Source organism: Glacieibacterium frigidum (assembly GCF_007097155.1).
GTDB classification, from domain to species: Bacteria; Pseudomonadota; Alphaproteobacteria; order Sphingomonadales; family Sphingomonadaceae; genus Glacieibacterium; species Glacieibacterium frigidum.
Window position 1 is genome coordinate 501,154 of record NZ_VJWA01000001.1, and the last position, 56,124, is coordinate 557,277.

The 56,124-nt window shown below is 69.5% G+C and carries 52 protein-coding genes and 1 tRNA gene (2 of these 53 cut by a window edge); 32 read left to right on the forward strand and 21 right to left on the reverse strand.

The genetic code is table 11. From position 1 onward, the window contains the following. Nucleotides 1–1,875 carry the 3' portion of a transglycosylase domain-containing protein gene (locus FMM06_RS02435; protein WP_143554627.1) on the forward strand. Its footprint begins 111 nt before the window's first position, so only the last 1,875 of its 1,986 coding nucleotides appear in the window; its start codon lies beyond the left edge, outside the window; it ends in the stop codon at nt 1,873–1,875. A gap of 2 nt (nt 1,876–1,877) precedes the next feature. Here FMM06_RS02435 and queG read toward each other — a convergent pair whose 3' ends face one another. Together queG and FMM06_RS02445 are read right to left on the reverse strand one after the other, a co-directional pair. Then, nucleotides 1,878–2,912: a tRNA epoxyqueuosine(34) reductase QueG gene (gene queG, locus FMM06_RS02440; RefSeq protein WP_143554628.1), complete on the reverse strand. Its 1,035-nt coding sequence runs from the start codon at nt 2,910–2,912 to the stop codon at nt 1,878–1,880. Between the two features lie 30 nt (nt 2,913–2,942). Continuing rightward, nucleotides 2,943–3,608, reverse strand: a complete 666-nt coding sequence (locus FMM06_RS02445; RefSeq protein WP_143554629.1) for a glutathione S-transferase family protein — start codon at nt 3,606–3,608, stop codon at nt 2,943–2,945. A gap of 86 nt (nt 3,609–3,694) precedes the next feature. Between FMM06_RS02445 and FMM06_RS02450 the strand changes: the two genes are divergently transcribed. Both FMM06_RS02450 and FMM06_RS02455 read left to right on the forward strand, forming a co-directional pair. Further along, nucleotides 3,695–4,246, forward strand: a complete 552-nt coding sequence (locus tag FMM06_RS02450; RefSeq protein WP_207790224.1) for a ferric reductase-like transmembrane domain-containing protein — start codon at nt 3,695–3,697, stop codon at nt 4,244–4,246. Next, entirely contained in the window at nt 4,243–4,545 is a 303-nt protein-coding gene (locus FMM06_RS02455; RefSeq protein WP_143554630.1) for a PepSY domain-containing protein, read from the forward strand. Before FMM06_RS02450 ends, FMM06_RS02455 begins: the two co-directional genes overlap by 4 nt. Before the next feature lie 2 nt (nt 4,546–4,547). Here FMM06_RS02455 and FMM06_RS02460 read toward each other — a convergent pair whose 3' ends face one another. Genes FMM06_RS02460 through hppD form a run of 3 tightly spaced genes read right to left on the reverse strand, consistent with a single transcriptional unit; the run spans nt 4,548 to nt 8,052 of the window. Continuing rightward, complete coding sequence (locus FMM06_RS02460) at nt 4,548–5,558, reverse strand: fumarylacetoacetate hydrolase family protein (RefSeq protein WP_143554631.1); 1,011 nt, start codon at nt 5,556–5,558, stop codon at nt 4,548–4,550. Then, nucleotides 5,555–6,979, reverse strand: coding sequence for a homogentisate 1,2-dioxygenase (gene hmgA / locus FMM06_RS02465; RefSeq protein ID WP_235889026.1), 1,425 nt, complete (start codon nt 6,977–6,979; stop codon nt 5,555–5,557). Before hmgA ends, FMM06_RS02460 begins: the two co-directional genes overlap by 4 nt. Further along, the gene (gene hppD / locus FMM06_RS02470) at nt 6,976–8,052 is read right to left on the reverse strand and encodes a 4-hydroxyphenylpyruvate dioxygenase (RefSeq protein WP_185965006.1); all 1,077 of its coding nucleotides are present in this window, start codon (nt 8,050–8,052) and stop codon (nt 6,976–6,978) included. Before hppD ends, hmgA begins: the two co-directional genes overlap by 4 nt. Nucleotides 8,053–8,160: 108 nt before the next feature. Here hppD and chrA point away from each other — a divergent pair, with 108 nt between their 5' ends. Both chrA and FMM06_RS02480 read left to right on the forward strand, forming a co-directional pair. After that, nucleotides 8,161–9,441, forward strand: coding sequence for a chromate efflux transporter (gene chrA, locus FMM06_RS02475; RefSeq protein WP_143554632.1), 1,281 nt, complete (start codon nt 8,161–8,163; stop codon nt 9,439–9,441). A 141-nt stretch (nt 9,442–9,582) separates the two neighbouring features. Further along, nucleotides 9,583–10,074: an RcnB family protein gene (locus FMM06_RS02480; protein ID WP_143554633.1), complete on the forward strand. Its 492-nt coding sequence runs from the start codon at nt 9,583–9,585 to the stop codon at nt 10,072–10,074. Here the strand turns inward: FMM06_RS02480 and ubiG are convergent. Then, nucleotides 10,071–10,817, reverse strand: coding sequence for a bifunctional 2-polyprenyl-6-hydroxyphenol methylase/3-demethylubiquinol 3-O-methyltransferase UbiG (ubiG, locus tag FMM06_RS02485; protein WP_143554634.1), 747 nt, complete (start codon nt 10,815–10,817; stop codon nt 10,071–10,073). The genes FMM06_RS02480 and ubiG overlap by 4 nt on opposite strands. 73 nt (nt 10,818–10,890) lie before the next feature. Between ubiG and FMM06_RS02490 the strand changes: the two genes are divergently transcribed. The 10 genes from FMM06_RS02490 (at nt 10,891) to FMM06_RS02535 (ending at nt 21,296) form a co-directional block, all read left to right on the forward strand. Next, entirely contained in the window at nt 10,891–12,129 is a 1,239-nt protein-coding gene (locus tag FMM06_RS02490; RefSeq protein WP_143554635.1) for an aspartate kinase, read from the forward strand. Then, nucleotides 12,126–13,148 (forward strand): NAD(P)H-dependent flavin oxidoreductase, encoded by a 1,023-nt coding sequence (locus FMM06_RS02495; RefSeq protein WP_143554636.1) that lies wholly within the window; start codon nt 12,126–12,128, stop codon nt 13,146–13,148. Before FMM06_RS02490 ends, FMM06_RS02495 begins: the two co-directional genes overlap by 4 nt. Then, nucleotides 13,148–15,415, forward strand: a complete 2,268-nt coding sequence (ptsP, locus tag FMM06_RS02500; RefSeq protein WP_143554637.1) for a phosphoenolpyruvate--protein phosphotransferase — start codon at nt 13,148–13,150, stop codon at nt 15,413–15,415. Before FMM06_RS02495 ends, ptsP begins: the two co-directional genes overlap by 1 nt. Nucleotides 15,416–15,467: 52 nt before the next feature. Further along, entirely contained in the window at nt 15,468–16,496 is a 1,029-nt protein-coding gene (obgE, locus tag FMM06_RS02505; RefSeq protein WP_143554638.1) for a GTPase ObgE, read from the forward strand. Continuing rightward, nucleotides 16,481–17,593 carry a glutamate 5-kinase gene (gene proB / locus FMM06_RS02510; protein ID WP_143554639.1) on the forward strand — a complete coding sequence of 371 codons (1,113 nt, stop codon included), beginning with the start codon at nt 16,481–16,483 and terminating at the stop codon, nt 17,591–17,593. Before obgE ends, proB begins: the two co-directional genes overlap by 16 nt. A gap of 9 nt (nt 17,594–17,602) precedes the next feature. Continuing rightward, nucleotides 17,603–18,502 (forward strand): HNH endonuclease, encoded by a 900-nt coding sequence (locus FMM06_RS02515; protein ID WP_143554640.1) that lies wholly within the window; start codon nt 17,603–17,605, stop codon nt 18,500–18,502. 23 nt (nt 18,503–18,525) lie between these two features. After that, complete coding sequence (locus FMM06_RS02520) at nt 18,526–19,815, forward strand: glutamate-5-semialdehyde dehydrogenase (RefSeq protein WP_268900671.1); 1,290 nt, start codon at nt 18,526–18,528, stop codon at nt 19,813–19,815. A 22-nt stretch (nt 19,816–19,837) separates the two neighbouring features. Beyond that, complete coding sequence (locus FMM06_RS02525) at nt 19,838–20,410, forward strand: nicotinate-nucleotide adenylyltransferase (protein WP_143554642.1); 573 nt, start codon at nt 19,838–19,840, stop codon at nt 20,408–20,410. Between the two features lie 86 nt (nt 20,411–20,496). Next, nucleotides 20,497–20,880, forward strand: a complete 384-nt coding sequence (rsfS, locus tag FMM06_RS02530) for a ribosome silencing factor (RefSeq protein WP_144237040.1) — start codon at nt 20,497–20,499, stop codon at nt 20,878–20,880. Then, nucleotides 20,877–21,296: a 23S rRNA (pseudouridine(1915)-N(3))-methyltransferase RlmH gene (locus FMM06_RS02535; protein WP_143554643.1), complete on the forward strand. Its 420-nt coding sequence runs from the start codon at nt 20,877–20,879 to the stop codon at nt 21,294–21,296. The genes rsfS and FMM06_RS02535 overlap by 4 nt, the downstream gene beginning before the upstream one ends. Before the next feature lie 41 nt (nt 21,297–21,337). Here FMM06_RS02535 and FMM06_RS02540 read toward each other — a convergent pair whose 3' ends face one another. Continuing rightward, complete coding sequence (locus FMM06_RS02540; RefSeq protein ID WP_143554644.1) at nt 21,338–22,168, reverse strand: alpha/beta fold hydrolase; 831 nt, start codon at nt 22,166–22,168, stop codon at nt 21,338–21,340. Nucleotides 22,169–22,295: 127 nt separating this feature from the next. On the opposite strand from FMM06_RS02540, the gene FMM06_RS02545 reads away from it, so the two are divergent. The 4 genes from FMM06_RS02545 to FMM06_RS02560 all read left to right on the forward strand — a co-directional run bounded on the left by FMM06_RS02545 (nt 22,296) and on the right by FMM06_RS02560 (nt 25,249). After that, nucleotides 22,296–23,624: a S41 family peptidase gene (locus FMM06_RS02545; protein ID WP_143554645.1), complete on the forward strand. Its 1,329-nt coding sequence runs from the start codon at nt 22,296–22,298 to the stop codon at nt 23,622–23,624. A gap of 80 nt (nt 23,625–23,704) precedes the next feature. Then, a complete protein-coding gene (locus FMM06_RS02550) occupies nt 23,705–24,286 on the forward strand; it encodes a YqaA family protein (protein WP_143554646.1) in 582 nt (193 codons plus the stop codon). After that, the gene (locus tag FMM06_RS02555; RefSeq protein ID WP_143554647.1) at nt 24,276–24,737 is read left to right on the forward strand and encodes a disulfide bond formation protein B; all 462 of its coding nucleotides are present in this window, start codon (nt 24,276–24,278) and stop codon (nt 24,735–24,737) included. The genes FMM06_RS02550 and FMM06_RS02555 overlap by 11 nt, the downstream gene beginning before the upstream one ends. Continuing rightward, nucleotides 24,716–25,249 carry a demethoxyubiquinone hydroxylase family protein gene (locus FMM06_RS02560; RefSeq protein ID WP_143554648.1) on the forward strand — a complete coding sequence of 178 codons (534 nt, stop codon included), beginning with the start codon at nt 24,716–24,718 and terminating at the stop codon, nt 25,247–25,249. The genes FMM06_RS02555 and FMM06_RS02560 overlap by 22 nt, the downstream gene beginning before the upstream one ends. On the opposite strand, the gene hspQ is transcribed toward FMM06_RS02560, so the two are convergent. Continuing rightward, nucleotides 25,246–25,590, reverse strand: a complete 345-nt coding sequence (gene hspQ, locus FMM06_RS02565; RefSeq protein WP_143554649.1) for a heat shock protein HspQ — start codon at nt 25,588–25,590, stop codon at nt 25,246–25,248. The genes FMM06_RS02560 and hspQ overlap by 4 nt on opposite strands. Before the next feature lie 143 nt (nt 25,591–25,733). Between hspQ and FMM06_RS02570 the strand changes: the two genes are divergently transcribed. Next, nucleotides 25,734–25,823, forward strand: a tRNA-Ser gene (locus tag FMM06_RS02570). Between the two features lie 24 nt (nt 25,824–25,847). Here the strand turns inward: FMM06_RS02570 and FMM06_RS02575 are convergent. The 4 genes from FMM06_RS02575 to FMM06_RS02590 all read right to left on the reverse strand — a co-directional run bounded on the left by FMM06_RS02575 (nt 25,848) and on the right by FMM06_RS02590 (nt 29,505). Next, nucleotides 25,848–26,447, reverse strand: a complete 600-nt coding sequence (locus FMM06_RS02575) for an Isoquinoline 1-oxidoreductase subunit (protein ID WP_143554650.1) — start codon at nt 26,445–26,447, stop codon at nt 25,848–25,850. Further along, on the reverse strand, nt 26,444–28,588 hold the full coding sequence (locus FMM06_RS02580; RefSeq protein WP_143554651.1) for a xanthine dehydrogenase family protein molybdopterin-binding subunit: 2,145 nt from the start codon (nt 28,586–28,588) through the stop codon (nt 26,444–26,446). Before FMM06_RS02580 ends, FMM06_RS02575 begins: the two co-directional genes overlap by 4 nt. Beyond that, nucleotides 28,585–29,040 carry a (2Fe-2S)-binding protein gene (locus FMM06_RS02585; RefSeq protein ID WP_143554652.1) on the reverse strand — a complete coding sequence of 152 codons (456 nt, stop codon included), beginning with the start codon at nt 29,038–29,040 and terminating at the stop codon, nt 28,585–28,587. The genes FMM06_RS02580 and FMM06_RS02585 overlap by 4 nt, the downstream gene beginning before the upstream one ends. A gap of 72 nt (nt 29,041–29,112) precedes the next feature. Then, nucleotides 29,113–29,505 (reverse strand): MAPEG family protein, encoded by a 393-nt coding sequence (locus FMM06_RS02590; RefSeq protein WP_143554653.1) that lies wholly within the window; start codon nt 29,503–29,505, stop codon nt 29,113–29,115. A 73-nt stretch (nt 29,506–29,578) separates the two neighbouring features. On the opposite strand from FMM06_RS02590, the gene FMM06_RS02595 reads away from it, so the two are divergent. Further along, nucleotides 29,579–30,484, forward strand: coding sequence for an ROK family protein (locus FMM06_RS02595; protein ID WP_143554654.1), 906 nt, complete (start codon nt 29,579–29,581; stop codon nt 30,482–30,484). Between the two features lie 60 nt (nt 30,485–30,544). Here the strand turns inward: FMM06_RS02595 and FMM06_RS02600 are convergent, their stop codons facing one another. Then, a complete protein-coding gene (locus tag FMM06_RS02600) occupies nt 30,545–30,898 on the reverse strand; it encodes a CsbD family protein (protein WP_185965007.1) in 354 nt (117 codons plus the stop codon). 116 nt (nt 30,899–31,014) lie between these two features. Next, nucleotides 31,015–31,434, reverse strand: a complete 420-nt coding sequence (gene arfB / locus FMM06_RS02605) for an alternative ribosome rescue aminoacyl-tRNA hydrolase ArfB (protein ID WP_143554656.1) — start codon at nt 31,432–31,434, stop codon at nt 31,015–31,017. 21 nt (nt 31,435–31,455) lie between these two features. On the opposite strand from arfB, the gene FMM06_RS02610 reads away from it, so the two are divergent. Beyond that, nucleotides 31,456–32,091: a glutathione S-transferase family protein gene (locus FMM06_RS02610; protein WP_143554657.1), complete on the forward strand. Its 636-nt coding sequence runs from the start codon at nt 31,456–31,458 to the stop codon at nt 32,089–32,091. On the opposite strand, the gene FMM06_RS17075 is transcribed toward FMM06_RS02610, so the two are convergent. Genes FMM06_RS17075 through FMM06_RS02625 form a run of 3 tightly spaced genes read right to left on the reverse strand, consistent with a single transcriptional unit; the run spans nt 32,072 to nt 34,364 of the window. Then, nucleotides 32,072–32,284: a hypothetical protein gene (locus tag FMM06_RS17075; protein ID WP_143554658.1), complete on the reverse strand. Its 213-nt coding sequence runs from the start codon at nt 32,282–32,284 to the stop codon at nt 32,072–32,074. The genes FMM06_RS02610 and FMM06_RS17075 overlap by 20 nt on opposite strands. Then, nucleotides 32,281–33,162, reverse strand: a complete 882-nt coding sequence (locus tag FMM06_RS02620; RefSeq protein ID WP_235889030.1) for an EamA family transporter — start codon at nt 33,160–33,162, stop codon at nt 32,281–32,283. Before FMM06_RS02620 ends, FMM06_RS17075 begins: the two co-directional genes overlap by 4 nt. Further along, nucleotides 33,159–34,364: a multidrug effflux MFS transporter gene (locus tag FMM06_RS02625; RefSeq protein WP_143554659.1), complete on the reverse strand. Its 1,206-nt coding sequence runs from the start codon at nt 34,362–34,364 to the stop codon at nt 33,159–33,161. Before FMM06_RS02625 ends, FMM06_RS02620 begins: the two co-directional genes overlap by 4 nt. A gap of 275 nt (nt 34,365–34,639) precedes the next feature. On the opposite strand from FMM06_RS02625, the gene FMM06_RS02630 reads away from it, so the two are divergent. The 4 genes from FMM06_RS02630 to msrA all read left to right on the forward strand — a co-directional run bounded on the left by FMM06_RS02630 (nt 34,640) and on the right by msrA (nt 39,389). Next, on the forward strand, nt 34,640–36,028 hold the full coding sequence (locus FMM06_RS02630; RefSeq protein WP_143554660.1) for a vanadium-dependent haloperoxidase: 1,389 nt from the start codon (nt 34,640–34,642) through the stop codon (nt 36,026–36,028). An 87-nt stretch (nt 36,029–36,115) separates the two neighbouring features. Beyond that, nucleotides 36,116–38,164, forward strand: a complete 2,049-nt coding sequence (locus tag FMM06_RS02635; RefSeq protein WP_207790268.1) for a 3-hydroxyacyl-CoA dehydrogenase NAD-binding domain-containing protein — start codon at nt 36,116–36,118, stop codon at nt 38,162–38,164. Nucleotides 38,165–38,206: 42 nt separating this feature from the next. Then, on the forward strand, nt 38,207–38,710 hold the full coding sequence (gene msrB / locus FMM06_RS02640) for a peptide-methionine (R)-S-oxide reductase MsrB (protein ID WP_143554662.1): 504 nt from the start codon (nt 38,207–38,209) through the stop codon (nt 38,708–38,710). Between the two features lie 13 nt (nt 38,711–38,723). Continuing rightward, a complete protein-coding gene (gene msrA, locus FMM06_RS02645; protein WP_143554663.1) occupies nt 38,724–39,389 on the forward strand; it encodes a peptide-methionine (S)-S-oxide reductase MsrA in 666 nt (221 codons plus the stop codon). On the opposite strand, the gene FMM06_RS02650 is transcribed toward msrA, so the two are convergent. The 3 genes from FMM06_RS02650 to FMM06_RS02660 all read right to left on the reverse strand — a co-directional run bounded on the left by FMM06_RS02650 (nt 39,377) and on the right by FMM06_RS02660 (nt 41,852). Next, complete coding sequence (locus tag FMM06_RS02650; RefSeq protein WP_143554664.1) at nt 39,377–39,928, reverse strand: PEPxxWA-CTERM sorting domain-containing protein; 552 nt, start codon at nt 39,926–39,928, stop codon at nt 39,377–39,379. The two genes, msrA and FMM06_RS02650, sit on opposite strands and share 13 nt — an antisense overlap. Before the next feature lie 65 nt (nt 39,929–39,993). Beyond that, the gene (locus FMM06_RS02655; protein ID WP_143554665.1) at nt 39,994–40,914 is read right to left on the reverse strand and encodes an alpha/beta fold hydrolase; all 921 of its coding nucleotides are present in this window, start codon (nt 40,912–40,914) and stop codon (nt 39,994–39,996) included. Between the two features lie 32 nt (nt 40,915–40,946). Next, the gene (locus FMM06_RS02660; RefSeq protein ID WP_143554666.1) at nt 40,947–41,852 is read right to left on the reverse strand and encodes a crotonase/enoyl-CoA hydratase family protein; all 906 of its coding nucleotides are present in this window, start codon (nt 41,850–41,852) and stop codon (nt 40,947–40,949) included. A gap of 146 nt (nt 41,853–41,998) precedes the next feature. On the opposite strand from FMM06_RS02660, the gene lov reads away from it, so the two are divergent. The 6 genes from lov (at nt 41,999) to FMM06_RS02690 (ending at nt 55,301) form a co-directional block, all read left to right on the forward strand. Further along, nucleotides 41,999–43,045, forward strand: coding sequence for a blue-light-activated histidine kinase (gene lov, locus FMM06_RS02665; protein WP_235889033.1), 1,047 nt, complete (start codon nt 41,999–42,001; stop codon nt 43,043–43,045). Between the two features lie 134 nt (nt 43,046–43,179). Next, on the forward strand, nt 43,180–48,534 hold the full coding sequence (locus FMM06_RS02670; RefSeq protein ID WP_143554667.1) for an AMP-binding protein: 5,355 nt from the start codon (nt 43,180–43,182) through the stop codon (nt 48,532–48,534). 133 nt (nt 48,535–48,667) lie between these two features. After that, complete coding sequence (locus FMM06_RS02675; RefSeq protein WP_235889035.1) at nt 48,668–52,285, forward strand: SDR family oxidoreductase; 3,618 nt, start codon at nt 48,668–48,670, stop codon at nt 52,283–52,285. Beyond that, a complete protein-coding gene (locus FMM06_RS02680; RefSeq protein WP_143554669.1) occupies nt 52,282–53,301 on the forward strand; it encodes a hypothetical protein in 1,020 nt (339 codons plus the stop codon). Before FMM06_RS02675 ends, FMM06_RS02680 begins: the two co-directional genes overlap by 4 nt. A gap of 127 nt (nt 53,302–53,428) precedes the next feature. Beyond that, entirely contained in the window at nt 53,429–54,334 is a 906-nt protein-coding gene (locus FMM06_RS17080; RefSeq protein ID WP_407925192.1) for a PEPxxWA-CTERM sorting domain-containing protein, read from the forward strand. A gap of 25 nt (nt 54,335–54,359) precedes the next feature. Then, the gene (locus FMM06_RS02690) at nt 54,360–55,301 is read left to right on the forward strand and encodes an acetyl-CoA carboxylase carboxyltransferase subunit alpha (protein ID WP_143554671.1); all 942 of its coding nucleotides are present in this window, start codon (nt 54,360–54,362) and stop codon (nt 55,299–55,301) included. Between the two features lie 117 nt (nt 55,302–55,418). Here the strand turns inward: FMM06_RS02690 and FMM06_RS02695 are convergent, their stop codons facing one another. Then, nucleotides 55,419–56,124 carry the final stretch of a DUF885 domain-containing protein gene (locus FMM06_RS02695; RefSeq protein WP_143554672.1) on the reverse strand. It continues 1,115 nt past the right edge of the window, so only the last 706 of its 1,821 coding nucleotides appear in the window; its start codon lies off the right edge, out of view — the gene reads right to left on this strand; its stop codon occupies nt 55,419–55,421.

Sequence of the window (56,124 nt, forward strand, 5' to 3'; positions counted from 1 at the left end):
GCGGTCATGGTCGCGCTCGCCTCGCTGCCCGGTTTCGACGAGCTGATGCGCTCGCCGAACGGCCAGTCGGTCGAGCTGCGCGGCGCAGACGGCACGCGGCTGGTGACGCTCGGCCCCAGCTACGGCCAGTGGCTCAACTTCAATGCGATCCCGAAGCCGATGGTCGACGCGATGGTGTCGGTCGAGGACCGGCGCTTCTTCGCGCACCCGGGCATCGACCCGTGGGGCATGGCGCGCGCCGGGGTCGCGGTCGTGCGCGCCGGCGGTGCCAAGGTGCAGGGCGCATCGACGATCACGCAGCAGCTGGCGCGCAACATCTTCCTGACCTCGAACAAGGATTACGGCCGCAAGATCCGCGAGATCGTGCTGGCGCTGGCGATCGAGCGCAAGTTCACCAAGCAGGCGATCCTCGAGCTGTATCTCAACCGCGTCTATTTCGGCGGCGGCGCGTACGGCGTCGATGCCGCGAGCCGCAAGTTCTTCGGTCATAGCGCGCGCACCCTCAGTCTCGAGGAGGCGTCGGTAATCGCCGGGCTCGTCAAGGCGCCCAGCCGCTACGCGCCCTCCGCCGACCCGGCGCGGGCCAAGCAGCGTGCGCGGATCGTCATCGCGACGATGGCCGATACCGGTGCGATCCTGCCCGGCGAGGCGAGCGCGGCGAACCTCGACGGCCTGCGCTTCGCCGCCCAGGCGCCGCAGTCGGGGGTGCGCTATTTCACCGACTGGGCGCTGGGTGAGGTCGAAGGCCTGACCGACGAGACCGTCGAGCCGCTGCTCGTCACGACGACGCTCGACCCCAAGGGGCAGCAGGCCGCCGAGGCCGCGATGCGCGCCGAGACGCCGAAGGGCGCGCAGGGTGCGCTGGTAGCGCTGGCGCGCGACGGCGCGGTGCGGGCGATGGTCGGCGGCCGCGATTACGTGGCGTCGAACTACAACCGCGCGGTCGTGGCGCGACGCCAGCCGGGATCGTCGTGGAAGCTGTTCGTCTATCTCGCGGCGCTCGAAGACGGGCTGACCCCCGACGACCGCGTCGTCGACGAGCCGGTGACTTTCGAGGGCTGGAGCCCGCGCAACAACAGCCGCGGCAACGCCGGGGAGGTCAGCGTCACCCAGGCGTTCGCGCTGTCGATCAACACCGTCGCGGCCGCACTCGGCAACCGTGTCGGGTTCGACACCGTGGCGGATGTGGCGCGGCGCTTCGGCATCACTACGCCGATCGACCGCCGCCCGGCGATGGTGCTCGGCACGTCCGAGGCTACGGTGCTCGAGATGACCGCGGCCTATGCGGCGATCGCCAACAACGGCGCCGAGGTGCGCCCCTATGCCGTGACGCGCATCGCCACCGCGTCGGGACGCGTGCTGTACGAGCGCGAGGCGGCGACCCCGCGCGTGCTGGTCGCGCCGTACGTTGCGGCGAACATGACCAAGCTGCTGCAGGCGGCAGTCGAGACCGGCACGGGTCGCGCCGCGCAGATCGGCCGGCCGCTGGCGGGCAAGACGGGCACGACGAGCAGCAACAAGGATGGCTGGTTTCTGGGCTTCACGCCCGAGCTGACGACCGGCGTGTGGATGGGCCGCGACGATGCGAAGGCCGTGCCGGGCCTGCAGGGCGGCCGGGCACCGGCGCGGGCGTTTGCGGCGTACATGGCGCGTGCGGTCGGCGGCACCCCGCCGTCGCCGCTCACCACCGAGGTCGACACCGGCGGCGGCTTCGGTCTCGAGCCCGACGACCAGGTCTATGGCATCGACCCGGGCACCGAGGAGCTGACCGCGGGCGATGGCGGCGAGGTGCCCCCCGCGACCGTCGAGCCCGATCCGCCGCGGCTCGACGAGCAGTTCCTCGACGAGCAGGTCGGGGCGCCGGAGCTGCGCTGACACTAGGCGCGAATTTGAGTGGTTGCCCAGGCGGCCGCCTCGGCGACCACCGCGTCCCCATCTTCCGCCAGCCCGACCAGCACCGGTAGCAAGGCCGCATCCCCGCTATTCCCCGCCGCGATGCACACGTTCCGCACGAAGCGCCCCCGGCCGATGCGCTTGACCGGCGAGCCCGCGAAGCGCGCGCGGAAACCGGTGTCATCGAGCGCCAGTAGCTCCGCCAGCGACGGCGCGGCGAGGTCGGGCCGGGCTGCGAACGCCAAGTCGGCGCTGGCCTGCGCGAAGCGGTTCCACGGGCAGACCGCGAGGCAGTCGTCGCAGCCGTAGATGCGGTTGCCGATGGCCGCGCGGAACTCGACCGGGATCGGCCCCTTGTGCTCGATCGTCAGGTAGGAAATGCAGCGCCGCGCATCGAGGCGGTACGGCGCGGGGAAGGCGTCGGTCGGGCAGGCGCGCTGGCACCGGTCGCACGACCCGCACAGGTCGCGGTGTACCGCATCATAGGGCAGTTCGGCGGTCGTGTAGATCGACCCCAGGAACAGCCACGACCCGTGCGCGCGACTGACGAGGTTCGTGTGCTTGCCCTGCCAGCCGAGGCCCGCGGCTTCGGCGAGCGGCTTTTCCATCACCGGCGCGGTATCGACGAACACCTTCAGGTCGTTGCCCGTCGACCCCAGCCAGTTGCCAAGCTGCTTCAGCCGGCCCTTGATCGTGTCGTGGTAATCCTTGCCCTGCGCGTAGACCGAGATGACACCGGTGTCGGGGTTCCCGGCATGGCGCAGCGGGTCGAGCGCCGGGGCGTAGCTGGTGCCGAGCATGACCACCGACCGCACCTCGGGCCATAGGCCCTGCGGCGAGGCACGCCGGTCGGCGGTGTCGGCCATCCAGATCATGTCGCCGTGGCGGCCCTCGCTAAGCCACTGGCGCAGCCGCGCGCCGGCCAGCGGGGCGGCGGTGGCGGGAGCGACGCCGAACGCCGCGAAGCCGAGCGCGTGCGCGCGCGCTTCGAGCGCAGTGCGGAGGGCGGCGGGGGTCATGGGGTTGCCCTTAACCGGGCGATCGTAGGGTTAGAAATCGAGTTTATCGTAGTGCGCAGGCGGCGGCAGGCCCTCCATCCGCTCGGCGAGCAGCGGGCGGAACGTCGGGCGTGACTTGATCGCCGAATACCAGGTGCGCGTTTCCTCGTGCCCGTCCCAGTCGATGCCGCCGAGGTAGTCCGCCACCGACACCTGCGCCGCCGCCGCCACGTCGGCCAGCCCGAATGCCGGGCCCGACAGCCAGCGGCGGTGTTCGAGCAGATAGTCGAGATAGTCGAGGTGCCCCTCCGCCGCGCGCTGGGCGCCGCGGATCGTCGCGGCGTCGGGCTGGCCGCGGGTCACGAGGCGCTTGAACATCCGCTCGGCGAGCAGCGGCACGACGACTTCCGAATAGAATTTCTGGTCGACCCACGCGCACATCCGTCGCGTCTCGGCGCGCGCCTCGGCCCCGGCCCCGTACAGCGGCGTGCGCTCGACGGTCTCCTCCAGATACTCGGCGATGGCGGTCGAATCGCTGAGCGTCACCGCGCCCTGCACGAACACCGGCGTCTGCCCGGCAGGATTGAGCAGCAGGAAGGCATCGCGCCGCTCCCACGGGTGCTCGCGCACGCACTCGACCGCGACGCCCTTCTCCGCGCACTGGAAGCGGATTTTGCGGCTGAACGGGCACAGGGGGTATTGGTGAAGGATCCACATTGTCGCCGCGCACCCTAGCGGCGAAGCGCCGCGCCGCAAGCGGTGCTGTGTTGCAAGTCGTTCGCATCAAGGCTAGGCGAGCGGTGGTGCCGAAGTCGCTTCTCTGGGTTTTGCTCGCGCTGCCCGCGCTGTGGTGGGCCGTGGCGGCGGTGCAGCCCGATGCCGACCTCGAGGCGCTGCTCCATCCGACCGGCGAGTTGTCGGCGCGGCTGCTGATCGCGGCGCTGGTGGTGACGCCGCTGGTCCGGCTGGTGCCGCGCTGGCGCGGCCTGATCCGCTACCGCCGCGCGATCGGCGTCGCGGCGTTCGGCTACGGCCTGCTGCACCTGGTTTTCTACGTGATCGCGATGGGCAGCCTCGACGACATGCTCGCCGAACTCGGCGCGCGCGGCATCTGGACTGGCTGGCTCGCGCTGCTGCTCATGCTGCCGCTCGCGCTGACCAGCAATCAGGCGGCGGTGCGGGCGCTGGGGCGCAGCTGGAAGCCGCTGCAAAGGCTCGCCTATCCCGCCGCGCTGCTGACCCTGCTGCATTGGGTTTTCGTTCACGACGGCCTCACGTCCGCGCTTTTACACTTCGTCCCGCTCGCGTTGCTCGAAGCGACGCGCTTTCTTCCCAGCCAAAGGAGATTCGCATGAAACTTATCATCTCGGCCCTCGCGCTCAGCCTCGCCGCCGCCGTCGCGGTTCCCGCGTCTGCCACCGGTGTCATGACCTGCCAGGGCGACAAGGCGAAGTGGCAGTCGATCGCCAAGCTGACCGACACGATCATCAAGGACGGGTGGAAGGTCCGCAAGGCCAAGGTCGATGGCGGCTGCTACGAAGTCTATGGCACGACCCCCGAGGGCGACCGCGTCGAGGCCTATTTCGACCCGATCACGCTCGAGAAGCTGTACGTCTCGCGCCGCGGCGAGGTGCTGTTCCAGAAGGCGAAGTAGCCCTAGCGGATGACGGCGACGCGCTGCTTGATCGCGCCGAAGATCGAGTGGCCGTCGTCGCCGTGCATCTCGATGCGCACAGTGTCGCCGTCCTGCAGGAAGGGCGTGACCGCTGCACCGCCGACGATCGTCTCGACGGTGCGCAGTTCCGCGAGGCACGAATAGCCGACGCCGCCGTTGGCGATGGCGCGCCCCGGGCCACCGTCTGCACCCAGGTTCGACACCGTCCCCGACCCGACGATCGTCCCCGCACCGAGCGCGCGGGTCTTCGCGGCATGGGCGATCAGCGTTCCGAAGTCGAACGTCATGTCGAGCCCGGCGTCGGCTCGCCCGAACGGCTGGCCGTTGAGGTCGACCCGCAGCGCCCCGTGCAGCTTGCCGTCCCGCCAGCGGTCGCCTAGCGCGTCAGGGGTGACGAACACCGGCGACATCGCGCTCGCGGGCTTAGACTGGAAGAAGCCGAAGCCCTTCGCCAGTTCGCCGGGGATCAGGTTGCGCAAGCTGACGTCGTTGGTCAGGCCGATCAGGCGGATGCTGGCGAGCGCCTCGTCGCGCGACGCCCCGTACGGCACGTCGCCGGTGACGACGACGACCTCCGCTTCCAGGTCGCAACCCCACGCCGGATCGCCGAGCGGGATCGGGTCGCGGGGGCCGAGAAAGCCGTCGCTGCCGCCCTGGTACATCAGCGGCTCAGTCCAGAAGCTGTCGGGCATCGCGACGCCGCGCGCCTGGCGCACCAGCGCGACGTGGTTCACGTACGCCGACCCGTCCGCCCATTGATAGGCGCGCGGCAGCGGGGAAGCGGCGTCGCGCTCGTGGAAGCGCGCGTGCGGCACCGCGTCGTGCGCCAGGCTCTCGGCGACCCCGCGCAGGATCGGCTCGGCATGCGCCCAGTCGTCGAGCGCCGCCTGCAGCGTCGGCCACATCGGCGGCGGCGCGGCGCACCACGCCAGATCGTCCGACACGACGACAAGCCGCCCGTCGCGGCCGTGCTTCAGTGACGCAAGCTTCATGGCAATCGGGCTTTCGGAAAGCCGCTCCACGCGGCGTCGTAATCGGGCTGGGCGGTCGCGGCGGCGTGGGCGGTCGGGCGGAACGGCCAGCAGCTTTCGACCATGAACGCCATCGTACCGTTGACCTTGTGGGGCTTGAGCACAGCGTCGCTCGCCGCCTGCCAAGTCGCAACGTCGGGGCCGTGGGCGTTCAGCATATTGTGCAAGCTGAGCGCGCCGGGCGCGAAACCGTCGGCCTTGGCGTCGTAGGCGCCGGCGATCAGCCCCATCGCCTCCGACATCAGGTTACGGTGGAACCACGGCGGGCGAAATGTGTCCTCGCCGACCAGCCAGCGCGGCGGGAAGATGACGAAATCGGCATTGGCGCGGCCGGGCGTCTCCGACGGGCTGGTCAGCACGGTGTAGATCGACGGATCGGGATGGTCGAAACTGACCGTTCCCATCGCGTTGAACCGCCGCAGGTCGTACTTGCAGGGCGCGAGATTGCCGTGCCACGCGACGACGTCGAACGGCGAGTGGTCGAGCGTCGTCGTCCACAGCTTGCCGCCGAATTTCTGGAACAGTTCGTGCGGCTGATCCCAATCTTCGAACCACGCGACGGGCGTCAGGAAGTCGCGCGCCGCCGCTAGTCCGTTCGCACCCAGCGGGCCGAGTTCGGGGAGGCGGAACGGCGCGCCCCTGTTCTCGACGAGATAACCGCAGGCGGAGCCGTCAGGCAGGTTGACCTTGTAGCGCAGCCCGCGCGGGATCAAGGCGACCTCCAGCGGCTCCAGTGCGATCCGGCCCAGTTCGGTCGTGATCAGCAGCCGCCCGGCCTGGGGAATGATCAACGTCTCGCCGTCGCTGTTGAAATAGGCACGGGCACCCATGTTGCAGGTCGCGGAATAGGTCGCGACCATGACGCCCGTCAGTGCTTCCGGGTCGCCGTTCCACAGCATCGGAATAGCCGAGTCGTGGAAATCCTGCAGCTCGTCGGGGTCGACCGGCACGGTACGCGGCGACCAACGCAGGCGGTTCGGGGAGACCGGCTCCCGGAAGTCGGATGAACGATCCGCTGCCAACACGAAGGGTGAATGCCCGGCGCTTGGCCGCAGCCGGTACAGCCATGACCGCCGGTTCTCGTGCCGCGGCGCGGTGAAAGCGGAGCCGCTCAGCTGTTCGGCATAGAGGCCGAAAGCGGGGCGCTGCGGCGAGTTGCGCCCGATCGGCAGCGCACCGGGGACCGCTTCGGTCTCGAAGCTGTTACCGAAGCCCGATTGGTAGTGGCTGGCCAGTCTTCCCGCCTCTCCGGCCAGCCGTCGCTCCAGCAAACTGGTGTCGAAGCGCTCAGACCTTTCCCCATCGCGCGCCATCTGCTCGCGGAGTTGGGCGATGAAGCGCTTGCTCTTGACCGGCGTCCGGGGCGACGGCGCGTCGGTCACGCCTCGACTTTCCCCGGGATGACCCCGCGGCGCAACTGGTCGAGCTCGAGGCTTTCGAACAGCGCCTTGAAATTGCCCTCGCCGAAACCGTCGTTGCCCTTGCGCTGGATGATCTCGAAAAAGATCGGCCCGACCATGTTCTCAGTGAAGATCTGGAGGAGCAGGCCGCCGCCGGTCTCGGGGGCGCCGTCGATCAGGATGCGGCGCTTGCGCATCTCCTCGACCGAATGGCCGTGGCCGGGCAGGCGCTTGTCGATCAGGTCGAAATAGGTCTCGGGCGAGTCCTGGAAGCGCACGCCGTTGGCGCGCAGTGCGTCGACGGTGGCGAAGATGTCGTCGGTGGCGAGTGCGAGGTGCTGGATGCCCTCGCCGTTGTAGCTGCGCAGGAACTCCTCGATCTGGCTGTGCTCGTCCTGGCTTTCGTTGAGCGGGATGCGGATCTTGTCGTCGGGGGCGGTCATCGCCTTGGAGAACAGGCCCGTCGACTGGCCCTCGATGTCGAAATAGCGGATCTGGCGGAAGTTGAAGATGCGCTCGTAGAACTCGGCCCAGTGCGCCATGCGCCCGCGGTTCACGTTGTGCGTCAGATGGTCGAGCGTGTGCAGCCCGACCGAGTTGTCGTCGACGCCGGCACCCGGCACCGGGCGGAAATCGATGTCGTAGATTTCATGCTCGCCGGCGCGGTCGACGAGATAGAGGTTCGACCCGCCGATGCCCTCGATCGCCGGGATGTTGAGCTCCATCGGGCCGACCGGGCCGGTGACGGGGGTCGCACCGCGCTCGACCGCTAGTCCGAACGCGGTGCGCGCATCGGCGACGCGGAACGCCATCGCATTGGCCGACGGGCCGTGCGCGTTGCGGAACGCCGCCGCCTGGCCTTCCGTATCCATGTTGAGCAGGAAATTGATGCCACCCTGCGCATAGCGGCGCACGGGCTTCGAGCGGTGCGTCGCGACATGCGTGAAGCCCATCGCGACGAACAGCGCGGCGAGTGCATCGGGGTCGGGGCCGGTGAATTCGACGAATTCGAAGCCGTCGAGGCCGAGGTCGTTGGTCGGTGCCGTGTCGCTCATGAGAGCCTGGTCCCCAGGAATGATTGTTGGGGCCGCTCTACCGGCTGGCGGCGGCGAAGTCACGGGCGCGGTGGATGCGCAGGCCGCACTGTGCCATGCGCGGCGGCTATGGGAGCGCGGGACCGGCCAGCCGAAAATTGGGGCGAATTCCTCGCCGTCTGGCTGCGTATCGGCGCGCTGGGTTTCGGCGGGCCGGCGGGTCAGATCGCGCTGATGCACCGCGAGCTCGTCGAGCGGCGCGGCTGGATCGACGACGCGACGTACCTGCGCGCGCTCAATTTCTGCATGCTGCTGCCGGGGCCGGAGGCGCAGCAGCTGAGTGTGTGGTGCGGCTGGCGGCTGCGCGGCGTGCGCGGCGGACTGCTCGCGGGACTTGCTTTCATCATCCCCGGCGCGGCGGTGATGGCCGCGCTGACCTTGCTCTACCTCGGCTATGGTCGCCTGCCGCTGGTGCAGGCGATCTTCTTCGGCGTGCAGGCGGTGGTGCTGGCGATCGTCGCGCAGGCGCTGACCAAGGTGGCGAAGCGCGCGCTGCACGGGCGCTTCGCCTATGGGCTGGCGGTCGCGGCGTTTGTCGCGCTGTTCTTCTTCGACGCGCCGTTCCCGGCGGTGGTGCTCGGGGCGGGCATCATCGGCTGGCTGCGCGGGGGCGTCGCGGTGAATGCCGCGCCGGTCGCGGCCGCCTCGTGGCGGGCGTCGGCGGCGACGGCGTTGTTGTGGGCGGGCATCTGGGCCGCACCCGTGGTCGCCGCAGCGCTGTGGCTGGGTCCGACCCACGACCTCGTCACGCTCGGGCGCTTTTTCGCAGGCCAGGCAGCGGTGACCTTCGGGGGCGCGTACGCTGCGCTCAGCTATGTCGCGCAGGCGGCGGTCGAGCAGCGCGGCTGGCTGACCGCGGCCGAGATGATCGACGGGCTGGGGCTCGCGGAGACGACGCCGGGGCCGCTCGTGCTGGTCTTTCAGTTCGTCGGCGGGCTGGCGGGGGCGCGCTTCGACGGGCTGGGTGGCGCGGGCGCGGCGCTCGGCATGGCGATGGTGTTGTGGGTGACCTTCGCGCCGTCTTTCCTGTGGGTATTCGCGCTCGCCCCGCACCTCGACGCGCTGATGCGGCGGCCCGCGCTGGCGAGCGCGCTGCAGGCGATCACCGCCGCGGTCGTCGGTGTGATGGCCAATCTGGCGCTATGGTTCGCGCTCCACGTGCTGTTCGACCGCGTCGATGCGGTGCGCACCGGGCCGCTGCGCCTGTGGGTGCCGGGCGGCGGCTTCGACTGGGGGGCGGCGGCCATCGCGGTCGTCGCGCTGATCCTGCTGCTGCGCCTCCGCCTCGCGCTCGGCTGGGTGCTCGCGCTGGGGGCCGTGGCGGGCGTCGCGCTGATGAACGGTATCTGACGAACCGACTCAGAAATGGTTCACGCCGGAAATGCGAATCACCTGACACGGACGGCGCGGCGACCCGCAAGGGACGCTTCGCCAACCGGTCGTAATCAGTAGCGAGTTGCGTTGCGTAACCCGACCCGAAAGGAGACCGTCATGCGTAAGATCATCCTGTCCACCCTGGCCCTGGCGACGCTGGCCTCGCCTGTCGCAGCCCTCGCCCAGCGTGGTGAAATCCGCGAGGACCGCCGCGAAGTCCGCCGCGAGTATCGCGACCTTCAGGAAGCCAAGCGCTACGGCGACCGCGGCGACATCCGCGAGGAGCGCGGCGAGTACCGCGACGCCCGCCGCGAGCTGCGCGAGGACATCCGCGACCGTCGCGATGATCGCCGCGACCGCTACGAGGGCCGGCGCTACCAGGGCGGCGCCTATTACCATCCGCGCGGCTATGCCTATCGCAACTATGCGGTCGGTGCGTACCTGCCGCGCGCCTATTGGGCCGACCGCTACTACATCGGCCGTCCGGCACAGTTCGGCCTGGGCAACGCCTGGCGCGGCACGCGCTGGGTCCGCGTCGGTGGCGACGCGCTGCTGATCCGCGTCCGCAACGGCGCGGTGCTGCAGGTCGTCCGCGGCATCTATTACTAAGTCGGGATCGCGGTCCCGAAATAGTTGACCGAGACATCGCGGCCGAGGACGAAACCCGTCCCCGGCCGCCATGTCATGCCCTGCACGCCGGTCACGGTCAGCCCGGCGTCGGCCAGTTCGGCGGTCAGCTCGTCGGGCTGGACGAATTTCGACCAGTCGTGCGCGCCGCGCGGAATGCTGCGCAACACCCGCTCCGCCCCGACGATCAGCGTCGCGTATGACAGCGGTGTGCGATTGGGCGTCGAGAAGACGAACAGCCCATCCGGCGCGAGTAGCGTCCTGAGCGCGGCGAAGAAGGCCGGGCGGTCGGCGACATGCTCGATCACCTCCAGGCACGTGATCAGATCGTAGGTCGCGCCCTCGCGCGCCAAAGCCTCGACCGCAATCGAGCGATAGACGATCGGCAGCGCGCCCGCATGCGCCTGCGCCGCCGCGATATTTTCGGCCGCCGCGTCGATCCCGGTGACCGCCGCGCCCATGCGCGACAGCGGCTCGGTCAGCAGTCCCGCGCCGCACCCGACATCGAGTGCGCGCCGCCCCGACAGCACCGCGCGGGCGCGCCGGTCGAGCCCCCAGCGGTCGACACACGCCTCTCGGATATAGCCCAGCCGCAGCGGGTTGATCCGGTGCAGCATCGCCGAACTGCCCTTCGGGTCCCACCAGTCCGACGCAAGCCCGCCGAAGAACGCCGCCTCGCGCGGATCGGTCGTTGCGGACGCGGCGGGGCTTTCCTTGCTTTCCATGGCCCTGGTTTCTATCAGCCACGCGAAACCCGGCAAGCCGCTGCGGTGCCGCACGAAGGACTGTCCCGCCGCCATGGCTCGCATCGTCATGAAATTCGGCGGCACGTCGATGGCGGGGACCGAGCGCATCCGCAATGTCGCGATGCGGGTCAAGGCGCAGGTCGAGCGCGGCGACGAGGTCGCGGTGGTGGTCTCGGCGATGGCCGGCGAGACCGACCGGCTGGTCGGCTTCTGCCGTGAAGCTTCGCCGCTTGCCGATCCGCGCGAGTATGACGTCGTCGTCGCCAGCGGCGAGCAGGTGACCGCGGGCCTGCTGGCGATCGCGCTGCAGTCGCTCGGGCTCAAGGCGCGGTCCTGGCTCGGCTGGCAGCTGCCGGTGCGGACCAGCGATGCCCACGGCTCGGCGCGGATCGAGGATATCGACACGCGGGCCTGCCTCGCGTCGATGGCCGCGGGCGAGATCGCGGTGATGCCGGGCTTCCAGGGTGTCGACGCCGGGGACCGCGTCGCGACGCTCGGCCGCGGCGGCTCCGACACCTCCGCGGTGGCACTGGCGGCGGCGCTCAAGGCCGACCGCTGCGACATCTACACCGATGTCGACGGGGTCTATACGACCGACCCGCGCATCGTGCCGCGCGCGCGCAAGCTGACGCTGATCACCTATGAGGAGATGCTCGAACTCGCGAGCGTCGGGGCGAAGGTGCTGCAGACCCGCTCGGTCGAGCTCGCCATGAAGGAAAAGGTGCGCGTGCAGGTGCTATCGTCGTTCACGGTGCACGGGAATGACGAGCTGCCGGGGACGCTGGTCGTCGATGAGGATGAGATTGTGGAACAGGAACTGATCGCCGGCGTCGCCTACAACCGCAACGAGGCCAAGGTCACCGTCGTCGGCGTGCCCGACAAGCCCGGCGTCGTCGCCAACATCTTCGGACCGCTGGCCGAGGCGAACGTCAACGTCGACATGATCGTGCAGAACTACGCCCAGGCCGGCGGCACCACCGACGTGACCTTCACCGTGCCGCGCACCGAGCTGGTGCTGAGCCTCGACGTGCTGGCCAGGTCGCAGGGCCTGATCGGCTACACCGATGTCCGCTCGGACGATGCGGTGGCGAAGATCTCGGTTGTCGGGGTCGGCATGCGCAGCCACGCCGGCGTCGCGGTGACGATGTTCAAGGCGCTCGCCGACCGTGGCATCAACATCCAGGCGATCACGACCAGTGAGATCAAGGTCAGCGTGCTGATCGCCGAGGAATATACCGAACTCGCGGTGCGCGTACTGCACACGGCCTATGGACTGGATGCCACCACATGAGCCGCCTCGCGCATCTTTCCGCCCGCGGCACCGCGTTCCTGGGCTCGCGCCATGCCATCATGGCGGGCGCGATGACCTGGGTGTCAGAGCGCAACCTCGTCTCGGCGATCAGCAACGCCGGGGGTTTCGGCGTGATCGCCTGCGGGTCGATGACACCCGCGCTGCTCGATGCGGAGATCGCCGCGACCAAGGCGCTGACCCAGTGCCCGTTCGGGGTCAATCTGATCACGCTGCACCCGGCGATGAACGAGCTGATCGACGTGTGCGCGAGCCACGGGGTCGGCCATGTCGTGCTGGCCGGCGGCATCCCGTCGGGTGACGCGATCGCGCGGATCAAGGCGAGCGGTGCCAAGCTGATGTGCTTCGCGCCCGCCTTGTCGTTCGCCAAGAAGTTGATCCGCTCGGGTGCCGACGCGCTGATCATCGAAGGCGCCGAGGCCGGGGGACATATCGGCCCCGTCAGCACGTCCGTGCTGGCACAGGAAATCCTGCCTGTCGTCACGCAAGTGCCTGTCTTCGTCGCGGGCGGGATCGGCCGCGGCGAAGCGATCGCCGCGTACCTCGAAATGGGCGCCGCCGGGGTCCAGCTCGGCACGCGCTTCGCCGCGTCGACCGAGAGCGTCGCGCACCCGAATTTCAAGCGCGCCTTCATCCGCGCCTCGGCACGCGACGCGGTCGCCAGCGTCCAGCTCGACGGCCGCCTGCCGGTGATCCCGGTGCGCGCGCTGAAGAACGCCGGCAGCGAGGCGTTCACCGCCAAGCAGCGCGAGATGGTCGGCCACCTCGACGCCGGCAGCGTCGAACTCGCCGAGGCGCAGCTGCAGATCGAGCATTACTGGGCGGGCGCGCTGCGCCGCGCGGTGGTCGACGGCGACGTCGAGACGGGCAGCCTGATGGCGGGCCAGTCGGTCGGCATGGTGACCCGCGAGGCGCCGGTCGCCGAGATCATCGCCGAACTCGTGATGGAGGCCGAGACCGCGCTGTCGCGGCGCGACTCTGCACCCGCGGCGCCTGCCTGATGGCGACGATCACCGCCGCGCGCGAGATCCTGCGGGGCCTGCACGATGTCATGGCATCGAAGACGCCCGCGCAGGCGAAGCTCAACGCAGTCGTCGGCATCGTCGCCGACGCGCTGACCAGCGAGGTCTGCTCGATCTACCTGCTGCGCGACGGCGCGCTCGAACTCTACGCGACCAAGGGCCTGGCGCAGTCGGCTGTGCACGTCACGCGCCTCGCGCTCGGCCAGGGCCTCGTCGGCACGATCGCCGCGACGCGTGAGCCGCTGAACCTCGCCGAAGCGCGCGCCCATCCGGATTTCGCCTATCGCCCCGAGACCGGCGAGGAGGATTATCACAGCTTCGCGGGCGTCCCGATCATCCGCCGCGAAGGTGCGATCGGCGTGCTCGGCGTCCAGCACGCCGACCCGCGCGAATATGCCGAGGTCGAGATCGAGGCCCTGCAGACCGTCGCGATGGTGCTGTCCGAGCTGCTCGCGGGTGCCGGTCTCGTCGACGATGTCGCCGCCGCCAAGGCGCGCGCGCAGATCAGCGGGCCGGTGCGGCTGACCGGCCTGAAGCTCGTCGACGGCTTCGGCCGCGGTGTCGCGACGCTTCATCAGCCGCGCGTCGTCATCGAACACACCGTCGCCGACGATACCGAGGCCGAGCGCCGCCGCGTCTACGGCGCGTTCGAGAAGATGCGCGAGCAGATCGACCGCATGATGGGCCAAGCCGAATTCACCGGCGGCGGCGAGCACGATGAGATCCTGGAGACCTACAAGGCCTTCGCCTACGACGAGGGCTGGTCGCGGCGCATCAACGAGGCGATCGACACCGGGCTGACCGCCGAAGCCGCGATCGAGCGTGTCCAGCAGCGCACGCGCGCCAAGATGCGCGCCATTCCCGATCCATACCTGCGCGAGCGGCTGGCCGACCTCGACGACCTGTCGAACCGGCTGATCCGCATCGTCGCGGGGCAGCTCGGTACCGCGGCACAGTCGGGACTGCGCGCCGATATCATCCTGCTGGCGCGCAACCTGGGGCCCGCCGAGCTGCTCGAATACGACCGGCGCTTCCTCAAGGGCGTGGTGCTCGAGGAGGGGTCGCTGACTGCGCACGTGACGATCGTCGCGCGCGCCATGGGAGTGCCCGTGCTGGGCCGCGTCCGCGACTTCCGAACCGCGATCAACGACGGCGACGAGCTGCTGCTCGACGTCGGCAGCGCCGCGCTGTTCGTCCGCCCGACGACGACGATGGTCAAGTCGTTCACCGCGATGAGCGCGCTGCGCGCCAAGCGTCAGGCGGGCTATGCCAAGCTGCGCGACCTGCCCGCCGAAACGAAGGACGGGAAGCGCATCGCGCTGCTGATGAACGCCGGTCTGCAGGGCGATGCGGATGCGCTGCGGCTGACCAACGCCGACGGCATCGGGCTGTTCAGGACCGAATTCCAGTTCCTCGTCGCCGCCACTCTGCCCAGGCGGGAGCGTCAGACCGCGCTGTACAAGGCGGTCCTCGACGCGGCGGGCGACAAGCCGGTGATCTTCCGCACCGTCGACATCGGCGGCGACAAGGCCGTCCCCTACATGCGCGAGGAGACCGGCGAGGAGGAGAACCCCGCGATGGGGTGGCGCGCGCTGCGCCTCGCGCTCGACCGCGACGGGCTGATGAAGGTCCAGGCGCGTGCGCTGCTCGACGCGGGCGCAGGTCGGACGCTGAATGTCATGTTCCCGATGATCAGCGAGCCGTGGGAGTTCGACGCCGCCAAGGCGCTGATCGAGGAACAGCGCGCGTGGCTGGTCAAGCGCGGCCGGCCGCTGCCTACCGTGATCAACTATGGGGCGATGCTCGAGGTGCCGGCGCTTGCCGATGCGCTCGACGTGCTGCTGCCCAAGGTCGATTTCCTGTCGATCGGCACCAACGACCTGACGCAGTTCCTGTTCGCCGCCGACCGCGCCAACCCGCGGCTGGCGGACCGCTACGACTGGTTGAGCCCCAGCGTGCTGCGCTTCCTGCGCCGCATCGTGCGGGCGTGCGAGGCCGAGGACGTGCCGGTGACGATCTGCGGCGAGATGGGCGGGCGACCGCTGGAGGCGCTGGCGCTGCTCGCGCTCGGCATCGAGCGCCTGTCGATCACCCCCGCCGCCGTCCTGCCGATCAAGGCGATGGTGCGCTCGACGACGCTCGAGCCGCTGCGCGCCGCGATGACGGGCTGGCTCGACGCGCCGGGCAGCGACGTGCGCGCACTGCTGAGTGCGGCGGCGGACGAGGCGGGGGTGGTGCTGGGGTAGGTACGCACGCCGGTTAAAGACTTTTCGCGCCCTGTCTGCCAATAGCGCCTGCATGAAGTTCCTCGACCAGGCCAAGATCTACCTCCGCTCCGGACAGGGCGGTGACGGCGCGGTGTCGTTCCGCCGCGAGAAGTTCGTCGAATATGGCGGGCCCGACGGCGGCGATGGCGGCAAGGGCGGCGACATCATCTTCGAAAGCGTCGCCGGGCTGAATACGCTGATCGACTTCCGCTATGCCCAGCATTTCAAGGCCCAGCGCGGCGGCGGCGGGGCAGGCCGCAACCGCACCGGCGCGGGCGGCGACGACCTGTTGATCAAGGTGCCGGTCGGGACGCAGGTCATCGACGAGGACGGCGACACGCTGCTCGCGGACTTCACTGCGCCGGGCCAGCGCATCGTGCTGCTGCGCGGCGGCGACGGCGGTAAGGGCAACGACTTCTACAAATCCTCGACCAACCGCGCGCCGCGCCAGTTTCAGCCCGGGTTTCCTGGCGCTGAATGCTGGGTCTGGCTGCGGCTGAAGCTGCTCGCCGATGCCGGGTTGCTGGGGGCGCCCAACGCCGGCAAGTCGACCCTGCTCAATGCCGTCACCAACGCCGACGCCAAGGTCGGGGCGTACCCGTTCACGACGCTGAAGCCGCAGCTCGGCGTCGTCGCGTGGAAGAACCGCGAGTTCGTCATGGCCGACATCCCCGGCCTGATCGAGGGTGCCGCCGACGGCGTCGGCATCGGCGACCGATTCCTCGGGCATATCGAGCGCTGCCGCATCCTGCTGCACCTCGTCGATGCGAGCGGCGACGATCCGGTCGGCATGTATGAAACCGTGCGCGACGAACTCGCCGCCTACGGCGAGGGCCTCGACGACAAGGACGAGATCGTCGCGCTGTCCAAGTCCGACGCGGTCGATCCGAAGGTCCTGGCGAAGCTGCAGAAGAAGCTGGCGAAAGTGTCGGGGGCGGAGGTGTTCACTCTGTCGGCCGCCACGCACGAGGGGGTGGACGCGGTCCTCGACCGGCTGATCGAGGTGGTCGGGCGCAGCGCTGCGCCGGTCGGGGGAGTGAAGGCGTGGACGCCCGTCTAGCTCCTTTCGCCACCACCCCGCGCCTCGTCGTCAAGATCGGCTCCTCGCTCCTCGTCGAGGGCGGTGCGATCCGGCAGACCTGGCTCGCGTCGGTCGTCGCCGACATCGCCGCGTGCCGCGCGGACGGGCAGCAGGTCGTCGTCGTCTCGTCGGGGGCGATCGCGCTCGGCGCGCGGCGGCTGAAGCTGGGCAAGGGCGGGCGCGGCAGCCTCGACGACGCGCAGGCCGCCGCCGCAGTCGGCCAGATCGCCCTTGCCCGCGCCTGGGCCGAGCTATTCGCCGGCCACGGCATCGAGGCGGCGCAAATCCTGCTGACGCTGGGCGATCTCGAGGACCGGCGGCGCTACCTGAACGTCGCGGCGACGCTCGACCGGCTGCTGGCGCTCGGCGCAGTGCCGATCCTCAACGAGAACGACTCGGTCGCGACGCAGGAGATCCGCTTCGGCGACAACGACCGGCTTGCGGCACGCTCGGGGCAGGCGGCAGGGGCGGGCGCGGTGATCCTGCTCTCCGACATCGACGGGCTGTACACGGCCAACCCGTGCGAGCCGGGCGCGACGCTGATCCCGACCGTCGCGCGCATCGACGACGTCGCGCACATGGCCGACGGCCGCTCGGCATCGGGCCTCGGCACCGGGGGCATGGCGGCGAAGATTGCGGCAGCGCGCATCGCGGTTCAGGCGGGCATGCCGCTCGCGATCGTTGACGGACGACGCGACCACCCGCTCACAGCATTTGCTAAGACCGGCCACGGCACGGTGTTCACCGCCGAAAGTTGCACCAGCGCCCGCAAGGCCTGGCTCGCCGGCCGCCTGACCGTCGCGGGCCGCCTGACCATCGACGCCGGCGCAGCGGCTGCCCTCGCAACCGGCAAGAGCCTGCTCGCCGCCGGCGTCGTCTCGGTCGACGGCGACTTCGCACGCGGCGACGCCGTCGAGATCGCTCACGCGGGTTCGGTCATCGCCCGCGGCCTCACCGCCTACGACGCCCCCGACGCCCGCGCCATCGCCGGCGCCCGCAGCGACGCCCAGGCCGCCATCCTCGGCTACGCACCCCGCGCCGCGATGGTGCATCGGGATCAGTTGGTGATGGTGTAGGTCGTTCGCATGGCCTTTGGTGTCTTCATCCACCGCTTCGATTCGATCTACGACGACAGCCCAGCTGAGCGTTATCAGTTCCCGAGCCAGTACCTCAGCCGTGTGCAGGCCTGTATCGGCGACTGGATCATCTACTATGAGCCTCGGAAGGTCGCAGAAACGCGCGGCTACTTTGCGACTGCAAAGGTTGCCGCGGTGACGCCCGATCCCAGCGTGCGGAACATGTTCGTCGCGCTGATCGAGCCCGGCAGCTACCTGCCGTTCACCGAGCCAGTAGCATTTGTCGGGCCTGGAGGTCTGGTCGAGCAAGGCTTGTTGAACGACGAAGGCCGAATCTCGGGACGCGCCCAATCAGCTGTTCGACCGCTATCAGCCGCCGACTTCAAACGCATTATCGATCTCGGCCTTCAGGATAGGACCGTGCTGCTTCCGCGCGACGAGCCACAATCCGCTGCCTTTGAGATGCGCGAGGAGCAGGTGCCTTGGCAGTTTGACAACGTCCGTGAGCGCATCTCAATCCTGAGCACCCGGGCAGTTCGAGACAGAGTTTTTCGGAAAGTTGTTTTGCAGGCGTACGATGAGCGCTGCGCAATGACCGGCCTCAAGTTGATCAATGGGGGTGGACGCGCCGAGGCAGATGCCGCGCATATCCGGCCGGTGCAAGCGAACGGACCCGACATCGTCAGCAACGGGCTGGCGTTGTCAGGCACAGCGCATTGGATGTTCGACCGCGGCTTGATCAGCCTCGCCGACGATCTCACGATACTCGTATCGAGGCAGGCAAACGATCCGGATAGTATTCGGGCGTTGATCAACGAGAATGGACGCGCGACGGCACCGATGCGGGCGGCAGACCGGCCGCATCCGAGTTTCCTCCAGTGGCATCGAGAGATGACGTTCAAGCAGTAGCCGCGCACAGCTGAGGCGAGGCTATCCAACTCCGGTGCTTTGCGGCGCCGGCGCATTCTGACATGGACGCGCCAATGTCTAATGCGGAAGCCAACCAGTCGATCGATGTTCTCGCGAGCGCGGCGCGCCGCGCGTCGGCGGTGCTGTCCCGCACGCCTACCCCGGTGAAGGCCGCCGCCATCCGCGCCGCCGCCAGCGCGATCCGCGTGCATGCTGCCGCGATCCTGGCTGTGAACGCGGCCGACATGGCATCCGCCCAGCATCTTGACGAGGCGATGCGCGACCGGCTGCTGCTGACACCCGAGCGGGTCGAGGCGATGGCTGCGGGGCTCGACACGGTGGCGGGGCTCGACGATCCCGTGGGGCGCATCATCGACGCGTGGGAGCGGCCCAACGGGCTGCGCTTCGAGCGGGTGCGCGTGCCGCTCGGCGTCATCGGGATCATCTACGAGAGCCGGCCCAATGTCACGGCCGACGCTGGCGCGCTGTGCGTGATGGCGGGCAATGCCTGCATCCTGCGCGGCGGCAGCGAGGCACGGGGCTCGAACGCGGCGATCCATGCGGCTCTGGTCGAGGGGCTGGTAAGCGCCGGGTTGCCCGCCGAGGCCATTCAGCTCGTCGGCGACCCCGACCGGGCACTGGTCGGTGCCATGCTCGCGGCACATGGCGGAATCGACGTCATCATCCCGCGCGGGGGCAAGGGCCTCGTCGCGCGCGTCCAGGCCGAGGCGCGGGTGCCGGTGCTCGCGCACTTGGACGGAATCAACCACGTCTATGTCGACGCCGCCGCCGACCGGGCAAGGGCTGAGGCGATTGTCGTCAACGCCAAGCTGCGCCGCACGGGCGTCTGCGGCGCGATGGAGACCGTGCTGATCGACCGCGGCTATCCGCACGCCCGGGCACTCGTCGCGGCGCTGATCGACGCCGGCTGCGAGGTGCGCGGCGATGCCGGTCTCGACGCGCGCATCGTCGCACCGGCGGCGTTCGACACCGAGTGGCTGGCGGGCATCGCCTCGGTCGCGCTGGTCGACGGGGTGGGCGGTGCGCTCGCGCACATCGCCGCGCACGGCTCCCAGCACACCGATGCGATCGTCACCGAGGACCCTGCCGCCGCGGCGCGCTTCCTGGCCGAATGCGACTCGGCGATCGTCCTGCACAACGCCTCGACCCAGTTTGCCGACGGCGGCGAGTTCGGCTTCGGCGCCGAAATCGGCATCGCGACCGGCCGCCTCCACGCCCGCGGCCCCGTGGCGCTGGAGGGGCTGACGACGTATAAGACGCTGGTGCACGGGCAAGGACAGGTGCGGCCATGACGGCACGGCGCGGCCTTCTCCGCTGAAGCGGGTCGGCATTCTTGGCGGATCGTTCAACCCCGCGCATGGCGGGCATCGGCGCGTCGCGATGGCGGCGCTCGACCGGCTGGGGCTCGACGAGGTGTGGCTGATGGTCAGTCCGCAGAACCCGCTCAAGGGCACCGCCGGCATGGCGCCGCTCGCCGACCGGCTGGCGTCCGCGCGCGCGGTCGCGCGGCATCCGCGGATCAAGGCTCGTGCGCTCGAGGTCGATCTCGGCACCCGCTACGCTGTCGACACCGCGCGCGCGCTGGTCCGGCGCTTTCCGGGGCATCGCTTCATCTGGCTGATGGGCGAGGATAATCTGGTCGAGCTGCACCGCTGGCGCGACTGGCGCGGCTTCGCGCGGACCGTGGCGATTGCCGTTTTCGCGCGTCCGGGCTATGGGGGAGCGGCGCGTACCGCCCCGGCGATGGCGTGGCTGCGGCGCTGGCGGCACGGCGCGCGCGACTGGGCACGCTGGAACCCACCCGCAATCCTGTTCGTCGACATGCGGCTTGATCCGCGTTCGGCGAGCGCCATCCGGCGGACCCGCCCCGACTGGGCCCAGACTTGACGTAAAACCGACATGAGGACGAAATCTTGGCACTGACCCCCGCAGGCCCCGGCGACGCTGCCGTCACCGCGCTCCACGAGCTGATCATGGCATCGCTCGACGACGACCAAGCGGTCGAGATCGTCACCATTCCGCTGACCGGCAAGACCAGCATCGCCGACCACATGGTCGTCGCCAGCGGGCGCTCGTCGCGCCAGGTCGCGTCGATGGCGGGAAAGATCGCCGAGCGCATCAAGACCGAACTGCGCCAGAATGTCCGCATCGAGGGCCTGCCGACTGCCGACTGGGTGCTGATCGATGCCGGCGACGTGATCGTCCACCTGTTCCGCCCCGAGGTGCGCAGCTTCTACAATCTCGAGAAGATGTGGTCCGCCGACGGCCCCAGCGGCTCGACCAGCGAGCGCCGCGCGCCGCCGAAGGCCGTGACGCCCGAGGACGCCGAGCCCGCCGCCGACCTCGCGCCCGAGTGAAGCTCCACATCGTCGCGCGCGGACGGATCGGGCGCGACCCCGAAGCGGAGATCGTCGCCCGCTACGTCAAGCGCATGGCGTGGCCGACGACCGTCACCGAATTGAGTGAAGCGACGCCCTTGCCGCTGCCGGTCGCGCGGTCGCGGACCGTAGTGCTCGACGAGCGCGGCACCGCGCTCGACACTCGGGCGCTTGCCGATGTGCTGTCGAAGTGGCGCGACGGGGGCGTGAGCGAGGCGCGCTTCCTGATCGGCGCGGCGGACGGGCACGACGACGCGACGCGCGCGAGCGCCGACCTGCTGCTGTCGTTCGGCCCCGCGACTTGGCCGCACCTGCTGCTGCGCGCGATGCTCGCGGAGCAGCTGTACCGCACGACGAGTTTGCTGGCGGGGCATCCGTACCACCGCGAGGGTTGAGTCCGGCATCCCGGCTTTCGCCGGGATGCCAAACAGTCAATTCAGGCCGCGTCGAGCCCGCGCAGGAAGGTCAGCAGGTCCGCCGTGACCTTGTCCTTGTGCGTCGCCAGCAGGCCATGCGGCGCGCCGTCGTACTCGATCAGCTGCGACCCCGGGATCGCGCGCGCGGCGGCGCGGCCCGAGATGTCGATCGGCACGGTTTTGTCGGCGGTGCCGTGGATGATCAGCGTCGGGACTGTGAAGCTCGCGAGGTCGGGGCGGAAGTCGGTCTTGGCGAAGGCATCGACGCAGTCGAGCGTGCCCTTGAGGCCCGCCTGCAGCGCCAGCGACGTCGACCAGTCGATGACCTCGGCGCTGACCGGCGACGAGATCAGCCCGGCGCCGTAGAAGCTCTTCATGAACCCCGCGAGGAACTTGGGTCGGTCCTCGAGGATGCCTGCCTTGATCTCGTCGAACACCGCCTCGGGGGCGCCGTCGGGGTTGGTGCCGTCCTGCAGCAGGTAGGGCACCACCGACGCGACCAGCACCGCGGCGCGCGCCTGGCCGGGGAAGCGCGTCAGGAAACGCGCGACCTCGCCGCCGCCCATCGAGAAGCCGATCAGCACGGGGTTGTCGGCTTCGGTCGCCTCGATCACCGCCGCCAGGTCGTCGGCGAGCGTGTCATAGTCGTAGCCGTCCCACGCCTGCTCCGACCGGCCGAAGCCGCGGCGGTCGTAGGCGATGACGCGGAAGCCGGCATTGGCGATGGCATAGGCCTGGTCGTCCCAGCTATCGGCATTCAGCGGCCAGCCGTGCAGCAGCACCACCGCCGGGCCGTCGCCCCACTCCTTGATGTACAGCTCGGCGCCATCCGAACCTTCGACATAGGGCATGATCGTCTCCTTTGAATGCCGCCACCGAACGCCTGCGTGCGGCAACGTATCCGCCGCGTGTGCACTGTGGCGTTCGGACGTTGCAATGCTATGATAGAGCTTCCCGGGGGCGGGAGGAGTCTCGATCATGCTGTCGAACCGCTGGAAGATCGCGCTGCCGCTGGCGGCGCTGGCGCTGATCCCGGCTAGCGCTGCGGTCAATGCCGCGGCCGAGAGCGACACCTACAAGCAGCTCGACACGCTTATGGACGTGTTCGAGCGTGTGCGTACCGATTATGTCGACAAGGTCGACGACAAGACGCTGATCGAAGGCGCGATCAACGGCATGCTCGCCAGCCTCGACCCGCACTCGGGCTATCTCGACGCGCGCGACTTCGGCAACATGCGCCAGACCACCGACGGCGAATATGGCGGGCTCGGCCTGACGGTCTCGACCGAGGAGGGTGCGGTCAAGGTCATCGCGCCGACCGACGACACGCCCGCGGCGCGCGCGGGGCTCAAGCCCGGCGATTACATCACCCACCTCGACGGCGAGCTGCTGTACGGCCTGACGCTCAACGACGCGGTCGACAAGATGCGCGGCGCGCCGGGCACGACGATCAAGATCACCGTCGTCCGCGAAGGCAGCCCCAAGCCGATCGACTATACGCTGAAGCGCGAGGTCATCCAGATCCGCCCGGTCAAGTCCGACGTGAAGGGCACTGTGGGCGTCATCCGCATCTCGGCGTTCAACAAGAAGACCGGCGACGCGACGCGCGCCGCCGTCGCCGATATCGAGAAGAAGCTGGGGCCGAAGTTGACCGGCTTCGTCATCGACCTGCGCTCGAACCCGGGCGGCCTGCTCGACCAGGCGATCGAGGTCAGCGACGTGTTCCTCGACCGCGGCGAGATCGTCTCGCAGCGCGGCCGCGCCAAGACCGACATCCAGCGTTATTACGCGCGCGCCGGCGACCTGACCGGCGGGCGGCCGATCGTCGTTCTCGTCGACGAGGGCTCGGCCTCGGCGTCGGAAATCGTCGCGGGTGCCTTGCAGGATCACCGCCGCGCCGTCGTGCTGGGTGCGCGCAGCTTCGGCAAGGGCTCGGTCCAGACGCTGCTCCCGCTGAGCACCGAAGGCACGGGCATTCGCCTGACCACGGCGCGCTACTTCACGCCCGCCGGGCGCTCGGTTCAGGAGGGCGGCATCGAACCCGACATCACCGTGCCGCAGCTTAGCGACGCCGTCGTGCGCGACCGGCCGCGGCTGCGCGAGGCCGACCTGCGCCGCCACCTCGTCAACGAGATCAAGGCGACTGACGACAAGCTGGTCGAGGCCGACGCCAAGCCCGATCCGCGCTTCACCGAGACTGCCGAGAGCCTGAAAAAGGCGGGCATTCTCGACTATCAGCTCGACTATGCGGTCAAGCTGATCGGCCGCACGGCGATGGCGGCACCGGTGCAGACGGCGTCGCGCTGACCTCTGGAGGGCGCGAGGTTTCGCCGCCTCGCGTAATGCTCTAGGGGCCACCCGCGCCTTCAGCTGAATCGGACCATCCCTTGCTGCGACGTGTCTACGACTGGATGCTCGGCCTTGCCGGCCGGCGCGACGCCGAAGTGTGGCTGGGGGTCGTGTCGTTCGCCGATTCGAGCTTCTTTCCGCTGCCGCCCGACATCATGCTCGCGCCGATGTGCATGGCGCGGCCGGAAAAGGCGCTGCGCTTCGCCTGGACCTGCACCTGGACGGCCGTGGCGGGCGCGCTGCTTGGCTATGCCATCGGCTATGCGCTGTTCGAGCTGATCGGCCAGCCGCTGCTCAGCGCCTACGGCTACCAGGACAAGTTCGCGGAGTTCGCGGCCGACATCAAGGCGAACGGCTTCTGGTGGATGCTGGCGTTCGCCTCGCTGCCGATCCCCTACAAGGTCGCGACGATCGCCGCGGGCAGCGTGCAGATGGACCTGGTGACGCTGATCGTTGCATCGTTCCTCGGCCGCGGCGCGCGCTTCTTCCTCGTGGCTGTGCTCATCAAGCGCTACGGCGAGGTCGCGCAGCGGCTGATCGACAATCACTTCGAGAAGCTCGCGGTGCTGTTTACCGTGCTGTTCTTCGGCGGCTTCGCGGTGGTCAAATATGCGCTCTGAGGCGGCCGCCAACGCACTTGTTCTGGTCGGCCCGGCGGCGCTGCTCGGCGGCGCGCTGCTGTTCCAGCATGTCGGCGGCCTGTACCCGTGCGAGATGTGCATCTGGCAGCGCTGGCCGCACGCCGCGGCGCTGGTGCTCGGGTGCGTCGCCTGGGCGATGCGCAGCAACCGCGCCGTCGTTGCGCTCGCCGCGGTCGCGGTGCTGGTCAGCGGGGCCATCGGGGTGTTCCACGCCGGCGTCGAGCTGAAATGGTGGGAGGGGGTGACCGCGTGCAGCGCGAACCTCGCGGGCGGCAGCCAGGCCGACATCATGGCGTCGATTCTCAACACGCCGCTGGTGCGTTGCGACGCCGTGGCATGGTCATTGTTCGGCATTTCGATGGCAGGGTGGAATGCGATCCTGTCGACCGGGATCGGCGGAGGTACATTATGGCTGCTGGCTCGAAAGTGACGCGCGAGAGCATCGCCGCGATGATCCGCGTCGATCACGCCGGCGAATATGGCGCGGCACGTATCTATGCCGGGCAGCTCGCGGTGATGGGATCGCGCGCGCCGGGCAGTTCGGCGATCGCGCGCATGAAGCAGCAGGAGCAGCGCCACCTCGACGTCTTCGACCGGCTGATCAGCGAGCGCGGCGTCCGCCCGACCCTGCTCGGGCCGATCTGGCACGTCGCGGGCTACGGCCTCGGCGTCGTTACCGCCTTGATCGGCCCGCAAGCCGCGATGGCGTGCACCGCCGCGGTCGAGACCGAGATCGACGCGCATTACCAGGAACAGCGCGACGCGCTCGGAACCACCGACCCCGAGCTTAGTGCGCACATCGAGGATTTCCAGGCCGAGGAGGTCGAGCACAAGGCGACCGCGCTCGAGCACGGTGCCGAGGGCGCGTTCGGCTATCCGCTGATGTCGGCGATCATCCGCGCCGGATGCCGGGTGGCGATCGCGGCGACGAAGCGGATTTAATTGCGGACTTCCGGCCGCAGGATATAGCGCCCGTCCTCGAACCCGCCGAACATCTGCGGGATCGCAGGATGGCCGACTTCCTCGCCGCCGTCTTCGCGGATCAGGTTCTGCTGGCTGACATAGGCGACGTACGCCGACTCGTCGTTCTCGGCGAGCAGGTGATAGAAGGGCTGGTCCTTGCGCGGGCGCACGGGCTCTGGGATCGCCTCCCACCACTCCTCCGAATTCGCGAATTCGGGATCGACGTCGAAGATGACGCCGCGGAAGGGAAACAGCTTGTGGCGCACGACTTCGCCGATGCCGAAGGTCGCGGTTGCCGTCGTGGTGGGATGCTCCGTCATACTCTGCCTCACGCGGGTGCCAGCGCACCCTGAAGGACAACATATAAGACGTGACGAGGTTTCGTGAAGGGGATTGGCAAGTGGCCGCCTGCGCGGCTATACGCCCGCCTTCGACCGGGCTTCGGCCCTGACGCGCCCCATGCGGAGAGGTGCCAGAGTGGTCGATCGGGACGGTCTCGAAAACCGTTGTGCGTGTAAGCGCACCGTGGGTTCGAATCCCACCCTCTCCGCCATGGGCCCTTTGCCCGATCCGAAACTCAAGCCGGGCAGGCCGCGCCATTTGCGGCCCAGGCCTTGAACAGCGCGCCGAATTCGGCCTGGGTGCCGGGGGCGGGGGTGCGCTTGCCGCCAGGCTTCCAGCCCCAGCCGACGAGTTCGTCGGCGGCCATGTGTTCGATCAGTGCGGCCATATCCATGTCGCCGTTGCGCTTGCGGTCCTTGATCTGAAGGCAGATCTGGCCGAGCGTCTTGCCCTGCCAGGCCTGCTCGGCGGGGGCGAGCGCCCATTTCGGGTTCCCCGGAACGCCCGCGACATCGTAGTTCGTGTCGTGGTGGCAGGTGTTGCAGCGCAGCCCGACCGCACCGATGCCGCCGTCGCCGCGAACGACCAGCGGCATGTGCGGGCGCATGTCGTCGGACTGGGTCGGGCGCGGCGTGGCGGGGTGGCAGTTCAGGCAGCGCGGGTGCTGGATGACCTTGCCGACCTCGGCGAACAGCGCCAGCGCGCGCGGCTTGCCGGCGGGGATCGCGTCGAACGAGGCCAGCGGCTTGAGCGTCTTCGCCATCGGCGGGTGGCGCATCGGCGCGGCTCCCGCGACGGTCGCGGCGACGAGGAGCAGGGCGGCAATTCGGATCATGCGGTACGCACCATGGGCAAACGGGTCGGGCGGTCGCGGCCGAGCTTGGCCAGCGCGTTGGCGATCGCCGGCGCGCAGGGCGGCACGCCGGGCTCGCCGATGCCGGTCGGCTTCTCGGTCGACGCTACGATGAGGACCTCGACCGCGGGCATCTCCATCCCCCGGAGCGAGCGATAGTCGTTGAAGTTCGACACCGTCGCGCGGCCGGCGACGAGCGGCACTTCCGCATAGAGTGCGTGGCCGACGGCATAGCCGACCCCGCCCTCGATCTGGGCGCGGATGATGTCGGGGTTGACGGCGACGCCGCAGTCGACCGCGCACCAGATCTTGTGGACTCGCGGCTCGCCGTCGGTGCCGACCGAGACTTCGGCGACCTGTGCGACGAAACTGTTGAAGCTTTCGACCACCGCGACGCCGTGCGCGCGGCCCTTGGGCGGCGCCTTGCCGTTCCAGTCGGCCAGCTTGGCGACCGCCTTCAGCACGCCTGCGGCGCGCGGCTGCGCCGCCATCATCTCGAGCCGTCCGGCGACGGGGTCCTTGCCGGCGGCGACGAGCAGCCGGTCGACGAAGGTCTCGACGACATAGCCGGTATGGGTGTGGCCGACCGAGCGCCACCACAGCGTCGACACCGGCGACTTGTCGGCCGTGACGTCGCAGCGGAACGCCGGAAAGGCATAGGGCGGGTTGCTGCCGCCCTCGATCATCGTCGAATCGATGCCGTTCCTGACCACCATCGCCTCGAACGGCGAGCCGATCATGAACGACTGGCCGACGACGCTGTTCGACCAGGCGACGATGCGGCCGTCCTTGATCGCGCCCTTGATCCGGTGGACGAACAGCGGGCGGTAGTGCCCGCCGTGGATGTCGTCCTCGCGCGTCCAGGTCAGGCGGATCGGCGTGCCCGGGCCGATCGCCTTGGCGCACTCGGCGAGCTCGGCGGCGAGGTGGCAGCTCGGCTGCGCGCGCCGCCCGAAGCTGCCGCCCGCCAGCACCGTGTCGATCGCGACCTTGTCGGGGGCCACGCCCAGCACGCCGGCGATCGCGCCCTGGTCGCCGGTCTGGATCTGCGAGCCGAAGCGCGCGCGGGCCGACGTGCCGTCCCACTCGATGAAGCCGCCCAGCGGCTCCATCGGCGCGTGCGCGAGATAGGGGAATTCATAGACGGCCTCGACGACCTGCGCGCCGGGCGTTGCGAGGGCCGCATCGACGTCGCCGGTTTTGGCGGCGGTCGTGCCGGGCGTCTTGCTGCGCTCGGCATAGGCGGCGAACATCGCGTCGCTGCCGCGCGTCTCTGCGGCGCTCTCGTCCCACTTGATCGCCAGCGCGGCGCGGCCCTTAATCGCGGGGTAGGTGCTCTTGGCAAAGACCGCGACGCCGCTTCCGATCTGCTTGACCGCGACGACGCCCCGCACGGCGAGCGCCTTGCTGGCATCGAACGACGCGACCTTGGCGCCGAAGCGCGGCGGGTGCGCGACGACGACGGTCAGCATGTTCGGCGCGGTCTGGTCGATCGAGAATTTGGCGGTGCCGTCGGTCTTGGCGCGGCTGTCGACCTTGAAGCCCTTCTGGTCGCGGCCGATCAGCGTGAACTTGGCGGGGTCCTTGAGCGTCACGTCGGCGGGCGCCGGCAGCTTGGCGGCCGCATCGGCGAATGCGCCAAAGCCGCTCTTCCGGCCGCTCGCGGGATGCGCAATGACGCCCTTGCTGACCGTGATCTCGCTTGCCGGCACGCCCCACGCCTGCGCCGCCGCGGCAACGAGCATCGCACGCGCCATCGCGCCGGCGCGGCGCAGCTGGTCGTAGCTGTTGGCGATCGCCGACGATCCGCCGGTGCCCTGCACGCCAAGCAGGCCGTTGGCGTAAAGGCGCACGTCGGCGGGAGCCGCGGCGGCGCGCATCTGCGACCAGTCGGCGTCGAGCTCCTCGGCGACGATCGTCGGCAGGCCGGTCCACGGCCCCTGGCCGAACTCGATATGCTTGCACAGCACGGTGACGCTGTCGTCGGCGGCGATGCGGATGAAGGCGTTGGGGTCGACCGGCGCGGGCGCCCCCTGCGCTAGCGCGCGGCCCATGCCCATCGGCAGCACCAGCCCGATGACCAGCCCGCCACCCAGCACGGCGCGGCGTGAGAGGGCGGTCATGCGATCGCCTTCGCGGCTTCGTGAATTGCCGCGCGGATGCGGATATAGGTCGCGCAGCGGCAGATATTGCCGTTCATGGCGAGGTCGATGTCGCTGTCGGTGGGCTTCGCGATCTCGCGCAGCAGCGCAACCGCGCTCATCAGCTGCCCCGACTGGCAATAGCCGCACTGCGGTACGTCGAGCCTGACCCACGCATCCTGCAGCGCCTTCGCCTCGGTGCCGGTAACCGCCTCGATCGTCGTGATTTCGCCGGTCACCGCCGACACGGGCAGCGAGCAGGAGCGCAGCGGTTGCCCGTCCATGTGGACGGTGCACGCACCGCATGCCGCGATGCCGCAGCCGAACTTGGTGCCGGTCAACCCCAGCTCGTCGCGCAGCACCCAGAGCAGCGGCGTGTCCTCGTCGACGTCGACGGTTCGCGGCTGGCCGTTCACGGTGAGTTTGTAGGTCATCAGCGGCTCGCCTGTCGCCCGCGCAGGGGCAGGGGTTTCAACCGTGTAACGATGTCACTAGACAGATTTATGTCAAGATACGGCGGCGAACAGCAGCATTGCCAGCCCGGCGAAACTGACCAGCCAGACGATAGAGCGCAGCCACGGCACGCCGGCAGCGTAGAGCGGCAGATAGGCGATCCGCCCGAACAGATAGAGCTGGCAGCCGAGCACGGTCAGCGCGCTCGACTTCCCCGCGACGTGGAGGATCAGCACCGCGGCGATGAACAGCGGCAGCGTCTCGTACAGATTGTCCTGTGCGCGGCGCAGGCGCTCGGCGACCGAGGACAGCGGCGGCATCGCGGCATCGCGCGCGCCGGTGTTCCACTTGACGCCGTACTGGCCGGTGCGCGCGATATCGAAGGCGAAGATCTGGACGACCGCGAGCACCAGCGTCCACGCCAGCAGGGTCAGTTCGGTGGTCATGCTTTATTCCCCCGTTCCGGTCGGCTAGGCCGCCGACCTGGGGTCAGCATGACGGCGGACGAGGGCAGCGGCAATGCGCATCGGCATCGACCTCGGCGGCTCGAAGATCGAGGGGGTGGCGCTGGCGCGAGACGGCAGCGTCGCCGGCGCGCTGCGCGTGCCGACTCCGCAGCATGACTATCCCGGCACGATCGCCGCGGTTGCGCAGGTCGTCGCGGCACTGGAGGCCGAGACCGGCGTGACGGCGAGCGTCGGCATCGGCGCGCCGGGCTCGGCCTCGCGCACCACCGACGCCCGGGGCAACCGCCTGTGGCAGGGAGCGAACGCCACGTGGATCAACGACCGGCCGTTCGAGGCCGATCTCGCTGCTGCGCTGGCCCGCGAGGTGCGGGTCGCCAACGACGCCAACTGCTTCACCGTCTCCGAAGCCGCCGACGGCGCGGCCGCGGGTGCGGCGGTGGTGTTCGGGGTAATCATCGGCACCGGCGTGGGTGGCGGGCTCGTCGTCGACGGCCGGCCGATCACCGGGCGGCACGGCATCGCCGGCGAATGGGGGCACGTGCCGCTGCCCTGGGCGCGCGCCGACGAGTTTCCGGGCGAGGTGAACTTCTGCGGCCACTACGGCACGATCGAGACCTGGGTCGCCGCGAAGGCGCTCGAGCGCGACTATCTCGCTCGCGGCGGGAGTGCCCTGCGCGCCACCGACATTGCCGAAGCCGCCGGCAGCGACCCGGTCGCGGCAGCGGCGTTCGACGACTATGTCGAGCGGCTGGCGCGCGGCCTCGCGATGGTCGTCAACATCCTCGATCCCGACTGCATCGTGCTGGGCGGCGGTGCGAGCCGGATCGCGGCGCTGTACGACCGCCTGCCGGCGCGCATCGCAGCCTATGCCTTCACGTCCGCCTTCGACACCCCCGTCGTGCCGGGGCTGCACGGCGATGCCAGCGGCGTGCGCGGGGCAGCGCAGCTCTGGCCATGAAAAGGCCGGGCCCCTTCGCAGGGGCCCGGCCGGTACGCTTTTACTCAGACGGCGACGTGATTAGTCGCGGCGGCCGCTGACCAGCCAGCCGAGCAGGAAGCCGAGCGCAACACCGCCGGCGATGATCGCGACGGGCTGCTCCTGGACGACGGCCTTGGCCTTCTCGGTGCCCTGGGCGGCATAGCGGCTGGCGGTCTCGCGAGCGCGCTGCACCGACTCGGGCGCGTTGTCGGCCCACTCGGTGACCTTCTCGCGCGCCTTGCCGTAGACGTCCTGGACCTTGCCCTTGAGCTCGTCGATCTTGCCTTCGGCCTGGGTCTTGGTGTCGCCCGTGACGTCGCCGATGAAGCCCTCGGCCTTGCCGCCGAACTCGTTGAGCGTGCCTTCGACGGTGTCGCTGTTGATGGTGGCCATGATGTAATTCCCTTCGTACGTGAATGGTGCAACCGATATGGGTCGGCGTTGCGGAAGCACAACGAGCATGCCGCCAAAATGTTCACCGCGCCGCAGCAATCATCGTGCGCGCGAACCTATTCGTCTCGAATCCGCCCGCGCGTCGCCTTCACGGCACCGCGCAGCACCTTGCCCTCGACACGGCGCGCCTTGGTCGCCTTGGGCACTTTTGTGGCGCGGCGCGGCACCGGCGGGGCGGCCGCCTTGACGATCAGCGCGACCAGCCGCTCGCGGGCGTCGGCGCGGTTGCGCTCCTGCGTGCGGAAACGGTCGGCGGTCAGCACGATGACCCCGTCGCGCGTCAGCTTCGATCCCGCCGCGTGCATAAGGCGGACCGCGACGGCATCGGGCAGCGCGCGGCAGCGGCGTGCGTCGAAGCGCAACTGCACCGCGCTCGACACCTTGTTCACGTTCTGCCCACCCGGGCCGCTGGCGCGGATGAAGGTCTCGACCAGGTCTTTCTCGTCGATCTCGATTTCGGGGGTGACGGCGATCATCGGCCGATTGTACGCTGCGGCATGATCATCATCCACCACCTCAACGACTCGCGCTCGCAGCGCATCCTTTGGCTCTGCGAGGAGCTCGCGCTCGGCTACGACATCAAGTTCTACATGCGCGACGTGACCACCCGCCTCGCGCCGCCCGAGTTGAAGGCGATCAACCCGCTCGGCAAGTCGCCGGTGATCGAGGACGGCGACCTGGTACTCGGCGAGTCCGGCGCGATCGTCGACTATCTGATCCGCACCCACGGCAAGGGCGCGCTGGCGCCGGCGCCCGGCACTGCGCTCCACGAACATTATCTGGTCTGGCTGCACTTTGCCGAAGGATCGGCGATGCTGCCGTTCATGCTGCGGCTGTACACTGGGCGGCTCGGCGATGCGGCGGCACCGCTGAAGCCCCGGATCGACGAGCAGATCGCCAGCCATCTGAAGGTCTTCGAGGATGCGCTGGCCGGCAACGACTGGCTGGTCGGCGACGCGCTGTCGGGCGCCGATATCATGATGAGCTTCATCGCCGAATTCACCGCGATCCAGGGTTTGGGCGACGCCTATCCGAACATCGTCGCCTATGCGCGGCGGATCCAGGCGCGGCCGGCGTGGCAGGCGGCGCTGGAGCGCGGCGGGCCGTACGCCTTCACTCTCCCCGCCGCCTGACCGCGAGCAGCGCCAGCACGCCCGCGAGCACGGCGAAGAGGAACGCGAGGCCCAGGCTGAGCGCGATCAACCCGCCGATCGCCCGGCCGTCGCTGCCGACACCGACGGCGATGTCGTAGATCAGCAACGCGACCGGTGCCGCAAAGCCCAGCAGCGCGCTGAGGATCAGGCACGGGCGGATCAGGCGGATCATGCGACCGGCAACGCACGGCGCAACAGGCGCGGTCCGAGCAGGTTGACCGCCAGCCCGCCGAGGATCAGCGCGCCCGCGCCGAGCTTCCACGGCTGTAGCGGCTCGCCGAGGAACCACGCCGACGCCGCCATGCCGAACACCGGCACGAGCAGGGCCATCGGAGCGACGCTCGCCGCCGGGTAGCGCGCCAGTAGCCAGCCCCAGGCGCCGAAGCCGAACATCGCATTGCCGACCGCTTGCCACAGGACCGCGAGCCACGCGCCCCAGCCCGCCGCCAGCGTCGCCGCGACGACGACCGACGGCCCCTCGAAGACCAGCGCCAGCACGATCAGCGGCGGCACCGCGAACAGGCTCGACCAGACGACGAAGGCCAGCATGTCGATGCGCCCGGCGCGGCGCTGGACGATGTTGCCGAACGCCCAGCTGAGCGCCGCGACGAGGCACAGCGCGACGCCCGCCAGCGTCGTCGTGCCGCCGGTATGCGCGACGATGATGCCGAGGCCCGTGCCGGCCAGCGCCAGCGCCAGCCACTGGATGCGCAGCAGGCGCTCGCCGGTGCTGCGCATGACCAGCGCGATCGTGAAGAACACCTGCACCTGCATCAGCAGCGACGCGAGACCCGGCGCGATCAGCCCGTCGATGGCGATGAACAGCAGCCCGAACTGCCCGACGCCGATCAGCAGCCCGTACGCGGCGAGGTCGCGCATCGGCACTCCCGGGCGCTTGAGGAACAAGGCCGCGGGGAACACCACCGCAGCAAAGCGCAGCGCCGCGAACAGCAGCGGCGGCAGCTCGCCCAGCGCAAGCTTGATGACGACGAAGTTCGTCCCCCACACCGCGACCACCGCAAGCGCGAGCAGGAACGCACGCGGCGTCACGGCACGCGGCGCGGCAGCGCGAGGCCGAACAGCGCCGCCGCACTGCCGCTCATGCAGATCAGCATCGCGATCGTCATCGGCAGCGCGGTGCCGTCGTGCGCCAGCCCGACCAGGGTCGCGACGACAGCCCCGAACGCGAACGCCGATGCGCCGATCAGCGCGGAAGTCGTCCCGGCGCGCAGCGCGTCGACCGCCAAAGCCCCGGCGGTCGTGTTCGCCGCCATGAAGCCATAGCTCGCCAGCACCGCGAACAGCGCGACCAGCATCGGCACTATGCCGGCCCCGGTAGCGGTCGCGACGACCAGCGCCACCGTAGCGGCGATCCCGGCGAGTGCTGCGACCTTCAGCACGTCGTCGGGCTGGTAGCGGGTCAGCAGGTGCCGGTTGACCTGGCTGCCGCCGATCACCGCGACCGCGAGCAGCGGGAACAACCAGCCGAAGGCGAGCGGCGAGAAGCCCCAGATGTTGATGATCAGCTCGGGCGCGCTGGCGATATAGCTGAACAGAACCGCACCCTGCAGCGCGCCCGCGAGGATGTAGCCGACCAGCCGCCGGTTGCGCAGCAGGTCGAGGTAGGAGCGCAGCGGCGACTCGGCGCGCGCCTGCGCTGCGGTCGCGTCCGACCGGCTCTCGTCGAGGCGCAGATAGACGGCGATCCCGACTAGCGCGCCAAAGCCCGCAAGCGCGACGAAGACGGCGCGCCACGACACCAGCGAGGCGAGCAGCCCGCCCGCCGCCGGGGCGAGCATCGGCGCGACCGCGAGCACCAGGACAAGCAGCGAAAGGATGCGCGCCGAAGCGACATGGCCGTAGCGGTCGCCGACCACCGCGCGCGCCAGCACCTGGCCGCAGCACGCTCCCAGCGCCTGCGCGAAGCGCCCGGCGATCAGCCATTCGATGGTCGGTGCGAAGGCACACGCCAGCGACGCGACGACGTACACCGCGCAGCCGAACAGCAGCGCTGGCCGCCGCCCGACACGGTCGGAAACGGGGCCATAGATCAGCTGGCCCACCGCCATGCCGATGAAGAAGGCCGACATGGTCAGCTGCACCCGCGCCGGCGTCGCGTCGAGCGCGCGACCGATCTCGGGCAGGGCCGGCAGGTACAGGTCGATCGTCACCGCGCCGAACGCCGTCAGGCTGCCGAGCAACAGGATTTCGCCGAGCTTGGGCTCGCGGACGGGGGCGGCGGATTGCTGCATCGCAGCAGAAATAGTCGCTGGACCCGATCGAAACCACCCTAAGCGCCGAAACTAAGTCGTTACAAGTTGTTCATGTACATTCCGAAATATGCGACGAACCGAATGTCGAAAGTTTGGCAATAGGCATCCGAAGCAAATGTACAACCGTATCTGGCGCGTGGCTGACAAAAGTATCGCCACTACCGCCTCGGAGTAGTTAGAGGCCATTAACTTAGTGTTGCCGGGCCGGTGCAGCACAAGAGCCTTGTCAAACCTTAAACAAAAGGAATCCGGCCATGAATCCCGTACTCTATTGGAACGACGTGCTGCTCGAAGCTTCACGCCGCGACTTCACCCGCGGCTTCAACAATGCCCAGCAACCCGGGCCGATCCGCACCGCGCGCGCCATGGCGATCGTCCATATCGCGCTCCACGACGTCATCGCCTTCCGCACCGGCAACGGCGCGTCGGCCTATCTTAACAAGAAGGGCGTCGCGCACGGGGTCGTCGCCCCCAACGGCGGCAGCTTCGACGGTCAGATGGCGGGTGCCGCGATGACGACGCTGAAGGCGCTGTATCCGAATTTCACGCAGTTCTTCGACGACTCGCTGGGCGCGGTGAACGCCGGCGATTTCGCCTATGGTGTCGCGGTTGGCAACGCCGTGCTCGCGCATCGTGCGAACGATGGTTCGAACACGATGCTGACCCGCGGCCAGCCGAGCAGCCCCGCCTATGGCCAGCACCGCGCCGACCCGTTTCAGCCGGGCCAGAGCCAGCTCGGCCCGGTCTGGGGCAATGTGACGCGCTTCCTCGGCGCGGCGCACAAGCCGCTCGCTGACTTTCCCGGACGCGGCACGCCCGACTATCTGGCGAACGCCGACTACCGCGCCGATTTCGACGAGGTTCGCGACCTCGGCGCGGTCGGACGCGGCGCGCGGACGGCCGAGCAGCAGCGTATTGGCGTGTATTGGGGCTATGACGGCGCCAACAATCTCGGCGTCCCGCCGCGCCTCTACAACCAGATCGCGCGCCGCGTCGCCGCGGACCGTAACCTGATCCTGGCGCAGACGGCCGAGCTGTTTGCGATCGTCAACGTCGCGATGGCCGATGCCGGCATCGATGCGTGGCACTACAAATACACCAACGACCTGTGGCGGCCGGTGGTCGGCGTCCGGCAGGAAGACGCGACCGAGGGCGGCGATCCGTTCTGGGCGCCGCTCGGTGCGCCGCAGACCAATGTCCCGGGGCGGTCGACCTTCACGCCGAACTTCCCGGCCTATCCGTCGGGGCACGCGACCTTCGGCGCGGCGCTGTTCCAGGCGCTGCGCCTGACGCTCAAGACCGCGCCCGCGCCAATCAGCGTCGCCGATGTGCTCGCGGTCGAGAGCGGCGGCGCGGCGGCGGTCGCTGGCGAGACCTTCAACTTCGTCTCCGACGAGCTCGACGGCATCGCGAGCGACCCTGACGGCTCGGTCCGCACCAAGGTCGACAAGCAGTTCACCAGCTTTGCCGAGGCGGTGTGGGAGAACTCGGTCAGCCGCATCTACCTCGGCGTCCACTGGCGCTTCGACGGCATCCCGCGCGACGCGGCGCAGAATGTCGGCGGTGTGCCGCTGGGCCTGGCGATCGGGCAGGAGGCGCACAGCTTCTTCAACACGTTGCCGTCGCTGGCTGGCTCCGCCTGAGCGTACGGGGCGGCGGGTCTGGCCCGCCGCCCCGTTTCGCGTCTAAGGTCTCCCGAACAAATCCTGGGGAGAGCGACGATGGCAGCGATGAGCGCGGTGGTGGACCTGAGCGTCGATGGCGATATCGGCGTGCTGACGATCAATTCGCCGCCGGTCAACGCGCTGTCGGCCGCCGTGCGCGACGGGCTCGCGGCGGGCGTCGCAGCCGCCGTCGCCGACCCGGCGGTCAAGGCGATCGTGCTGCACTGCGCGGGCCGCACCTTCATCGCGGGGGCCGACATCAGCGAGTTCGGCGGTGCGATGAAGGGCGCCAGTCTGCCTGCTGTGCAGGCGGCGATGGAGGACTGCCCCAAGCCGATCATTGCGGCGATCCACGGCACCGCGCTCGGCGGCGGGCTCGAGGTCGCGCTGACCTGCCACTACCGCGTCGCGGTTCCCTCGGCGAAGCTCGGCCTGCCCGAGGTTAAGCTGGGCCTGCTGCCGGGTGCCGGCGGCACGCAGCGGCTGCCACGCCTCGTCGGTCCGGAACAGGCGCTCAAGATGGTGACCAGCGGCACGCCGATCTCGGCCAAGGCGGCGCTCGCCAGCGGCCTGATCGACGAGATCGCGCCGGAGGACGGGCTGCTCGAAGCTGCCAAGGCGTTCGCGCGGCGGCCGAATCTGGCGCTCGTCAAGGTGCGCGACAAGCAGGACAAGGTCGAGGCGGCACGCGCCACGGCGCCCGAGATGTTCGCGCAGTTCCGCAAGGACAATGCCCGCGCGATGCGCGGCTTCGAGGCGCCCGAGGCCAATATCAAGTGCATCGAGGCGGCGGTGAATCTGTCCTTCGACGAGGGGATGAAGGTCGAGCGCGACCTGTTCGTGCCGCTAATGATGGGGCTGCAGTCGAAGGCGCAGCGCTACGTGTTTTTCGCCGAGCGTCAGGCCAACAAGGTCGAGGGGCTGCCCGCCGACGCCGCACCGCTGACGATCGGCTCGGTCGGCATCATCGGTGCGGGCACGATGGGCGGCGGGATCGCGATGAATTTCCTGAACGCCGGCGTGCCGGTGACGATCGTCGAGATGAAGCAGGAGGCGCTCGACCGCGGCGTCGCGACGATTCGCAAGAACTACGAGAACACAGCCGCCAAGGGCCGCATGACGGCCGCCGACGTCGAGGCGCGCATGGGCCTGCTGACCCCGACGCTCGACATGGAGGAACTGTCCGCCGCCGACCTGGTGATCGAGGCGGTGTTCGAGACGATGGAGATCAAGCGCGACGTCTTTGGCAAGCTCGACCGCATCGCGAAGCCCGGCGCGATCCTGGCGTCAAACACCAGCTATCTGAACGTCGACGAGATTGCCGACGTGACCTCGCGGCCCGGCAGCGTGCTGGGGCTGCACTTCTTTTCGCCCGCCAACGTCATGCGGCTGCTCGAGGTCGTGCGCGGCGCCAAGACCGAGCCTGCGGTGCTCGCGACGGCGATGGCGACCGCCAAGAAGATCGGCAAGGTCGCGGTCGTCGCGGGCGTCTGCCACGGCTTCATCGGCAACCGGATGCTGAGCAGCCGCCAGGCGGAGGCGATGAAGCTGATCGTCGAGGGCGCGACGCCCGAGCAGGTCGACCGCGTGCTGTACGACTTCGGCTGGCCGATGGGACCGTTCCAGATGTCGGACCTGGCGGGGCTCGACATCGGCTGGTCGGCGGAAAAGTCGAAGGGCGAGACGATCCGCGACCGCCTGTGCGAGGCGGGGCTGCGCGGCCAGAAGAACGGCCGCGGCTTCTACGACTATGACGCGCAGCGCAACCGCACGCCGAGCCCGGTCGCGACGCAGATCATCCTCGATTACGCCGCCGAGAAGGGTGTCAACCGGCGCGAGGTCGGCGACGAGGAAATCCTCGAACGCTGCCTCTACCCGATGGTCAACGAGGGCGCGCTGATCCTGGCGGAGGGCATGGCGCAGCGCGCCAGCGACATCGATATCGTCTGGATCAACGGCTATGGCTGGCCGGTCTATCGCGGCGGGCCGATGTTCTGGGCCGACTCGGTCGGGCTGGCGAAGGTCGCCGAGCGGCTGACCCACTATGGCTACGAGGTCGCCCCGCTGCTCGCGCGGCTGGCGGCGGAGGAGAAATCATTCACCGGGCAGTTCTGACGCAGGTGTAACCGGGGAGGGCATGCTTACGTATCTCGGTACATGATCCATGCTCTCTCCCGCCGCGACGCACTGACCTTCGGCGGTCTCGCGCTCGCCCTGCCGCTCGCCCTCAAGCTCGACGGCCCCGCCGTCGCGAAGATCGCGACGAAGTTCGAGGTGACGCTGACGCCTGCGCAATGGAAGGCGCGGCTGAGCGACGACGCCTATGCCGTGCTGCGCGAGGAGGGCACCGAGCGTCCGGGCTCCTCGCCGCTCGACCGCGAAAAGCGCCGCGGCATCTTCAGCTGCGCCGGCTGCAAGCTGCCGCTGTTCAGCAGCACGACCAAGTTCGACAGCGGTACCGGCTGGCCGAGTTTCTACGCGCCGCTCACGAATGCCGTCGGCACGACGACCGACCGGACGCTGATGATGACGCGGATCGAGGTGCACTGCCGCCGCTGTGGCGGGCATCTGGGCCATGTCTTCGACGACGGCCCGCCGCCGACGGGCAAGCGCTACTGCATGAACGGCGTCGCGATGACTTTCGCGCCCGCCAAGGCCTGATGGAGTGAAGAAAATGCGCATTTTGCCGTTGCTGCCGATCGTCGGCGTTGCCGCCGTCACCTTTGCCGTTCTGCAGCCGACGCAGGCCGCCGAGAGCGTCCGCCTCGTCCCCGCCGCGAAGATAGACGCGCCGCGCGCTGCCAAGCCCGCGACCGCCACCGCCGTGCTGGCGGGCGGTTGCTTCTGGGGCCTCGAGGGCGTTTTCGAGCGTGTGAACGGCGTCAAGGACGTCGTCTCGGGCTATGCCGGCGGCCGTGCCGCGACCGCGCAGTACGAACTGATCGGCACCGGTATGACCGGCCATGCCGAGGCGGTGCGCATCACCTACGACCCGTCGAAGATCAGCTATGGCCAGCTGCTCCGCATCTATTTCTCGGTCGGTACCAATCCGACGCAGCTCAACCGCCAGGGTCCGGACACGGGCAGCCAGTACCGCGGCACGATCTTCGCGCAGAACGCCGACCAGGCGCGCATTGCCAAGGCGTACATCGCGCAGCTGAAGCCGAGCTTCGGGCGTCCGATCGTCACGACGATCGAGATGGGCAAGCCCTTCTACGCGGCGGAGGCGTACCACCAGGACTTCATGCGCCGTAATCCCAACCACGGGTACATCGTCGTCAACGATGCGCCCAAGGTCGCGGCGCTGAAGCAGCTGTTCCCGGGCGTCTATCGCGGCTGAAGCAGGCCTGAGCGGCGCATCGCCGCGCCGACGAGGCCGAAGCCGGTGATCAGCAGCGCCCAGCTCGCGGGCTCTGGCGCGGTCGAAGCGATGATCGCCGTGCCGGTACGCGGCGCGGTGACATTGCCGCCGGGGCCGAAGAACAGCACGGTCTCGCTCGGCGCCTGGCCGAGGCAGGTGACGGCCGATGCGGCGCCGTCGAGGCAATAGGCGCCGCGCCCGAAAAACAGCATCGCGAAAAAGCCGTCGCTGGCGAAATCGAAGGTCAGGTGCCGGTCGCTTGCCGACAGGCCACCGCCCGAAAGTTGGGGCGCCTGATCGGCATAGGCGACCGAGGTGGTGCGCGACGGGCTGGTCAGCGTCACGAAGAAGTCGGTGATGTTCGCTTCGGTCAGGACGCCAAAGCTGCCGTCGGTGGTGATCGAGATCGTCGCGGTGTTGACCCCGACGGTACGCGTGCCGGTGTAGACCAGCGCTGCGGCCGGCATCGCCAGCGTCGCGACCAGCGCCGCCATCGTCAAACGCAAAACTATCGTCATGCCCGTATCTCCACCCTGTTGCAGGCGGCGAAGTTAACGAGCCGTAACGACTTCGCATACTGGCATTAGGTAGTGGGCCAGCCCGCGAACAGACCGCGCAGTGCGGTGACGAAGGCCAGCGGCTGGTCGACCATGACGTGGTGCTCGGCGCCGGGGATGCCGATCGCGGGGCTCGTGGCGGGGAGCGTTTCGCGCATCGCCGCGACGCGGTCGGGCTGCATCAGCGCCGACGCCTCGCCCCAGATCAGCGCGACCGGGCACTGGGGGCTGCGCAGCAGATCGCGCGCGTCGCCGATCCGGAAGCGGCTCCACAGATAGGGGTCGAACGCCCAGGTCCAGCCGCCTTCGACCTCGACCAGCGAGCGCCGCGCGATGTCGTCGGCGATGAACGGGTTGTCGCAACCCTGCTGCGGCGCGAAGCGGAAGCGCGCCAGCGCCTCGGCCAGCGTCGGATAGATGCGGTGCGGGCGCAGCGTCGCGTTGGGCGGCCGGCTGCCCTCTTCGCCGGGGGCGCGGAACGGCGTGTCGACGATCACCGCCGCCGCCAGCTCGGCACCGCGGACGGACGCCGCCGCCATCATCGGGAAGCCCCCGAAGCTGTGCGCGACGACCCGCGGCGGACCCGCCTCGTCCAGCCCTGCCGCGGCGATGATCGCGAACATCTCGCGGACGAAATTCTCGACCCCGTATGCGTCGCGGTGGTCGCTGCCGCCCATGCCCGACCACGACAGCGCGGCGACGCGGTAGTCGGCGGCGAAGAACGGCGCGATGAAGCGCCACCAGCCGGCGTGCGCGCCGTTGCCGTGCAGGAACAACAGGCCGGGCTTGCCGCGCTGCCCCCAGGTCAGCATCTCGATGCCCGCACCGTCGACCTCGACGCGTCCGACCTCGGGGGCGTCGGCGATGGCGGCGCTGAACCACGCGGGCGCGGGCGGCACTGCGCCATGGTATTCCGCCAGCGGCGCGCGCGTATCCTGTTCAGCCATGGCAGCGCTCGTCGCGCAGGTTGACGTTCGCGTCAACTATACTTCGCGGCGTCCCACCACGGGTAGAAGTCGGGCATCCCTTCGCTGACCGTTTCCGGGAACACCGCCGGGCGCTTCTCGAGGAACGATACGACCCCCTCGCGCGCGTCGCCCGAGCGGCCGCGGCTGTAGATCGCGCGGCTGTCGATGCGGTGTGCGTCCATCGGCGACGCCGCGCCCAGCATCCGCCACATCATCTGGCGGGTCAGCGCAACCGACACGGGCGCGGTGTTGTCGGCGATCTCGCGCGCCATCGCGTACGCCGTGTCGAGCAGCGCGTCGGCGGGCACGACATGACCGACCAGCCCGCCCGCAAACGCCTCGTCGGCGCCGAAGACTCGGCCCGAGAAGCACCATTCGAGCGCCTGCGCGATGCCGACGATGCGCGGCAGGAACCACGACGATGCGGCCTCGGGCACGATGCCCCGGCGCGCGAAGACGAAGCCGAACTTCGCGTCCTCGCTGGCGATGCGGATGTCCATCGCCAGCTGCATCGTCGCGCCGATGCCGACCGCCGGGCCGTTGATCGCGCCGATTACCGGCTTCAGTGATTCGAAGATGCGCAGCGTCACGCGCCCGCCGCCGTCGCGCACCGCGTCGTGGCTGTAATCGATGCTGCCGTCCTCGCGCACCGGCGAGGCGCCACGCGGATTGTCGGGGCGGTTGTCGTAGTCGAAGGTCTTGGCGCCCTCGCTCAGGTCGGCCCCGGCGCAGAAGGCGCGGCCCTCGCCGGTCACCACAACCGCGCGCACCGCGTCGTCGGCATCGCTCAGATCGAACGCGGCGATCAGCTCGGCCATCATCGTGCCGGTGAAGGCGTTGAGCTTGGCCGGGCGGTCCAGGGTGATCGTCGCGATGCCGTCGGCGACGGCGTAACGGATCTGCGTGAAGTCGGTCATGCGGCGGGTCCTCGGTGTGTCGGGCACAGCCTATCGCGACGCAGCCGCCCAAGCAAAATCGCAGGCGGGCGGCACCGATCCCGCTACCGAGTGTTCCTTAACGCGAACGCCCCGTACGCTAACGCACGTTAAGTTTGGAGTTTTGTGTGGATCCGGAAGTCCCCAGCGCGGCGCGTCTGACGCCCGATGCCGCTGCGGCCTCGTCGCCGCAGGGGCTCGCGGACCGTCGTGCGCTGGCGCTGATCGCGGTCGAGCGCACGCTGATGCCGATGGTGGTCACCGACCCGCGCCAGGCGGAGAATCCGATCGTGCTCGCCAACAAGGCGTTCCTGACACTGACCGGCTATTCCGCCGACGAGGTCATCGGCCGCAACTGCCGTTTCCTGCAGGGGCCCGACACCGACCAGGAAGCACTCGACGAGATCCGCGCCGCGATCCGGACGCCGCGCGAATGCTGCGTCGACATCGTCAACTACCGCAAGGACGGTGTCCGCTTCGTCAACGAGCTGCAGATCAGCCCGATTCACGACGACGACGGGCAGCTGCTGTATTTCTTCGCGTCGCAGATGGACGTGACGCTGCGCCGCCAGGCCGCCGACCTGCTCGCGGCCGAGCATGCGCTGCTGCGCGAGGTCGACCACCGCGCCAAGAACGCGCTGGCGCTGGTGCAGGGCATCGTGCGGCTCAGCAACGCGTCCGACGCCGCCCGCTATGCAGCGGCCGTGCAGGGGCGTGTCGATGCGCTTGCGGCGGCGCACGGCCTGCTCGCCGAAGGTCATTGGCGGACGGTGCCACTCGACCGGCTGATCCGCAACGTCGTCGAGCAACACGGGCTGCGCCGGATCAGCATCGTCGGGCCGGCAATGGAGATCGACGCCGGGCAGGTGCAGCCGCTGGCGCTGGTCTTCCACGAGATCGCGACCAATGCCGCGCGCTTCGGCTCGCTGTCGGTCGACGACGGGCAGCTGGCGATCAGCTGGCAGCAGGACCCGCAGCGCGTCGCGGTGACGCTCGCCGAGAGTGGCGGCCCGCCGCCCGCGCCGCAGCGCAAGCCGGGTTTCGGCCTGACGATGATCGACGCGATCGTGCGGCGTCAGTTGGGCGGCGAGGTCGACTACGACTGGGCGCCGCAGGGCCTCAGCGCGCGCATCCATATCCCGCCGACCATCGCCCGGCACGGCCCGCAAGCCTGATCCGGCCGCCTGCTTGCGGTTCGCCAGCGCTGCGATAGACTGGCCCCAATCGCGCCCAACGGCAATAATATTGCTTTACGAGGCGGGCAACAGCAATTAGCTTGCTGTGAGGGGTAATTGAATTGGCGAATAGCGTGGATGTGAGTCAGAGCGGCGGCAGCGTCGCGCGCAGTAATCCGGTCATCGATCGTGCCGCGTGGGACGCCGCGCGCGCCGCGTGCGTCGCCGATCCGGGCGCCTTCCACGGCGACATCGCAGCGCGCACGCTGCACTGGCTGGTCGACGGCACGTGGCTGATGCGCGAGGGTGGCGGCTGGAGCGGCTGGGACGCCGTCACCGGTGCTGCGGTGCACCGCGACCTGGGCGCCGACTTCGCACCCTGGGCGACCGCCTTCGACGATAGCGCCGCCCCGCACTACCGCTGGTTCGCGGGCGCGCAGACCAACGCCGCGTTCAACGAGGTCGACCGCCACGTTCTTAGCGGCAACGGCGCCGAGGCCGCGATGATCTTCGAGGGCGACCGCTGGGACATGGCGGCGAACGCCGGGCGCGGCGGCCCGGTCGACGTCTTCCCGGTGTCGCGTCGCGAACTGCTGCTGGAAAGCGCAAAGTGCGCGCTGGCGCTGAAAGCTTTAGGCCTGAAGCAAGGCGACACGATCGCGCTCAACCTGCCGTCGATCGTGCCGCAGATCTTCTGGACCGAAGGCGCCAAGCGCGCCGGTATCGTCTACACGCCGGTGTTCGGCGGGTTCAGCGACAAGACGCTGAGCGACCGTATCCACGACGCCGGGGCGCGCGTCGTCGTCACTGCCGACGGCGGCTACCGCAACGCCCAGGTCATCCCGTTCAAGACCGCCTACACCGACCCCGCGCTCGACAACTTCGTGGCGGCCGAGGTCGCGGTGCGCATCGTCGGCGAGCGGCTAGCGACGCTCGACCTGTCGGCCGAGGATGCCGCGACGATCCGCGATACGGTCGCGACCGCGCTGAAGGGCGAGGTCACTGTCGAGCGCAGCGACGTCATGCGCGGTGTCGGCCGCGCGCTCGCGACGCTCGGGTTGGGCGCCGCCGAAGCCGCGACGGTGCGCATCGCGCTCGCCGAGGGCCTCGTCGACTCGCCGCCGCGCGTCGACGCGGTGATCGTCGTGAAGCATGTCGCGACGCCCGATCTCGTGTGGCGCTCGCGCGACCGCTGGAGCCACGCGCTGACCGATGCCGCCGAGGCCGAACTGCTCGCCGCCGCAGGGTTGACCCGCGCCGAGCTCGACGCGCTAGACGATACCGCCTTCGCCGCGGCGATCTGGAAGTCGTGCCCGCCGCTGCCGGTCGACGCCGAATTCCCGCTGTTCGTGATCTACACGAGCGGCTCGACGGGCAAGCCGAAGGGCGTCGTCCACGTCCATGGCGGCTATCTGTCGGGCATCGCGCACAGCATGAAGGTGGCGTTCGACGCGGTGCCCGGCGACGTCATGTATGTCGTCGCCGATCCCGGCTGGATCACCGGGCAGAGCTACATGATCGCCGCCGCGCTCGCGACGCGCGTCACGACGATCATCACCGAGGGCGCGCCGGTCTTCCCGCACGCCGGGCGCTTCGCGTCGATCATCGAGCGCCACGGCGTGACGATCTTCAAGGCGGGCGCGACCTTCCTGAAGTCGGTGATGAGCGACCCGCAGAACCTGCGCGACCTGCGCGCGTGGGACATGAAGGGCCTGCGCGTCGCGACCTTCTGCGCCGAGCCGGTGTCGCCCAGCGTGCAGGAATTCGCGATGCGCGAGATTACGCCGCGCTACATCAACTCCTACTGGGCGACCGAGCACGGCGGCATCGCCTGGACGCACTTCCACGGCAACGACGATTTCCCGCTCCGCCCCGATGCGCACACCTATGCGCTGCCGTGGATTCGCGGCGAAGTCCGCGTCGCCGAGGACGAGGCCCCGACCGAGGCCAAGTGGCGCCAGGCGGCACCCGGCGAGAAGGGCGAGATCGTCATCGCCGCGCCCTATCCTTATCTCGCCCGCACCGTTTGGGGCGACGCCGCGAACGTCGGCCAGCCGGGCTGGCGCGGCGACGCCGACCGCTGGGCGCAGTCGTACTGGACGCGCTGGTCGGGCGGCTTCGCGTACACGCAGGGCGATTTCGCCATGCAGCACGACGACGGCTCGTTCTCGCTGCACGGGCGCTCGGACGACGTCATCAACGTCAGCGGCCACCGCATGGGGACCGAGGAGATCGAGGGCGCGATCCTGCGCGACAAGGCGCTCGACCCCAATTCGCCCGTCGGCAACGTGCTGGTCGTCGGCGCCCCCGACGCGACCAAGGGCCTGACCCCGCTCGCCTTCATCGTGCCGACGCCGGGCCGCAAGATCGGCCAGCACGACCGCACCCGCCTGACCGAGCTGGTGCGGTCGGAGAAGGGCGCCACCGCGGTGCCCGCCGACTATCTGGAGGTCTCGGCCTTCCCCGAGACACGGTCGGGCAAGTATGTCCGCCGCATGGTCCGCGCCCTCGTCGAGGGCGGCGAGCTGGGCGACACTTCGACGCTGCGCAATCCCGAGAGCCTCGACGAGCTGCGCACCGTTATCGAGACGTGGCAGCGCCGCCAGCACCTCAGCGAGACGCAGCAGCTATTCGAGCGCTACCGCTACTTCAAGATCCAGTACAACAATGTCGGACCGGGCAAGAAGGTCGCGACGGTGACGATCACCAACCCGCCAGTCAACGCCCTCAACGAGCGCGCGCTCGACGAGCTCAACATCGTCGTCGATCATTTGTCGCACCGCGACGACGTAATCGCGGTGGTGTTCACCGGCGAAGGCACCGCGAGCTTCGTCGCGGGCGCCGACATCCGCCAGTTCCTCGACGAAATCCACGACGAGGACGAGGCGCGCGTCCTGCCCAACAACGCGCAGCTGGCGTTCAACAAGATCGAGGCGATGGACAAGCCGTGCATTGCGGCGATCCAGGGCGTCGCGCTCGGCGGCGGCATGGAGTTCGCGCTGGCGTGCCACTACCGCATCGCCGAACCGCACGCGCGCTTCGGGCAGCCTGAGATCCGCCTGCGATTGATCCCGGGGTACGGCGGCACGCAGCGGCTGCCGCGGCTGCTCGCGGAAAAGCGCGGCGGTGCCGGGCTAATCGAGGCGCTCGAACTGATCCTCGGCGGGCGCAGCATCGATGCCGATCAGGCCGATGCGATCGGGCTGATCGACGCGCGCGCGGACGGGACGAGCGACGCGCTGTCGCTGGCGCATGCCGCGGTCCGCGACTTCGCGCATCGAGGTCTCGAAAGCGCGCTCGGCGTGGCGTTCGCCGACCGGCGGGCGATTACCGCGCAATGGGCGACGGCGGGTGCCCTCGACCTCGACACGGCGCTGGAGGACGAGTTCATCCATCGCACGCTGCGTCAGCTCGATTGGGCTGGCCGCGGCGAGGCGGGGCGGCGTGCGATCGACGCGGTCCGCACCGGCTGGACGCAGGGCATTGCCGCCGGGCTGGCGCGCGAGGCCGATCACTTCGCAGCCGCCGTTGTCGACCCGCAGGGCGGCAAGACCGGCATCCGCCAGTTCATCGACAAGACCAGCCCGCCGCTGCCGGTGCGGCGCGACTCCGACCAGCTGAGCCATTCGGGCAGCGCCGACGCGCTGCCCGTCGGCGCGCCCTTCTTCCCCGGCGTCACCCCGCTCCCGACCGTCCAGCATGCCTTCGGCATCGCACGCAGCCTCGACACCGGCGAGCCCGGTTTCGGCCCGCCCGCGACGCACGAGAAGGAAATGCTGGTCCCCGTCGACCAGCCCGAGGCCAACGATGCGCTCGTCTACATGCTGACCTCGGAGGTGAACTTCAACGACATCTGGGCGCTGACGGGCATTCCCGTGTCGCCGTTCGACGGGCACGAGAACGACTATCAGACCACGGGTTCGGGCGGTGTCGGGCTGATCGCGGCGCTGGGGTCGGAGGCGCGCGCCGAGGGGCGGCTGAAGGTCGGCGACCTGGTCGCGGTCTATTCGGGCACCAACGACCTGCTGTCCCCACAGGTCGGGCGCGACCCGATGTTCGCCGACTTCGCGATCCAGGGTTACGAGACCGAGACCGGCAGCCATGCGCAGTTCCTGATCACCCAGGCGCCGCAGCTCCACCATGTTCCCGCCGACCTGACGCTCGAGGCGGCGGGGTCGTACATCCTCAACCTCGGCACCGTCGTCCGCGCATTGTTCACGACGCTCGAAATCGAGCCCGGCAAGCGCCTGTTCGTCGAGGGCTCGGCGACCGGCACCGGGCACGACGCGCTCAAGACCAGCATTCGCACCGGGCTGCACGTTACCGGTCTCGTCTCCTCGCCCGAACGCGCGGCTTTCGTGAAGAGCGTCGGCGCGGTCGGCGCGCTCCACCGCACCGATGCGCGCTTCAAGGCGGCGTTCACGGCAGTGCCCGAGGACCCTGCCGAATGGGCGGCGTGGGAGGCGGCGGGCCAGCCGCTGCTCGACGAATATCGCGCGATCAACGACGGTGAGCTGGCGGACTATGCCGTCAGCCACGCCGGCGAGACGGCGTTCCCGCGCACCTTCCAGCTGCTCGGCGAGGGCGGCATCCTCGCCTTCTACGGCGCGTCGTCGGGGTACCACTTCACCTTCGTCGGCAAGCCGGGCGCGAGCGATGCGACGACCATGCTGCGCCGCGCACGCCTGCGTGGCGGCGAGGCGGTGCTGCTGTTCTACGGCCCCCGCAGCCGCGCGCTCGCCGACCCGACGGGTCTCGAAATGATCGAGGCTGCGCGCGCCGCCAAGGCGCGCACCGTGGTGGTCACCACCACCGACGGCCAGCGCGAATTCCTCCAGTCGCTAGGGTTCGAGGATGCCATCGCCGGCACCGTCAGTCTCGAGGACCTGAAGCGCCGCCAGGGCGACAATTTCGAATGGCCCGACGCGATGCCGCGCCTGACCCCGGCGCGCGACGACATCGAGACCTTCCGCGCAGAGGTCCGCGACTATCAGGAAAAGACCCTCAAGCCCTTCGGCGCCGCGGTCGGCCGGCTGCTGCGTTCGCCCGACAATCCGCGCGGGAGCCCCGACCTGATCATCGAGCGGGCAGGGCAGGACACGCTCGGGGCGTCGACCGCGCTGGTCAAGCCGTTCACGGGCCGCGTCGTCTATGCCGAGGACTGCGCCGGGCGCCGCTTCAGCTTCTACGCGCCGCAAGTCTGGACCCGCCAGCGCCGCATCCTGATGCCGACTGCCGAGATCCGCGGCACCCACCTCTGCAACGCGTACGAAGTCACGCGGATGAACGACATGATCGCCGCCGGCCTGCTCGACGTGACGCCGCCGACGGTGGTGCCATGGGAGGGGCTGCCCGAAGCGCACCAGTCGATGTGGGAGAACCGCCACTCGGGCGCGACCTACGTGGTCAATCACGCGCTGCCGGCGCTGGGGCTGCGCAGCAAGGACGCGCTGCTCGAAGGCTGGGCGGCACAGGAAGCGGCCAAGTGAGCGCTGCAGTTTTTGATCGTCATGCTGGCGAACGCCAGCACCTACTGCCGTCCATGGTCGGTACTGCGCGTCGCGCTCGACCATGGGTGCTGGCGTTCGCCAGCATGACGAAGCGTTTGAAGAGGGTGTCGCGATGACCAACCGCCTGTCAGGCAAGATCGCCCTCGTCACGGGGGCCGCGGGCAACCTCGGCGGCGAGATCGTGCGCGCCTATCTGCGCGAGGGCGCGACCGTCGTGCTGACGGGTCGTACCCGCGAGCGGGTCGAGGCCGCCGCTGCTGCCGCGTGCGCCGAGGCGGGCGTTCCCGAGACGAGCGTGATGAGCGTCGTCCTCGACGGCGGCGACCCGGACTCGGTGCGCGCTGCCGTAGCCGAGGTCGTGGCAGTGCACGGGCGCATCGACATCCTCGTCAACAACGCCGGGTCCGCCGGACCCAAGGCGCCGCTCGGCCGCCTGCCGCTGACCGAGGATGAGCTGGCGAACGGCGATACCGAGACCGTCGCGCAGGCCGCGCGCAGCCTGCTCGGCGTCGCGTGGAACCTGATCCGCGCCGCCGCCCCCGCGCTCGCGCCTGGCGCATCAGTGGTCAACGTCTCGACGATCTTCAGCCGCACCGAATATTATGCGCGCACCGCGTACGTGGTGCCCAAGGCGGCGATGAACGCCCTGTCGCGCGCCGTCGCGCAGGAGCTGGGCGCGCGCGGCATCCGCGTCAACCTGCTCTTTCCCGGCCCGATCGAGAGCCAGCGCATCCGCACGGTCTTCGCCGCGATGGACAAGTTGCAGGGCAAGGCCGCGGGCGCCACCGCCGACCAGTTCACCGGCATCATGGCCCTCAACCGCGACGCCGCCGCGCCCGACAAGCCGCTGCCGACCCCGCAGGATATCGCCGCGACCTGCGTCTTCCTAGGCAGCGACGAGTCGCAAGCGCTGTCGGGCCAGGATTTCGAGGTCACCAACGGCATGAACGTGCCGAAGGAATCGCGGTCGACGTACATGTCGCGTCCGACGATGCGCTCGATCGACGGCGCGGGGCTCGGCGTGCTCGTCGCGGCGGGCGACCAGCTCGACGAGGCGATCGAGATCGCACGCGTCCAGGCGGCGTGCGGGGCGGCGGTGCTGCTCGGCTTCGGCAGCGAGGCGGGCGTCGTCATGGCGCGCCAGCGGCTCGAGTCCGACCCGCCGGTGGGGCGTGTCGCGCTGGCGCTGTTCGACCGCGCCGACCCGGCCGCGATGGATGCGGCGCTGACCGAGTTCACCGCCAGCGACGGTGAACTGACGGGCGCGATAATCATGCCCGATTTCGCCACCGACTATTTCACCGGTCCCTTGAGCGAAGCGAGCGACGAACAGGTTGCCAGCTTCATCGACGGTGAGCTGACCGGCGCCATCGCCATCGCACGCACCCTGACGCGCTATTGGGGCGTGCACGACAGCCTGGTCCATGACCCGCGCTTCGTCTTCGTCACCAACGGCAGCGACGGCGCGGGCGATGCGTGGAACGCCTTGCTGTCGGCGGCGATCGAGCAGCTGATCCGCGTCTGGCGCGACGAGAGCGCGGTCGATGTCGAGTTCGGGCGGCGGCGCCAGGCCGAGTGGGGCAACCAGATCGTCCGCTACGCCAATGCCGAGCCCGAGAATATCCGCTTCGCCGCCGGCCAGGCGGCGCGCATCCTGCTGAAGGAGCGGCGCATCACGCCGGTCAGCCTGCACCTGCCGCCGTCGATTGGCGAGGCGACCGGCGCCCGCAAGGCGATGGTCGGGTTCGCGGAGAACATCACCGGCCTCCACCTCGGCAAGGTCGCGCTGATCACCGGCGGCTCGGCGGGCATCGGCGGGCAGGTCGCGCGCCTGCTCGCGCTGGCGGGCGCCAAGGTCATGCTGGTGGCGCGTCGCGAAAGCGAGCTGCAGGCGATGCGCGCGCGGATCGTCGGCGAGCTCGAGGATGTCGGCTTCTCCGGCGTCGAGCGCCGCGTGCGGACGATCTCGAACATCGACGTTAGCGACCATGCGAGCCTGAAGGGCTGCGTCGACCAGACGATCGCGGCTTTCGGGCGGATCGATTATTTGATCAACAACGCCGGCATTTCGGGCGCCGAGGAAATGGTCGTCGACATGGACCTCGCGTCCTTCCGCCGTACCCTCGATGCCAATCTGATTTCCAACTATGTGCTGGCCAGCCACGTCGTGCCCCTGATGAAGGCGCAGGGGTCGGGCTATATTCTCAACGTCTCCAGCTATTTCGGCGGCGAGAAGTATCTGGCCGTCGCCTACCCGAACCGCGCCGATTACGCCGTGTCCAAGTCGGGCCAGCGCGCGATGGTCGAGGCGATGGCGCGCTACCTCGGCCCCGAGATCCAGATCAACGCGATCGCGCCCGGCCCCGTCGACGGCGACCGGCTCGGCGGCACCGGCGGCAAGCCCGGGCTGTTCGAGCGGCGCGGGCGGCTGATCCTCGAGAACAAGCGCCTCAACGCCGTCCACGCCGCGTGCGTCAAGGCCGTGCGCAACGGCAAGCGGATCGAGGCCGTGCTCGGGCGCCTGTCGCGCAACGACACGGTGCGCATCGCGCACGACACCGACAACCCGCGCGAGCTGCGCGACCTCGCGCTCGCGTGCGCGCAGGAGGGCGACGACAGCTCGACGTGGGACCGTTTCCTGCTGACCCGCGGCATCGCGGCGCGGCTGGTCAAGCGGCTGCGGCTGGGCGGCTATTTCACCGACGCTGCCGCCTGGGCGACGCGGCCCGATACCGAGGAAGCAAACGGCGGCTGGCTGCTGCGCGTGCCCCCCGATGACAAGCCGTGGCTGCCGGCGAAGAAGATCGCCAGCGAGGCCGCGAAGGTCGGCAGCGGCGTGACCTCGCTCCTCAACCTCGGCCGCATGCCGACCGAGGGCGAGGTCGCGCAGGCGACCGTGTTCTTCCTCGCCGACCGTGCGGTCAGCGGCGAGACCTTCATGCCTTCGGGCGGCCTCAGCCTCGAACGCTCAACGACCGAACGCGAGCTGTTCGGCAGCCCCAAGCAGGAGCGTCTCGACCGCATGCGCGGCAAGACCGTGTGGGTCGTCGGCGAGCATCTCGTCGACTATCTCGTCGGCGTGACGCAGGCGTTCGCCGACTGCGAGGTCGCGCGCATCGTGCTGATGACGAAGACCGGGGAGGGCGGCGCGGCGCTCGTCGCGGCGCTGGAGGAAACCACGGCCGCGGTCGAGACTCTCGTCTGCGGCGACGACCTGGAAGCGCAGTTCGACGCCGCGCTCGCTAAGTGGGGCACCCCGACGACGATCGTCTCGACCCCCTTCACGCCGCTGCCCGACCGGCTGTTCGGCGAAGATGTGCTGACCCCGGACGAGTTCGCGGCCGTCTGCGAGGATAATCTGACCCATCACTTCCGGGTCGCGCGCAAGGCGTCGCTATACGACCATTGCCAGCTCGTGCTGGTGTCGCCCGACGTCGAGATGGGCACCACCGGCCCGGCGTTTGCGTTGGCGAACTTCGTCAAGACCGCCCTTCACGCCTTCACGGCGACGCTGGCGGTGGAGAACGAGCGCCTCGTCCACGACGTGCCGGTCAACCAGATCAACCTGACCCGCCGCGTCCGATCGGAGGAGCCGCGCAATCTCGACGAGCATCTGGAAGAGGTGAAGCGCTTCGCCCGCGCCGTGCTGCTCGCCGGCGCACCGCTCCCCGATGCCGAGGACAGCCGCTACCGCGCGCGCATCTATCGCGGCATGTCGATGACGGTGTGATCCGGCTCCTCGCGGCCCTTTGGCTGGCCTGCGCTGCCGCAGCGAACGCGCAGATCAGCGTCGGCAGCGGCGACGGGCCACGCGGCTGGGTCGACGCGGCCGACGGCCCGCGGCTGGCGGCAGCCGATATCGCGCTGCCGCGCACGCTGGCAGGGTTCCAGCTGCAACGCCGGGAGCTGTTCGCCGGCCAGCAGTTCGACGGCTTTGCCAATTACAACGACGGCTCCGGCAGCTTCGTCACGGTCTATATCTACCAGCCCTCGCGCATCGAGCCGCGCCTCAACTGGCTGGCGGTCAGGCAGTCGATGGCGGCGCGCTTCGGCGATGGCACGGTTTCAGGGGTCGAGCAGCGGCTGACGGTTCCGCGCGGCGAGCTGGTGCTCGTGCAGCAGCCGGGCAAGATGGACGCTACCCCGGTCAGCGAACTGGTTGCGCTCGCGGTCACCAGCCACGGCTGGATCATCAAGATCCGCGTCACGTCGGTCGGCGACGCTGCCAGGACACAGGAGATCGCGCGCGCCGCCGCGACGGCACTGGTCCTGCCGGCGAAGGTCACGCTGGTCCCCATCGCCACGGGGGGCTTTCCCGACTGCTCGGTCCGCGTCGTCGCCGCGCCGCCGGTCGACGTGCCGCGCGGTTCGGCCGAGGACGAAACCGCCAGTGACTTGATGGCGGCGCTGACGCTCGCAACCGTGTCGGTCACGGTGAAGGAGCCCGACCGTTGCCGCCTGCCGACGGTAAAGACGGCGTTCGGGGTGTTCGTGCCTTATCGGTCGCGCGCCGCGACCGGCCCCGTCGACTACATCGCGACGATCGGCGACAGCGGCACGACTGCCGGGCTCCGCGCTGATTTGTCGCGTCCGGGCGTGACCAGCCTGTCATTCGATACCGCCGACGCGCACACGGTCTTCAAGCGCGTCCGCGGCGACGTCGATGACGCTGATTTCATGGCCTTTCTCGCGGCCTTGCCCGACATGTTCGACGCGCCGCCGCTGTCGGTGGTGAAGCGCCGCTGACCCGAAATCTGCTATCGATTCGCCGTCCGATCGCGGCTAGGCTCCGCAAAAGGCCCTGCAACAAGGGCGCACACTGGGGAGCGAAATAATGAAGCTGCGCCGTGCCGCACTGACCGCCATTGCCCTTATGGCCGCCGTGCCGACGCTGTCCGCCGAGCGGCCAAGCCAGTTGTTCGTGTTCGGCGACAGCCTCGTCGATGCCGGCAATATCAATGCGGCGTTCGGCAGCGACGCCTTCAACCCGCGCGCGGCGGGCTATTTCCCCGGTCAGTTCAGCAACGGGCCGAACTACACGACACTGCTCAGCCGCAATTTCTACGGCACGTCGATCCAGCCGTCGCTGCTCGGCGGTACCAACTTCGCCTTCGGCGGCGCACGCGCGGTGGCGAACGGCGATCCGATCCCCGATCTCAACCTGCAGATCGCGGCGTTCGGTGCGGCCTATGGCGGCGTTGCCGATCCCGACGCGCTGTACGTCATCAACATGGGCGGCAACGATATCTTCGCGGTCGGGTCGGGTGACACCGGCGGCGTCGACCCGGCGACCTATCTCGCCAATGTTGCGTCGACGATCGCGGGTTCGGTAACGACGCTGCAGGCGGCGGGCGCGCGGCGCTTCCTCGTCACCGGCATTCCGCAGACCACGGCGACAGGGTTCGCGGCGCAGTCGCTGCTGACCAGTGCGCTCGACGGGCTGACCCTGGCACCCGACACCGAGCTGACGCGCTTCAGCTATCAGAGCTTCTTCATCGCGCTGTCGACCAACCCCGCGGCCTTCGGCGTCGCGCCGTTCACCGAGGTCGGCAACTGCATCGGCAACCGCCCGGTGACCGCGCAGGGCATCGACTGCACCGGCTATTTCAGCTTCGACGGCATCCACCCGACCGCGCAGGTGCAGGGCGCGCTGTATCGCACCGTGCTCGGTCAGCTCGGACTGGCAGCGGTGCCCGAGCCCGCGACCTGGGCGCTGCTGATCGGCGGCTTCGGCATGGTCGGCACGGCGATGCGGCGGCGGCGCGCGCTGGCGGTCTGACGCAGAGCGGGCTAGTGACGCCTGCATGACCGATTGGCTCGACTTCGAAAAACCCGTGCAGGCGCTGTCGAACAGTGCGGCCGAACTCCGCGCGCTGAACACGCCCGAGGCGCTGGCCGAGGCGCCGCGGCTCGAGGAGCGGGCGACGCGGCTGCTCGCCGACCTGTACGGACGGCTGACGCCGGTGCAGCGGCTGGCCGTCGCACGCCACCCGGCGCGGCCGCACTTCAAGGATTATGTCGCCGGGCTGATCGACGACTTCACGCCGCTGGCGGGCGACCGCGGCTTCGGCGAGGACGAGGCGATCGTCGGCGGGCTGGGGCGGCTCGACGGGCGCACCGTCATGGTCATCGGGCACGAGAAGGGCGCCGATACCGCGACCCGCGTGAAGCATAATTTCGGCATGGGTCGCCCCGAGGGCTACCGCAAGGCGATCCGCCTGATGGAGATGGCGGGGCGCTTCGGCGTGCCCGTGGTGACCCTGCTCGACACGCCGGGCGCGTACCCGGGGCTCGAGGGCGAGGCGCGCGGCCAGGCCGAAGCGATTGCGCGGTCGACGCAGGCGTGCCTCGACCTGCCGGTGCCGATGGTCGCGGCGATCGTTGGCGAGGGCATGTCGGGCGGCGCAGTCGGCCTCGCGGCGGCGAACCGCGTGCTGATGTTCGAACACGCCGTCTATGCGGTGATCTCGCCCGAGGGTTGCGCGTCGATCCTGTGGCGCGGCGAGCAGGGGCGCGCGGCGGACGCGGCCGAAGCCATGAAGATCACCGCGTCGGACCTGCTGCGCCTCGGTATCATCGACCGCATCGTCTACGAGCCTGCGGGCGGTGCGCACCGGGCGCCGGCGCTGGCGATCGAGCGGCTGGGCGCTGCAATCACTGCGCAGCTGGCGGAGATGGAGGGCCAGGACGCCGCGACGCTCAAGAGGGGGCGGCGCGAGAAATTTCTGGCGATGGGGCGGAGTTGACCGCAAGGCGTCGCGGCAAAGCCGCGCCGTCGGACGGGCGGCGGTGAACCCGCCGCTCCGCCGTCCGGTCTTGGGCGAGCCCGCGCCCAGCAGACGAACGCAAGCGCGTTCGCTGCGCTAGGCGCGGCCGCCCTGCGACACGATCCACGCGTCGATCTTCTTCTCCAGCACCTTGAGCGGCAATGCGCCGGTCATCAGTACCTCGGCGTGGAAGGCCTTCACGTCGAACTTCGGACCCAGCGCCTTTTCGGCCTTGGTACGCAGGCGGCGGATGGTCAGCGCGCCGATCTTGTACGCCAGCGCCTGGCTGGGGATCGCGATGTAGCGCTCGACCTCGCTCGTCGCGTCGGTCTTCCCCATCGCCGAATGGTCGAGCATGTACTGGATCGACTGGTCGCGCGTCCAACCCTTCGAATGGATGCCCGTGTCGACGACCAGCCGCATGGCGCGCAGCATCTCGTCGTCATAGCTGCCCTGCAGCTGGTACGGATCGGTCAGCAGGCCCAGCTCCGGCCCCAGGCTCTCGGCGTACAGCGCCCAGCCCTCGACATAGGCAGTATTGCCCCCGAAGCGCTGGAACGGCGGCAGCGCGGTATTCTCCTGCGCAAGGCTGATCTGGAAGTGATGCCCCGGCGCGCCCTCGTGCAGGTACAAGGTCTCGATGCCCGGCGTCGTGCGCGACGGCAGGTCATAGGTGTTGAAGTAGAACACGCCCGGCCGCGACCCGTCGGGGGTGCCGCTCTGATACGAGCCGCCTGCGTCGTTCTTCTCGCGGAATTCGGGGACCGGGCGGATCTCCAGCTTGGACTTGGGGATCGTCGAG

Excerpts from the sequence above, each read along its gene's own strand:
- FMM06_RS02590 (WP_143554653.1), bottom strand. The coding sequence starts at position 29,505 with ATGACCACCGAACTGACCCTGCTGGCGTGGACGCTGGTGCTCGCGGTC.
- queG (WP_143554628.1), bottom strand. The coding sequence starts at position 2,912 with ATGACCCCCGCCGCCCTCCGCACTGCGCTCGAAGCGCGCGCGCACGCG.
- FMM06_RS02480 (WP_143554633.1), top strand. The coding sequence starts at position 9,583 with ATGCGTAAGATCATCCTGTCCACCCTGGCCCTGGCGACGCTGGCCTCG.
- FMM06_RS02675 (WP_235889035.1), top strand. The coding sequence starts at position 48,668 with ATGACCAACCGCCTGTCAGGCAAGATCGCCCTCGTCACGGGGGCCGCG.
- obgE (WP_143554638.1), top strand. The coding sequence starts at position 15,468 with ATGAAGTTCCTCGACCAGGCCAAGATCTACCTCCGCTCCGGACAGGGC.
- ubiG (WP_143554634.1), bottom strand. The coding sequence starts at position 10,817 with ATGGAAAGCAAGGAAAGCCCCGCCGCGTCCGCAACGACCGATCCGCGC.
- FMM06_RS02580 (WP_143554651.1), bottom strand. The coding sequence starts at position 28,588 with ATGACCGCCCTCTCACGCCGCGCCGTGCTGGGTGGCGGGCTGGTCATC.
- chrA (WP_143554632.1), top strand. The coding sequence starts at position 8,161 with ATGGGAGCGCGGGACCGGCCAGCCGAAAATTGGGGCGAATTCCTCGCC.
- FMM06_RS17075 (WP_143554658.1), bottom strand. The coding sequence starts at position 32,284 with ATGATCCGCCTGATCCGCCCGTGCCTGATCCTCAGCGCGCTGCTGGGC.
- FMM06_RS02555 (WP_143554647.1), top strand. The coding sequence starts at position 24,276 with ATGCGCTCTGAGGCGGCCGCCAACGCACTTGTTCTGGTCGGCCCGGCG.
- FMM06_RS02515 (WP_143554640.1), top strand. The coding sequence starts at position 17,603 with ATGGCCTTTGGTGTCTTCATCCACCGCTTCGATTCGATCTACGACGAC.
- ptsP (WP_143554637.1), top strand. The coding sequence starts at position 13,148 with ATGGCGACGATCACCGCCGCGCGCGAGATCCTGCGGGGCCTGCACGAT.
- FMM06_RS02495 (WP_143554636.1), top strand. The coding sequence starts at position 12,126 with ATGAGCCGCCTCGCGCATCTTTCCGCCCGCGGCACCGCGTTCCTGGGC.
- hppD (WP_185965006.1), bottom strand. The coding sequence starts at position 8,052 with ATGAGCGACACGGCACCGACCAACGACCTCGGCCTCGACGGCTTCGAA.
- arfB (WP_143554656.1), bottom strand. The coding sequence starts at position 31,434 with ATGATCGCCGTCACCCCCGAAATCGAGATCGACGAGAAAGACCTGGTC.
- FMM06_RS02635 (WP_207790268.1), top strand. The coding sequence starts at position 36,116 with ATGAGCGCGGTGGTGGACCTGAGCGTCGATGGCGATATCGGCGTGCTG.
- FMM06_RS02650 (WP_143554664.1), bottom strand. The coding sequence starts at position 39,928 with ATGACGATAGTTTTGCGTTTGACGATGGCGGCGCTGGTCGCGACGCTG.
- FMM06_RS02600 (WP_185965007.1), bottom strand. The coding sequence starts at position 30,898 with ATGGCCACCATCAACAGCGACACCGTCGAAGGCACGCTCAACGAGTTC.
- FMM06_RS02455 (WP_143554630.1), top strand. The coding sequence starts at position 4,243 with ATGAAACTTATCATCTCGGCCCTCGCGCTCAGCCTCGCCGCCGCCGTC.
- hspQ (WP_143554649.1), bottom strand. The coding sequence starts at position 25,590 with ATGACGGAGCATCCCACCACGACGGCAACCGCGACCTTCGGCATCGGC.
- FMM06_RS02585 (WP_143554652.1), bottom strand. The coding sequence starts at position 29,040 with ATGACCTACAAACTCACCGTGAACGGCCAGCCGCGAACCGTCGACGTC.
- FMM06_RS02540 (WP_143554644.1), bottom strand. The coding sequence starts at position 22,168 with ATGCCCTATGTCGAAGGTTCGGATGGCGCCGAGCTGTACATCAAGGAG.
- FMM06_RS02490 (WP_143554635.1), top strand. The coding sequence starts at position 10,891 with ATGGCTCGCATCGTCATGAAATTCGGCGGCACGTCGATGGCGGGGACC.
- FMM06_RS02625 (WP_143554659.1), bottom strand. The coding sequence starts at position 34,364 with ATGCAGCAATCCGCCGCCCCCGTCCGCGAGCCCAAGCTCGGCGAAATC.
- FMM06_RS02660 (WP_143554666.1), bottom strand. The coding sequence starts at position 41,852 with ATGACCGACTTCACGCAGATCCGTTACGCCGTCGCCGACGGCATCGCG.
- FMM06_RS02560 (WP_143554648.1), top strand. The coding sequence starts at position 24,716 with ATGGCTGCTGGCTCGAAAGTGACGCGCGAGAGCATCGCCGCGATGATC.
- FMM06_RS02545 (WP_143554645.1), top strand. The coding sequence starts at position 22,296 with ATGCTGTCGAACCGCTGGAAGATCGCGCTGCCGCTGGCGGCGCTGGCG.
- FMM06_RS02460 (WP_143554631.1), bottom strand. The coding sequence starts at position 5,558 with ATGAAGCTTGCGTCACTGAAGCACGGCCGCGACGGGCGGCTTGTCGTC.
- msrB (WP_143554662.1), top strand. The coding sequence starts at position 38,207 with ATGATCCATGCTCTCTCCCGCCGCGACGCACTGACCTTCGGCGGTCTC.
- FMM06_RS02630 (WP_143554660.1), top strand. The coding sequence starts at position 34,640 with ATGAATCCCGTACTCTATTGGAACGACGTGCTGCTCGAAGCTTCACGC.
- FMM06_RS02610 (WP_143554657.1), top strand. The coding sequence starts at position 31,456 with ATGATCATCATCCACCACCTCAACGACTCGCGCTCGCAGCGCATCCTT.
- rsfS (WP_144237040.1), top strand. The coding sequence starts at position 20,497 with ATGGCATCGCTCGACGACGACCAAGCGGTCGAGATCGTCACCATTCCG.
- FMM06_RS02575 (WP_143554650.1), bottom strand. The coding sequence starts at position 26,447 with ATGATCCGAATTGCCGCCCTGCTCCTCGTCGCCGCGACCGTCGCGGGA.
- FMM06_RS02445 (WP_143554629.1), bottom strand. The coding sequence starts at position 3,608 with ATGTGGATCCTTCACCAATACCCCCTGTGCCCGTTCAGCCGCAAAATC.
- FMM06_RS02690 (WP_143554671.1), top strand. The coding sequence starts at position 54,360 with ATGACCGATTGGCTCGACTTCGAAAAACCCGTGCAGGCGCTGTCGAAC.
- msrA (WP_143554663.1), top strand. The coding sequence starts at position 38,724 with ATGCGCATTTTGCCGTTGCTGCCGATCGTCGGCGTTGCCGCCGTCACC.
- FMM06_RS17080 (WP_407925192.1), top strand. The coding sequence starts at position 53,429 with ATGGCCGCCGTGCCGACGCTGTCCGCCGAGCGGCCAAGCCAGTTGTTC.
- FMM06_RS02655 (WP_143554665.1), bottom strand. The coding sequence starts at position 40,914 with ATGGCTGAACAGGATACGCGCGCGCCGCTGGCGGAATACCATGGCGCA.
- FMM06_RS02595 (WP_143554654.1), top strand. The coding sequence starts at position 29,579 with ATGCGCATCGGCATCGACCTCGGCGGCTCGAAGATCGAGGGGGTGGCG.